At 31.9% G+C, this 57,671-nt stretch carries 48 protein-coding genes and 1 pseudogene (2 of these 49 cut by a window edge); 11 read left to right on the top strand and 38 right to left on the bottom strand.

Annotation, left to right across the window (positions count from 1 at the left end; genetic code table 11):
• The 3 genes from KQS_RS01930 to KQS_RS01920 form a co-directional block, all read right to left on the bottom strand.
• Positions 1-825 carry the 5' portion of an OmpP1/FadL family transporter gene (locus KQS_RS01930; protein WP_014387524.1) on the bottom strand. 432 nt of this gene lie to the left of the window's left edge, so the window shows 825 of its 1,257 coding nt (coding positions 1-825); its start codon is at positions 823-825; its stop codon lies beyond the left edge, outside the window.
• Between the two features lie 106 nt (positions 826-931).
• Positions 932-1,693, bottom strand: a complete 762-nt coding sequence (locus tag KQS_RS01925; protein WP_041252170.1) for an alpha/beta fold hydrolase — start codon at positions 1,691-1,693, stop codon at positions 932-934.
• A gap of 4 nt (positions 1,694-1,697) precedes the next feature.
• Complete coding sequence (locus KQS_RS01920; protein ID WP_014387522.1) at positions 1,698-2,411, bottom strand: pyridoxine 5'-phosphate synthase; 714 nt, start codon at positions 2,409-2,411, stop codon at positions 1,698-1,700.
• Between the two features lie 91 nt (positions 2,412-2,502).
• Here KQS_RS01920 and KQS_RS01915 point away from each other — a divergent pair, with 91 nt between their 5' ends.
• The 8 genes from KQS_RS01915 (at position 2,503) to murI (ending at position 10,527) form a co-directional block, all read left to right on the top strand.
• Positions 2,503-3,162: a CBS domain-containing protein gene (locus KQS_RS01915; protein ID WP_014387521.1), complete on the top strand. Its 660-nt coding sequence runs from the start codon at positions 2,503-2,505 to the stop codon at positions 3,160-3,162.
• Positions 3,163-3,191: 29 nt separating this feature from the next.
• Entirely contained in the window at positions 3,192-4,076 is an 885-nt protein-coding gene (locus KQS_RS01910; RefSeq protein WP_014387520.1) for an NAD kinase, read from the top strand.
• A gap of 107 nt (positions 4,077-4,183) precedes the next feature.
• Entirely contained in the window at positions 4,184-4,867 is a 684-nt protein-coding gene (porG, locus tag KQS_RS01905; RefSeq protein WP_014387519.1) for a type IX secretion system protein PorG, read from the top strand.
• Positions 4,868-4,870: 3 nt separating this feature from the next.
• Positions 4,871-5,611 (top strand): isoprenyl transferase, encoded by a 741-nt coding sequence (locus tag KQS_RS01900; RefSeq protein ID WP_014387518.1) that lies wholly within the window; start codon positions 4,871-4,873, stop codon positions 5,609-5,611.
• Between the two features lie 5 nt (positions 5,612-5,616).
• Complete coding sequence (gene bamA / locus KQS_RS01895) at positions 5,617-8,253, top strand: outer membrane protein assembly factor BamA (RefSeq protein WP_014387517.1); 2,637 nt, start codon at positions 5,617-5,619, stop codon at positions 8,251-8,253.
• A gap of 36 nt (positions 8,254-8,289) precedes the next feature.
• Positions 8,290-9,138, top strand: coding sequence for an OmpH family outer membrane protein (locus KQS_RS01890; protein WP_014387516.1), 849 nt, complete (start codon positions 8,290-8,292; stop codon positions 9,136-9,138).
• Between the two features lie 30 nt (positions 9,139-9,168).
• A complete protein-coding gene (locus KQS_RS01885; protein WP_014387515.1) occupies positions 9,169-9,675 on the top strand; it encodes an OmpH family outer membrane protein in 507 nt (168 codons plus the stop codon).
• 69 nt (positions 9,676-9,744) lie between these two features.
• Positions 9,745-10,527 carry a glutamate racemase gene (gene murI / locus KQS_RS01880; RefSeq protein ID WP_014387514.1) on the top strand — a complete coding sequence of 261 codons (783 nt, stop codon included), beginning with the start codon at positions 9,745-9,747 and terminating at the stop codon, positions 10,525-10,527.
• Positions 10,528-10,542: 15 nt separating this feature from the next.
• Here murI and KQS_RS01875 read toward each other — a convergent pair whose 3' ends face one another.
• The 4 genes and pseudogenes from KQS_RS01875 to KQS_RS14710 form a co-directional block, all read right to left on the bottom strand.
• Complete coding sequence (locus tag KQS_RS01875; protein WP_014387513.1) at positions 10,543-11,061, bottom strand: gamma carbonic anhydrase family protein; 519 nt, start codon at positions 11,059-11,061, stop codon at positions 10,543-10,545.
• A 48-nt stretch (positions 11,062-11,109) separates the two neighbouring features.
• Positions 11,110-12,117, bottom strand: coding sequence for a PorP/SprF family type IX secretion system membrane protein (locus KQS_RS01870; RefSeq protein WP_014387512.1), 1,008 nt, complete (start codon positions 12,115-12,117; stop codon positions 11,110-11,112).
• Positions 12,118-12,129: 12 nt separating this feature from the next.
• A complete protein-coding gene (locus tag KQS_RS01865; RefSeq protein WP_394332336.1) occupies positions 12,130-16,758 on the bottom strand; it encodes a PKD-like domain-containing protein in 4,629 nt (1,542 codons plus the stop codon).
• 465 nt (positions 16,759-17,223) lie between these two features.
• Positions 17,224-17,997 (bottom strand): annotated as a pseudogene (locus KQS_RS14710) (choice-of-anchor L domain-containing protein); the annotation flags it as partial.
• A gap of 96 nt (positions 17,998-18,093) precedes the next feature.
• Here KQS_RS14710 and KQS_RS01860 point away from each other — a divergent pair.
• Together KQS_RS01860 and KQS_RS01855 are read left to right on the top strand one after the other, a co-directional pair.
• Positions 18,094-18,990, top strand: a complete 897-nt coding sequence (locus KQS_RS01860) for a NifU family protein (protein WP_014387510.1) — start codon at positions 18,094-18,096, stop codon at positions 18,988-18,990.
• Positions 18,991-19,237: 247 nt separating this feature from the next.
• On the top strand, positions 19,238-20,008 hold the full coding sequence (locus KQS_RS01855; RefSeq protein WP_014387509.1) for a mechanosensitive ion channel family protein: 771 nt from the start codon (positions 19,238-19,240) through the stop codon (positions 20,006-20,008).
• Between the two features lie 35 nt (positions 20,009-20,043).
• Here KQS_RS01855 and tsaB read toward each other — a convergent pair whose 3' ends face one another.
• The 3 genes from tsaB to KQS_RS01840 all read right to left on the bottom strand — a co-directional run bounded on the left by tsaB (position 20,044) and on the right by KQS_RS01840 (position 23,503).
• Positions 20,044-20,703: a tRNA (adenosine(37)-N6)-threonylcarbamoyltransferase complex dimerization subunit type 1 TsaB gene (tsaB, locus tag KQS_RS01850; protein ID WP_014387508.1), complete on the bottom strand. Its 660-nt coding sequence runs from the start codon at positions 20,701-20,703 to the stop codon at positions 20,044-20,046.
• 112 nt (positions 20,704-20,815) lie between these two features.
• Entirely contained in the window at positions 20,816-22,132 is a 1,317-nt protein-coding gene (locus KQS_RS01845) for an efflux RND transporter periplasmic adaptor subunit (RefSeq protein ID WP_014387507.1), read from the bottom strand.
• 3 nt (positions 22,133-22,135) lie between these two features.
• Entirely contained in the window at positions 22,136-23,503 is a 1,368-nt protein-coding gene (locus KQS_RS01840; RefSeq protein WP_014387506.1) for a TolC family protein, read from the bottom strand.
• 41 nt (positions 23,504-23,544) lie between these two features.
• Between KQS_RS01840 and KQS_RS01835 the strand changes: the two genes are divergently transcribed.
• Positions 23,545-25,023, top strand: coding sequence for a DUF4403 family protein (locus KQS_RS01835; RefSeq protein ID WP_316929948.1), 1,479 nt, complete (start codon positions 23,545-23,547; stop codon positions 25,021-25,023).
• 40 nt (positions 25,024-25,063) lie between these two features.
• Here the strand turns inward: KQS_RS01835 and KQS_RS01830 are convergent, their stop codons facing one another.
• From KQS_RS01830 to KQS_RS01695, 28 genes are all read right to left on the bottom strand, one after another.
• The gene (locus KQS_RS01830; RefSeq protein ID WP_014387504.1) at positions 25,064-25,309 is read right to left on the bottom strand and encodes a hypothetical protein; all 246 of its coding nucleotides are present in this window, start codon (positions 25,307-25,309) and stop codon (positions 25,064-25,066) included.
• Between the two features lie 10 nt (positions 25,310-25,319).
• A complete protein-coding gene (locus KQS_RS01825; RefSeq protein WP_014387503.1) occupies positions 25,320-25,901 on the bottom strand; it encodes a DUF420 domain-containing protein in 582 nt (193 codons plus the stop codon).
• A gap of 3 nt (positions 25,902-25,904) precedes the next feature.
• Entirely contained in the window at positions 25,905-26,531 is a 627-nt protein-coding gene (locus tag KQS_RS01820; protein WP_014387502.1) for an SCO family protein, read from the bottom strand.
• A complete protein-coding gene (locus KQS_RS01815; RefSeq protein ID WP_014387501.1) occupies positions 26,521-27,237 on the bottom strand; it encodes a hypothetical protein in 717 nt (238 codons plus the stop codon). Before KQS_RS01815 ends, KQS_RS01820 begins: the two co-directional genes overlap by 11 nt.
• Before the next feature lie 77 nt (positions 27,238-27,314).
• Positions 27,315-27,665: a cytochrome C oxidase subunit IV family protein gene (locus tag KQS_RS01810; protein ID WP_014387500.1), complete on the bottom strand. Its 351-nt coding sequence runs from the start codon at positions 27,663-27,665 to the stop codon at positions 27,315-27,317.
• A 22-nt stretch (positions 27,666-27,687) separates the two neighbouring features.
• Positions 27,688-28,662: a cytochrome c oxidase subunit 3 gene (locus KQS_RS01805; protein WP_014387499.1), complete on the bottom strand. Its 975-nt coding sequence runs from the start codon at positions 28,660-28,662 to the stop codon at positions 27,688-27,690.
• 44 nt (positions 28,663-28,706) lie between these two features.
• On the bottom strand, positions 28,707-29,288 hold the full coding sequence (locus tag KQS_RS01800) for a cytochrome c oxidase subunit 3 (protein ID WP_014387498.1): 582 nt from the start codon (positions 29,286-29,288) through the stop codon (positions 28,707-28,709).
• A 1-nt stretch (position 29,289) separates the two neighbouring features.
• Positions 29,290-30,189, bottom strand: coding sequence for a heme o synthase (gene cyoE / locus KQS_RS01795; protein WP_041251954.1), 900 nt, complete (start codon positions 30,187-30,189; stop codon positions 29,290-29,292).
• Between the two features lie 57 nt (positions 30,190-30,246).
• Positions 30,247-32,340 (bottom strand): hypothetical protein, encoded by a 2,094-nt coding sequence (locus tag KQS_RS01790; protein ID WP_014387496.1) that lies wholly within the window; start codon positions 32,338-32,340, stop codon positions 30,247-30,249.
• Between the two features lie 10 nt (positions 32,341-32,350).
• Entirely contained in the window at positions 32,351-33,094 is a 744-nt protein-coding gene (gene deoC, locus KQS_RS01785) for a deoxyribose-phosphate aldolase (protein ID WP_014387495.1), read from the bottom strand.
• Positions 33,095-33,146: 52 nt separating this feature from the next.
• Complete coding sequence (locus tag KQS_RS14645) at positions 33,147-33,530, bottom strand: VanZ family protein (protein WP_262487925.1); 384 nt, start codon at positions 33,528-33,530, stop codon at positions 33,147-33,149.
• Positions 33,499-33,879, bottom strand: coding sequence for a glycine cleavage system protein GcvH (gene gcvH / locus KQS_RS01775; RefSeq protein WP_014387493.1), 381 nt, complete (start codon positions 33,877-33,879; stop codon positions 33,499-33,501). Before gcvH ends, KQS_RS14645 begins: the two co-directional genes overlap by 32 nt.
• Positions 33,880-34,005: 126 nt before the next feature.
• Entirely contained in the window at positions 34,006-41,124 is a 7,119-nt protein-coding gene (gene sov / locus KQS_RS01770) for a T9SS outer membrane translocon Sov/SprA (protein WP_014387492.1), read from the bottom strand.
• 50 nt (positions 41,125-41,174) lie between these two features.
• Positions 41,175-41,756, bottom strand: coding sequence for a Holliday junction branch migration protein RuvA (ruvA, locus tag KQS_RS01765; RefSeq protein WP_014387491.1), 582 nt, complete (start codon positions 41,754-41,756; stop codon positions 41,175-41,177).
• Between the two features lie 3 nt (positions 41,757-41,759).
• Positions 41,760-44,054 (bottom strand): NADP-dependent malic enzyme, encoded by a 2,295-nt coding sequence (locus tag KQS_RS01760; RefSeq protein WP_014387490.1) that lies wholly within the window; start codon positions 44,052-44,054, stop codon positions 41,760-41,762.
• A gap of 122 nt (positions 44,055-44,176) precedes the next feature.
• Positions 44,177-47,446: a T9SS type B sorting domain-containing protein gene (locus tag KQS_RS01755; RefSeq protein WP_014387489.1), complete on the bottom strand. Its 3,270-nt coding sequence runs from the start codon at positions 47,444-47,446 to the stop codon at positions 44,177-44,179.
• A 265-nt stretch (positions 47,447-47,711) separates the two neighbouring features.
• Positions 47,712-48,104, bottom strand: coding sequence for a hypothetical protein (locus tag KQS_RS01750; RefSeq protein WP_157868382.1), 393 nt, complete (start codon positions 48,102-48,104; stop codon positions 47,712-47,714).
• Positions 48,085-49,698: an RHS repeat domain-containing protein gene (locus KQS_RS13925; protein ID WP_014387487.1), complete on the bottom strand. Its 1,614-nt coding sequence runs from the start codon at positions 49,696-49,698 to the stop codon at positions 48,085-48,087. The genes KQS_RS01750 and KQS_RS13925 overlap by 20 nt, the downstream gene beginning before the upstream one ends.
• A 35-nt stretch (positions 49,699-49,733) precedes the next feature.
• The gene (locus tag KQS_RS01740; RefSeq protein WP_014387486.1) at positions 49,734-50,300 is read right to left on the bottom strand and encodes an REP-associated tyrosine transposase; all 567 of its coding nucleotides are present in this window, start codon (positions 50,298-50,300) and stop codon (positions 49,734-49,736) included.
• Between the two features lie 82 nt (positions 50,301-50,382).
• Positions 50,383-51,108 carry a hypothetical protein gene (locus tag KQS_RS01735; RefSeq protein WP_014387485.1) on the bottom strand — a complete coding sequence of 242 codons (726 nt, stop codon included), beginning with the start codon at positions 51,106-51,108 and terminating at the stop codon, positions 50,383-50,385.
• Positions 51,093-51,851, bottom strand: coding sequence for a hypothetical protein (locus tag KQS_RS01730; RefSeq protein WP_157868381.1), 759 nt, complete (start codon positions 51,849-51,851; stop codon positions 51,093-51,095). Before KQS_RS01730 ends, KQS_RS01735 begins: the two co-directional genes overlap by 16 nt.
• A gap of 29 nt (positions 51,852-51,880) precedes the next feature.
• The gene (locus KQS_RS01725; protein WP_157868380.1) at positions 51,881-52,366 is read right to left on the bottom strand and encodes a hypothetical protein; all 486 of its coding nucleotides are present in this window, start codon (positions 52,364-52,366) and stop codon (positions 51,881-51,883) included.
• A 453-nt stretch (positions 52,367-52,819) separates the two neighbouring features.
• Complete coding sequence (gene queG / locus KQS_RS01720) at positions 52,820-53,755, bottom strand: tRNA epoxyqueuosine(34) reductase QueG (protein ID WP_014387482.1); 936 nt, start codon at positions 53,753-53,755, stop codon at positions 52,820-52,822.
• Between the two features lie 36 nt (positions 53,756-53,791).
• Positions 53,792-54,145 carry a four helix bundle protein gene (locus KQS_RS01715; RefSeq protein WP_014387481.1) on the bottom strand — a complete coding sequence of 118 codons (354 nt, stop codon included), beginning with the start codon at positions 54,143-54,145 and terminating at the stop codon, positions 53,792-53,794.
• An 83-nt stretch (positions 54,146-54,228) separates the two neighbouring features.
• Entirely contained in the window at positions 54,229-55,251 is a 1,023-nt protein-coding gene (gene ruvB, locus KQS_RS01710; RefSeq protein WP_014387480.1) for a Holliday junction branch migration DNA helicase RuvB, read from the bottom strand.
• A gap of 187 nt (positions 55,252-55,438) precedes the next feature.
• Positions 55,439-56,791, bottom strand: coding sequence for a magnesium transporter (mgtE, locus tag KQS_RS01705; RefSeq protein ID WP_014387479.1), 1,353 nt, complete (start codon positions 56,789-56,791; stop codon positions 55,439-55,441).
• Positions 56,781-57,557, bottom strand: a complete 777-nt coding sequence (gene rsmA, locus KQS_RS01700) for a 16S rRNA (adenine(1518)-N(6)/adenine(1519)-N(6))-dimethyltransferase RsmA (RefSeq protein WP_014387478.1) — start codon at positions 57,555-57,557, stop codon at positions 56,781-56,783. The genes mgtE and rsmA overlap by 11 nt, the downstream gene beginning before the upstream one ends.
• A gap of 3 nt (positions 57,558-57,560) precedes the next feature.
• Positions 57,561-57,671, bottom strand: partial view of a DUF4286 family protein gene (locus tag KQS_RS01695; protein WP_014387477.1) — the 3' portion only. The gene runs 216 nt beyond the window's last position; only the last 111 of its 327 coding nucleotides appear in the window; the start codon falls outside the window, past its right edge — the gene reads right to left on this strand; its stop codon occupies positions 57,561-57,563.

Here is a 57,671-nt window from a genome sequence, read left to right as displayed (position 1 = left end):
GAAATCAAAAGCGAACAACCATTTATCATTTGGTTTGAATGAAATACCCGCAGTAATTTCAGCTGGTAATGGTAAATCTGCATCAAAAGTACCATCTGTGAACGCAGGATTTAAATTAGCAATATTATTTCTTTGATAATTTGCAGAACCTCCTCTTGCTTCCATAGTAATTTCCGAACGGTAATCAAAACCTAATGTAATTTCTTTCATAGGTTTAAACATAAAACCTACGTTATAACCCCAAGCTGTAATTCCTTTTGCTTCAAGATTTACATTTGTATCTCCTAACAATGGATTAGTTGTTACATTTCTGTTAAAAGTTACAGATCCATTAGCATAAATAGGTCCCCCACCCACACTGAATACATCTCCAATTTTAAAAGACACCGTTGGTTGTACAAAAATTGCTTGTAAATCGATACTATTAACTAAATGCGCACCTTGCCATCCTTTATCCCATTCAACAGCAGAACCATAAGGTGTATAAACAGCTAAACCAACAGAAACCCAATCTTTAAGCTTATAAGTAGCATATACACTGAACGGAGTACCTAAGTTATCTGTTCCTGCTTGCCAATTATAGGTAGAGTTTTGGAATCTAGTTTTAGCAAATAAAGCATTTGCCCCTACTGATAAGTTAAATTTCTTATCTAAGAAAGACATACCTGCAGGATTGAAAAACGCAACCTCCGCACTATTAACAACAGCTACCCCGGTATGCCCCATAGCTAATTGTTTCTGACCCTGAATACTTACTCTATATCCTCCAGCGAACATAGAAGCAGAAACTAAAGTCATTAATGATAAAGAAAATAATTTTCTCATAATTTGAATAATGTTAGTTTATTTTTTTGTTTCAATAAAACTCAAAATTAACACAAATTATGAAAATTACAATTTTTTTAACAAAAATATTATGCGTTCATAATAATTAGCCTAGAAAATTTTTAACTTCGTAAAAAAAGTCCTTTGGATTTTCTGCATGCAACCAATGTCCAGCGTTTGAAATTGTTAGTATTTTAGCTTCAGGAAAATGATAATAAATTGTTTCAAAATCACTATCTAAAATATAATCAGACTTATCACCTCTTAAGAAAAGTACTTTTCCATTAAAAGTTTTATCAAACGGCAAAGCAGCTCCTATTTCATTAATTTTTTCATTAAACACTTTCAAATTAAATCGAAAAGCCAATTGACCCGGTTCTTTCCAATATAAATTTTTTAATAAAAATTGTCGGGTTCCAAAATCTTGAATAAATCTAGACAGCAACTCCTCCACTTCATTTCTTGTAGGTTTCAATGAAAAATCAACAGCATTTAATGCCGCTAAAATTGTTTGATGATGCGGGGCATAATATTTCGGACCAATATCTGCAACAATTAACTTTTTAATAAAGTTTGGGTATTTTGCTGCAAACAACATGGCGATTTTTCCACCCATAGAGTGCCCCAACAAAACAATATCATTTAATTGATAATGATTAATGTATTCTTTTACATCCTCTGTCATGACATCATAGTTAAAATCATCACTATGAAAACTCTTTCCATGATTGCGCATGTCTAAACTATGCACCTGATAGCCTAATTCAGCAAATTGCTGACTTAATGACTTCCAATTATCAGACATTCCTAAAAAACCATGTATAATTAAAAATGGCTTCCCCTCTCCTTCAATCCTAGAATGCAACAACATATTATTTCATTTTTTGCAAATACATATTCACTACATTTTCCAATCCTAAATACAAGGATTCACAAATTAAGGCATGACCAATTGACACCTCTAACAAGCCTGGGATATTCTCTTTAAAGAATTTAATATTATCCAAGCTTAAATCATGACCTGCATTAATTCCAAGACCCAATTCATTAGCTTTAATTGCCGCTGCTACATAAGGCTCAATTCCTTTGAAATTTCCTAAGCCATATTCATGAGCAAAACTTTCAGTATACAATTCAATTCTATCTGTTCCAGTTTCCATAGCGCCTTCCACCATCGCTACAACAGGATCAACAAAAATCGATGTTCGTATACCATTTCTTTTAAATTCAGCAATAACCTCTTTTAAATAATGTTTGTGTGTTATTGTATCCCAACCAGCATTTGAAGTCAATGCACCAATGGCATCAGGAACCAAAGTAACTTGTGTAGGTTTACATTCCAAAACTAAATCAATAAAATTATGTTGCGGATTACCTTCTATATTGTATTCGGTATAAACCACATCTTTTAAATCTCTCGCGTCTTGATAGCGGATATGTCTTTCATCCGGTCTTGGATGAACCGTTACTCCATGTGCACCAAATTTTTGAACATCTTTAGCTACCTGCAATAAATTTGGAACATTTCCTCCTCTTGAATTTCTTAATGTTGCTATTTTATTAATATTAACTGATAATTTAGTCATGGCAATTTATTATTTTTACAAAAATAGAAAACAATCCAACACTATTCCCTATTTTTTAGTTATTTTGCAATAGCATTGAAAAAGTAAAAGAATGACAACTATTAAAGATTTTATCAATAATCAAGTCGAACCCCTACAATCAAACGACTCAATTATTGATGTACAAAATATGTTTTTAGATTTTGAATACACGCATTTTCCAATAATGGAAAGAGAAGTGTTTATCGGATCTATTGGAAGAGATGAGGCCGAAATGTATCCTACAAGTGATTCAATCAATGAACATAAATATGGTTTACACCGTTTTTTTGTGAGAAACAACATGAATTGGTTTGATGTTTTTGAAGAATTTTCTAAAAACAACACCAATATTTTACCCATACTAGACGAAAAAAATCAATACATTGGCTTTTATGAATTAGACGATGTACTACATTTTTTAAATGAAACCACTTTCATAAAAGAAAACGGTGGAATTATAGTAATAGAAAAAGGCACCAATGATTTTACTATTAGTCAAATCTCTCAAATAGTTGAAAGCAATGACGCTAAAATATTAGGTTTATTTATTTCTAACTCAAATGAAGAAACCACTCAAATTACTTTAAAAATAACCCAAAGTAATTTTAATGAAATTATTCAAACTTTTAGAAGATACAATTATACTATATTATCAGAACACCAAGAAGACTCTTACTTAAACAGTTTAAAAGAACGTTCGGATTATTTAGATAAATATTTAAGCATCTAAAAAAACCTGAAAAACCTAATAACAGGAATATGAAAATAGCCATATTTGGACAATATTATCAGAACAACACTCATGAAATTGTAGAAAAAGTAACTCGTTTTCTTAGAGAAAAGTCATGCGATTTATACATCTATGAAAAATTTTTAAATAAATTGCTTGAAAATTCATTTGTAAATCCGAATTTAAAAACCTATTCATGTCATGAAGATTTACAAAATCAATTTGACTTTGTGATTAGTATTGGAGGTGATGGAACTATATTAAGAGCTGCAACACTTGTACAAGATTTAAATATTCCAATTATTGGTATTAATGCAGGAAGACTTGGTTTTTTAGCTACTATACAAGAAGAAAATATTGAATTTTTTTTAGAAAAAATCTACACTAAAGAATATACCATTTCCAAGCGTGCCTTGGTAAACTTACAAACGTCTCCGGAGAACAAAAACATCGGCAACATTAATTTTGCCTTAAACGAAATAACGGTTTCAAGAAAAGATACAACATCAATGATTACTATTGAAACCTTTATTAATGATGAATATTTAAATTCTTATTGGGCAGATGGCTTAATAATATCTACCCCAACCGGCTCAACTGGTTATTCTTTAAGCTGCGGAGGCCCCGTATTGATGCCTACTGCAAATTGTTTAGTCATTACTCCAATTGCTCCACATACATTAACCGCTCGTCCATTAGTAATTCCAGACAATGTAGAAATACGTTTAAAAGTTACTGGAAGAGAGGAACAATTTCTTGTATCAATGGATTCGAGAATTGCATCCATTTCAAATGAAACACAATTAACCATAAAAAAAGCCCCGTTTGAAATATTAATGGTAGAATTTCAAGAAGAACGATTTTTAAAAACCATTCGAAAAAAATTACTTTGGGGAGAAGATAAAAGAAACTAATATAACATTTCACTAATTTCTTCGTTATTTACTCATCTTATAACAAAATTATTTGGTTTAAGATGGTTAGTATTTCAATATTATTATATTTGCAAACTATTTAAAAAATGAAGAAGTTTTTATTTTATACAATTGCTCTGTTTTTGAGTTTTAATTCACAAGCTCAAATTCATGAAATAGGCATTTTTGCTGGGGGAATTAATTACATTGGAGATGTTGGTCCAACAAATTATATTGCACCAAACAATATTGCCTTTGGCGCGTTGTATAAATGGAACAGAAGCAAAAGACATTCCTACAGATTTTCATATACACAAGGAAAAGTAGAATCGAATGATCTTGACAGCGATGCTCCAAATAGAAATTTAAGAGGATTTAAAATAAAAAATAATGTAAAAGAATTTTCTGTAGGTTTAGAATTTAATTTTTTAGATTTTGATTTACATCAATCAGATTTTGCTTTTTCTCCCTATGTTTACTCAGGTTTATCGACATTTATATACAATGAAACCTTTGTAATTAATAAAGAAAGTAAAATTGATTATCAACATTATTCTTTTGCCATTCCAATGACCGTTGGTATAAAAACTAAAATTGCACAACAATTAGTTTTGGGTATGGAAGTTGGTGCTAGGTATACTTTTACAGATAATTTAGACGGAAGTAATCCTAAAAATAAAAATTTTGAAACATTAAAATTTGGGAATTTAAACAGTAATGATTGGTATGTGTTTAGCGGAATTACACTTACCTATACATTTGGTAAAAACCCATGTTTTTGTGCAGATTAAAAAATGAGTTTAGAAAACGAAATAAATAAAGATAATTTACCTAACCATCTTGCAATAATAATGGATGGAAATGGCAGGTGGGCTAAACAACAAGGCAAACTTAGAGCTTTTGGTCATGAAAACGGAACCAAAACTGTAAGGAGCACCGTTAAGACTTGCGCCAAATTAGGCATTAATTACCTCACACTTTATGCATTTTCAACAGAAAATTGGAATAGACCAAAATTGGAAGTAGAAATTCTAATGAAATTATTGGTTAGTGCACTAAAGAAAGAGTTAAAGACACTTCAAGAAAATAACATTCGTTTACAGGCAATTGGCAGTCTTAATCATTTACCTACTGGTGTAAAAAGAGAATTATTAGAAGTGATTGAGAAAACCAAAAACAATAACAGAATGACTTTAACGCTCGCATTAAGCTACGGCTCTAGAGATGAAATCATAAATGCTGTTAAAAACATATCTGAAAAAGTTAAAAATAATATAATTTCAATTGACACTATTGACGAATCAATTATTAATCAGCATCTTTACACGCAGAATATGCCTGATGTTGACTTAGTTATTAGAACTAGTGGCGAACACAGAATTAGTAATTTCTTACTTTGGCAAATCGCTTATGCTGAATTTTATTTCACTGAAGTACTTTGGCCCGATTTCAACGAAGAAGAATTATTCAAAGCTCTATTAAGCTTTCAAAAAAGAGAAAGAAGATTTGGTAAAACCAGCGAACAAATTAAATAATTAACATGTTTAAAAGAAGATTAGTATTTTTATTTGCCTTTGTATTATTAGGTGGAATGTTTCAGTTACACGCTCAAGAAACACAATTAGAAAAAGGAAAAGAATACATATTAGCCGGTATTGAAGTTACTGGAAAAGTTTCTTATAACGAGCAAACTGTAATTACATTTACAGGATTACAAGTTGGAAGTACAATTAGAATTCCGGGAGACGAAATAAGTAATGCTGTTAAAAAATTATGGAAACTTGGCCTTTTTAACGATGTTAATTTCTATGTAAAAAAAATAGAAGGAGAAAGTATTTTCCTTGAATTGAATTTATATGAATTACCTAAATTAAACGAAGTTAAGTTTAAAGGATTAAGAAAAGGAAAAACTGAAGATATTTTAAAAGCAACTGAGTTAAAAAAAGGTAAAGTAGTTAATGAAAATTTAATTACCAACACCAAGAATTACATTGAAAACAAATTCAAAAAGGACGGCTATTTCAATACAAAAGTAACTATTAACACGCTAGCAGATTCAACAGACACAGAAGTTGATATGGTTATTTTTGTTGATAGAGGAAGTAAAGTAAAAATTAGAAAAATTAATTTTACTGGTAACAACGAATTAACGGTAAAAAAATTAAAAAGAAGTTTTAAAAATACGAAGGAGAAAAAAATATACAGAATTTTCAAATCTTCTAAATTCATTAAAGACAAATACAATGAAGATTTAAACTCTTTAGTTGAAAAATACAAAGAAAATGGTTTTAGAGACGCAAGAGTTGTTTCCGAAAACGTTAACTATGACCCAAAAAAGAACAAAATTGACATTAATGTTAATGTTGAGGAAGGAAAAAAATACTATTTTGGAGACATTCGATTTTTAGGTAATACTGTATACAATGACCAAGTTTTAAACAGTATTTTAAGAATTAAAAAAGGAGAAGTTTACAACGGTGTTTTACTTCAAAAAAGAATAGCAGACAACTCTAGCCCTGATTCTGAAGATATTACTAATTTATATCAAAATAATGGTTATTTATTTTCAAACATAAATCCAGTAGAAATAAAAACCGAGAATGATACTATTGATTTTGAAATTAGAATCACTGAAGGCCCAATTGCTTATTTTAATAATGTAACGGTAAAAGGAAACGACAAAACTAATGACAAAGTAATCTACAGAGAATTAAAAACTAGACCTGGTGAAAAATGGAATAAAGAATTAGTTATTCGTACTATTCGTGAACTAGGTCAATTAGGATTTTTTGATGCTGAAGCAATTAGACCTGAGCCAAAAAATGCTGATCCAGCAGCTGGAACAGTGGATTTAGAATGGTCAGTTGTAGAAAAAGGGTCTAGCCAAGTTGAATTACAAGGTGGTTATGGCGCTGGTGGATTTATTGGAACTTTAGGTTTATCATTTAACAATTTTTCTTTAAAGAATATTTTCAAAAAAGAAGCTTACAAACCGTTACCTATGGGAGATGGTCAAAAAATGGCTTTACGTTTACAAGGAAGTAGTTATTTCCAAGTGTACAGTTTATCATTTACAGAACCTTGGTTAGGCGGAAAAAAACCTATTAGTTTCTTTACCTCTTTATCACATAGTAAACAGTTCTTATACAATTATTCATCTAGAAGAACTACAAGAGACCAAAGCTTTAACATATCTTCAATTACAATTGGATATGCTAAAAGATTAACAGTTCCTGATGATTATTTTTCATTATCAAATTCGGTATCTTTCCAATATTATGATTTAAATAATTATAATACAGGATTATTTACCTTTGGAGATGGAGCTGCTCGAAATTTATCATTTACGACTTCTTTAACTAGAGATAACAGAGGATTAAATCCAATATTCCCAACCTACGGTTCAAACATTTCCTTATCTGCTAAGTTTTCTTTACCCTATTCATTATGGAATGGAGTAGACTACGGAAGACTTGCTGAAAAAGAAGAATACAAATTAAAAAACACAGGAAATCCGTATACAAATTCAAATGGTGAATACGTTTATACAGGAGCTTACATAACTTCTACCGGAAGTCCAACTAGTGATTACACTCAAGCAACTGCTGATCAAGCAAAGGTTGACCAAGAAAAATTCAAATGGTTAGAGTTTTATAAAATTAAATTCTCAACTGATTCATACATGAAATTGTTAAAAATTGGAAAACAACCTTTAGTTATGAGAACTAGAGCTGAATTTGGATTCTTAGGAGCTTATAACAAAGACAGAGGTGTAATTCCTTTTGAACGATTTTTTGTTGGAGGAGATGGTTTAGCAAATTATTCTTTAGATGGAAGAGAAATAATTCAATTGCGCGGATATCCAAATAATTCATTATCTTCGTCTGACGGAGGAGCAATTTATAATAAATTTTCATTAGAATTGAGATACCCAATTACTTTGAAACAATCTGCATCTATATATGCATTATCATTCTTAGAAGCGGGTTCTGCCTATAATAATTTTAAAACTTTTGATCCTTTTAAAATACAACGTTCAGCAGGATTAGGTTTACGAGTATTTATGCCAGCATTTGGTTTGTTAGGTATAGATTTCGCTCATGGATTTGATCCAATTCCAGGAGATACAGTAAAAAGTGGATGGCAAACTCACTTTATTATTGGACAACAATTTTAATAATTGGCACGATAGTTGAATTCAAAACTATAACATATGAAAAGATATTTTGTTTTAATTTTTGCCCTAAGTTGTATAGTTACAACTGCTCAAAAAACTACTAAAATTGGTTACATTGATATGGACTATATTTTAGAGAAAGTACCTGAATATGCAGAAGCAAAAAATCAGTTAGAGCAAAAAGCAAATACTTGGAAACAAGAAGTTGAAACAAAAAAAGCTGAAATTAATAAATTAAAAGAAAGTTTAGCTTCAGATCGAGTTTTACTAACAAAAGAATTAGTGAATGAAAAAGAAGAAGAAATTAAAACTTTAGAAAAAGATTTATTTGATTATCAACAAAAAAGATTTGGTCCTCAAGGAGATTTAATTATTCAAAAGGCCGCTTTAGTTAAACCAATTCAAGATCAAGTATTTAATATTGTTCAAGATATTGCAGCTAAAAGAAATTATGATTTCATATTTGACAAATCTTCAGATTTAACAATGCTTTACACAGCTGAAAGATTTGATATAAGTGATTTTGTTTTGAGAGAATTAGAAAGAGCTGGTAAAAAAGTAGAATTATCTAAAAAACAACAAAAATTACAGGATCAAAAAGACAAAAAAGAATTTGACGATACTGAAAATCCGGAAGCTGTAAAAAAAGAAAAAGAAAAAGAAGAAAAACTAATTGCAAGTAAAGAAGAAAGAGAAAAAAAGCTTCAAGAACGCAAAGATTTAGTTGCCGCTAAAAAGAAAGAAGCTGATGAAAAAAGAGCAGCATTAATAAAAGAACGCGAAGAAAAACGTCAAAAATTAATTGAAGAGCAAAAAGCTAGAAAAGAAGCATTAAAAAACAAAATAACTGAAGAAAAGAAAAAAGAAGAACCAAAAAAAGAATAAATTAAATAACCCTTATTAAAATTAATAAAAATGAAACAATTAAAGACTCTTATTACTGCTTTAGTATTATTTGTAGGAACACAATTCGCAGTGGCACAAACTAAAGTCGGACATATTAATGTACAAGAATTAATGACTGCAAGTCCAGCTATGAAAGCCGCTGAAGCACAAGTTAAAAAACTACAAGAAACGTATGATGTTGAATACAAAAAAATGGTACAAGAATACCAAACAAAATTAGCACAATACGAAAAAGAATCAGCAACTGTAGGTGATGCAGTAAATCAAACTCGCTCTCAAGAAATGCAAGATATGGGAGCAAGAATTCAAAAATTTCAAGACAATGCTTCTAAAGCTTTACAAGATAAAGCAATTGAATTACAAAAACCTATTATGGAAAAAGCGCAAGCTGCTATTCATAAAGTAGCTAGAGCTAAAGGAATTCAATATGTTTTAGATTCAACTTTAGGTGGTGGAGTTATTTTAGCTGATGGACCAGATTTAATGGCTGATGTTAAAAAAGAATTAGGATTTTAATTTTTTAAAATGTAATTTAACTGCTCATTCTTGTTTTAAGATTGAGCAGTTTTTTTTTACTTTTGTTTTATGAGTAATTCTAATCCTATAGGCCTTTTCGATTCTGGCGTTGGCGGTACATCTATTTGGAAAGAAGTACATTCTTTGCTTCCAAATGAAAATACTATCTATTTAGCGGATAGTAAAAATGCTCCTTACGGACAAAAATCAAAAGAAGAGATTATACATTTAAGCAAAAAAAATACAGAATATCTATTAAATCAAAATGCTAAATTAATTATTGTTGCTTGCAATACTGCTACAACAAATGCAATTAATGAATTAAGAGCTACTTATCATGTACCTTTTATTGGAATAGAGCCAGCTATTAAACCTGCTGCACTACATTCAAAAACACATACAATTGGAATATTAGCAACTAAAGGAACGCTTAATAGTGAATTATTCCATGAAAATGTAAAAAAATACCACAATATAAAAATTATAGAGCAAATTGGATTTGGATTAGTTGAACTTATTGAAAATGGCGATTTAAATTCAAATAAAACAACACAATTACTTCAAGACTATCTTCTTCCTATGGTAGAACAAAACATAGATTATTTAGTACTTGGATGCACTCATTATCCTTATTTAATTCCACAAATTAAAAAAATTATTCCCTCTCACATTAAAATAATTGATTCCGGAGAAGCGGTAGCAAAACAAACTAAAAAAATTTTAGAAGAAAAAAACATCAGCAACACAGAATCAAATGATACAACCTATCACAAATTCTACATCAACAATTCTCCTGATGCAATGCAAGATTTAATTGGGAAACAATATAAAATAACACAAAAAGAATTTTAAGCGCTTTTAAGCACTTTATTTTTCATCTTTAAACCAACTTGAGTACATCACATAGTTATTGGAAATACGGTCTATTTCTCCAGCAAAATCGCTAGCATTTAACTCTTTTACTTTTTTAGCAGGTATTCCAGCATAAATCACACCACTTTCTACATGCGTATTTTGAGTTACAACACTACCAGCAGCTATTATTGAATTACTTTCAACTACTACACCATCCATCAAAATAGCACCCATTCCAATTAAAACATTATCATGAACTGTACAACCGTGAACTATTGCGTTATGTCCTATTGAAACATTATTTCCAATTATAGTAGGATGTTTTAAATAGGTACAATGAATAACTGCACCATCTTGAATATTAACTTTATTTCCAACGGTTATAGAGTTTACATCTCCTCGTACAACGGCATTAAACCAAATACTGCATTTTTCTCCAAAAGTAACTTCACCTACTATTGTAGCATTTTCGGCTATAAAACAATCTTCAGGAATGGAAGGATATTTCCCTCTTACTTCTTTAATTATCATAGTAATTAGAATTATAAAAAAATCCCGAATGTATCGGGATTATTAATATTAGTTTACAACTGCTGGACAGTTACAATCATATGGTTTATCTTTACAGAATACATTTATACCTAAAGTTAATTGATGGTATCCTGCATTATCAAATTTCACATTTCCTAAAACATGATTATAAGAATAAGCTAACATAAATTGTTTGAAATTAAGACCTACAAATGGTGTAATCCATTGTAATTTTTGATCATTAGCAACACCACCGTCTAAATATTGAGCGCCATCAAAACTTGTTCTATAAGACAAACCTCCCCATAACTTACCAAATTCCATGCCTTTATAAATTTTTGCATTTAAATCAATTGCTTTTTCTCCAGTCTTTTCTGTATATTGAAACATAAAAGACGGCTCAATTAAAATTCTGTCTTCATTACCAAAATCAGCACCAACACTCCAAAGATATTTTCTTAAATTATCAGACTCAATTCCTGCAGAATATATTTCTCTTCTTTGATTAGAAATAAAGTTTTTCACTGTTACGTGAGTAAAAAAATCAAGATAATGGTATGACACACCTAAATCCATATTAAAATAAGAATCTTTTTGTGTAAATCCACCTCCAACGATAACTGGATCGAAAGTTGTAAATTCAGATTCATCTAATCTACTTTGTATAAATGCACCACTTAAACCAAAAGATAACATATTTAAATCTGCAGTAGATCTAGAAAACATTAAATGATGAGCATAAGTCAATTTTGCTCCAGATTGTGAATGGTATCCATTTTTATCATTAAAAGCTATAAACCCAATCCCTGATTTTTGATCTTCACCTAAAGATGTATTAAAACTTAAAGTCTGTAATGCTGGTGCATCTTCCTGTCCAAACCATTGTTGTCTCCCTGTCAATCTAACTTTACCACAATTTGAAGCACCTGCCATTGATGGGTGAATTAAATAATAATTATCTGTTAAATAATCCGTATAAACAGCAATTCCTTCTTGTGAATATGAAAACTGTACGGCGAATAATAGACTTAAAAATAAAAATTTATTAAATTTCATAATAATTGGATGTTATCTCTTTAATGAAAAATGTGCTTTAAATTGTTTTTGTTGTTCGTTTTCTGTGTAATCAACCGAGAACCAATAGTCTGTTGAAGGTAAGTCTTGTCCATTAAATTTTCCATCCCATCCTTCTCCTAGTGGATCTATTTGCTTGATTAATTTTCCATAGCGGTCAAATATATAAATTTTTGCGTTATGTTGTGCATTTAATCCAACAATATTCCATCTATCATTATAACCATCACCATTTGGCGTAAAATAATTCATATAATCTATTACTAAAACAGTATCCTCTAAATAGGTACATCCCTCTAAATCTCCTACTGCAACAACATGTTCGCCTGCCTCAACATTTGTAAATACATTCGAATCTTGCCATGCTCCCCCATCTAACGAATACACCAAATTCCCTGATCCCGGCTGTGTAACTGTTACGGTAATCGTTGCATTCCCCGTGAAAGCATCTGTTACTGTTGTTACAAATGAAGTCGCAGGATATACAATAGTAACATTCGCCGTTGCTGTTCCTTCACAGTTAGTAACTATATCTCTTACTTCAACCGTATAAGTACCCGCTTGATCAGCTGTGTAATTTGGACCTGTTGCTCCTGCAATCGGAGTAGTACTACCATTAAAGAACCATTCAAAAACATGACCCGCTGCTGGAACTCCTGATTGTAATGTATACGTTTGATAAGTTGTTCCTGTTGATTGATTCACACAAATATGACCATCCTCTAAATCAGGTGTAGGTGCCGGATTTACCAACACAGTATAATAAACCGTAGTACCACTACATCCATTCAAACTCGGCGTTACAGCATAAGTAACGGAACCTTGAACATTACCCGTTACAGACAATGTTTGTGCAATAACAGAACCAGAACCAGCACTCATTCCTGAAACTCCTGAATAAGACGAAATAACCCAATCAAATGTTGTACCTGGCAATGATGCGCCTAATACAATATTGGTTGCTGTTCCACTACATATAGGTAATTGTGGTAAAACCCCAAATATCTCTGACCTTGGACTAACTGTAATAACTATCGTTTGTGGCAGACCAACACATCCATTCTTAACAGGAGTAACTTGATAAGTAACCGTACCTGAAGCAACTGGACTTGTTGTTGTAATTACTTGGTTAATTGAAGAACCTGTCCCTGATGTAGCTCCCGTAACAATTGCACCTGTTTGATTTGTTATCACCCAGTTAAATGTAGTACCTGTAATATTACTTACTGAATTAATCTGTACCATCTCCCCTGAACAGATTGAATCATCTACAGCTGTTACTACAACATCTGGAATCGGATTCACTTGTATTGCAACTGATATAGGATCTCCATAACAATTGTTTGCAAAAGGTAATACCGTATAAGTTACCGAACCTGTATTAACTGCATTAAGTAAATTTAAACTTTGAGAAATAGTACTTCCTGAACCTGGCTGAACTGTTGCTGTATCTAAATTTGAAGAAGCAACATTCCATGTAAATGTCGTCCCTGGAATAGTACTATTTAATGTTATTGCAGTTGTATCACCATCACAATAAGTCAAATTACCTGTAAAACTAGCAACCGGTTTGGGTGTCACATTTACTTGAACAGTAATCGATGGACCTGAACAACCATTAGCTGTTGGAGTAATGGTATAAATCACAAATCCATTTGAAATACCTGTAGCAGTTAATGTTTGAACTATGGATGATCCCGAACCGTTTGTAGCACCACTTACTCCTGATTGCGTAGTAACAACCCAATTAAATGTTGTGCCTGCAACAGTACTAAATAAATTAATGTTACTACTTGTTCCAGAACAAATGGTCTCTCCTACTGGATTAGATGTAGCAACTGGTATTGGGTTAACAACAACCGTAGCGCTACCTGTTAAGGTATTACTACACGCTGGAACAGTACCACTTACTATACTCACCAATTGATAAACTGAATTTGAAGTTAAAACTGGAGTAGTCAAAATAAGCGTTCCAGAAGCTGGAATAACCGCCGTTTGATTCAAACCTCCATTAACCGTATAAGTTACCGTTGCATTTGGTGTACCAGTAATAGTAACCGTACCCGATGTATTTTGACAAATTGTACTTCCTGTTATACCCGCTGTTGGTAATGGCAACACATTTACTGTAACCGTACCTGATAATGGTGTAACACAACCATTAGCAACACTAACTAAAGTATAAATTGATGAGTTCGTTAATGCTGGCGTAGTCAACGTAGCCGAACCCGAACTATTTAAAACAATCGTTTGGTTCGCTCCATTATTAACTGTATAAGTTATCGTAGCATTTGCACTACCTGTAAATGTAATTGTTGATGTACCTCCTGAACAAATAGTAGCTGGCGAAACAGCAATAGTTGCTGTTGGTAAAGACGTAATGGTAACAGTAGTAGTTGCTGGAACCGAAGCACATCCCGCACTTGCTGGAATTGTATAAGTAATCGTATAAGTACCCGGTACACTCGTACTTGGTGTTATAGCTCCCGTTGTAGCATCTAATGTTAAACCTGCTGTAGAAACAAAAGTTCCTCCTGTATAAGCATTAGTTCCTGTTAACGTTACCGCTTGAGGCGCTGTACTATTATTACAGAATGGTGTACCTGCATAAGATATTGTAGCCGTAGGCGCTCCTGTTATGGTAACAGTAGTAGTCACTGGAACCGAAGCACATCCTACACTTGCTGGAATTGTATAAGTAACCGTATAAGTACCCGGTACACTCGTACTTGGAACAATCGCTCCCGTTGTAGCATCTAATGTTAAACCTGCTGTAGAAGTAAAGGTTCCTCCTGTATAAGCATTAGTTCCTGTTAACGTTACCGCTTGTGATGCTGTAACTGTTGTACAATAAGGTGTACCCGCATAAGAGATACTTGCCGTTGGTGCAGCTGTTACAGTAACAGTAGTAGTTGCTGGAACCGAAGCACATCCCGCACTTGCTGGAATTGTATAAGTAATCGTATAAGTACCCGGTACACTCGTACTTGGTGTTATAGCTCCCGTTGTAGCATCTAATGTTAAACCTGCTGTAGAAACAAAAGTTCCTCCTGTATAAGCATTAGTTCCTGTTAACGTTACCGCTTGAGGCGCTGTACTATTATTACAGAATGGTGTACCTGCATAAGATATTGTAGCCGTAGGCGCTCCTGTTATGGTAACAGTAGTAGTCACCGGAACCGAAGCACATCCTGCACTTGCTGGAATTGTATAAGTAACCGTATAAGTACCCGGTACACTCGTACTTGGAACAATAGCTCCCGTTGTAGCATCTAATGTTAAACCTGCTGTAGAAGTAAAGGTTCCTCCTGTGTAAGCATTAGTTCCTGTTAACGTTACCGCTTGTGATGCTGTAACCGTTGTACAATAAGGTGTACCCGCATAAGAGATACTTGCCGTTGGCGCAGCTGTTACAGTAACAGTAGTCGGTGTTGGAATAGTAGGACAAGCCCCTACTCCATTTGGAAGATAAGTTATTGTATAAGTACCTGGTAAACTCGTACTTGGTGTAATAACACCTGTAGTTGAATTTATTGTTAAACCAACAGGAACAGCGGTATAATTAGACGCGCTTGTAGCACCAACTAACGTTGGAGCATAAGTCGAAACATCTGAAGTACACAACGGTGTAGTATATGAAATCGTTGATGTAGTAGGTGAAGCAACTGTAACTGTTGTGGTATATCCTGCTGCTGCACATCCACCGCACGCAGGATAATTAATCGTAACTGTATAAGTACCAGGCAAACTTAATGCCGGTGTAATTACCCCAGTTGTAGCATCAATAAACAAACCTGCTGGTGTAGCTGAATACGTAGGAACATTTAAAGCACAAGATCCAGAACCAGCTGTAGTCGTTGTAAATATTGGCGCATAAGTTGAAGCATCTGTTGTACAAAAATCAGACGGCGAATAAGACAATGTCCCCACAACTTGCTGAGAAACTGTAATCGTAACACTACCCGATTGTGGATTGGTACAACCTGGAGGTAAAGTAATCGCAGCACTTACTAAGCTATAGGTCGTAGTCGAAGTAGGTGAAACCGTAACAGTACCATTACCCGAAGCATCTAACGTTAATGTAAAATTAGTAGTACCATCTGTGTAAGTAATCAAAGCACCTGGAGTACCTGTAAATGTTAAATTCGTTGAACCACCATTACAAATACTAGCCGTACCCGAAATAGTCACTGTAGGCTGTGAAACAACCTGCAATTGAAAAGATGTCGTTGTAAAATTCGCAGCATTTGACGACTCTTCCAAACGAATATAAATAGTCTGTGGATTAACAGTATTTGTAAATGAATTGGTCGGCGAAATCGCATTTAAATCACCATTTGCATCCGATAACGAAGTATGGTAAGTAACATTATAGTTCGCCGGATTATTTGAACCTAAAGCAATGGGCGTTTGTGGATCTAAATTAAAGGTAGCAAAACCATCATTACTAGAATCATCACAAACTACTAAATTAGGAGGAGTTGTAACTGTGCATGGCACTTGAAGAAGTGTTACTGGTACAGATTCCCTACAAGTAGCTCCAGTAACAAAACTTTCTGCACCAAAATAAACTATCTGCCCACTTGTTCCTGGATATGCACCCCACTGAGCAGAAGGAATCATGTTTGTATTATTAATCGCATCTGCTTGAGTTAGGTAAAATCCATAATCAAAATCACTAATATTATTTGCACCAAAAATTGTAGTTAATACAGAATTTAAATTATAAAGTTGAGGAGTGACATTATTACAAATTGTTAAACTTGGTGGCGTTACGAAATTGAAACTTGGAAAATATTCTACTATGATACAATCAGTTTGAACACATGCTCCAGGTGAACCAATAATTGAAGCAGCAACACAATAAGTCCCTGCTGAAGAGACGGTAATTGAAGGCGCATTAATTCCCAAATCTACTCCATCTTTCGTCCAAACAAAATTAAAATTAGTAGGATTTAAGCCCGTACTTATGACTTTTGATTGACCTGGACATAAAGCTGTACCATTAGCAATAGTCATATCTCCGGTTTGCACACCAATTCCTAGAGGAAACGATATTTCTGCCGTCCCAACATTAAAACTACCTCCTTCTATAAATACAGCTGAATCGAAAGAAGTATCACTATAATCACCAATTACTAATTTTATCGTGTAATTATGTCCAGGTACTACTGTAGCTTCTGCAGTAAAAGGAACTGTAAATCCTCTCATATTCATTTCAGTTTGAGCAACAGGCAAACTTGGAGAATATTCATCAAAATAAATTTGATTCACTGAAGGACAAGCTCCATTATATGCAGCATCTCTAATATTAAGCACTGAAACAGGAGTAGAAGTACCAGGAATTACCGCTAAATTTTGAGATACACCAGTTGTTAAATCTGTTAAAATAAAAGCAAAAACATCTCCAAAACCACATTGAAATGTACCGTATTCATTTGAAGCAAAAATAAAATTGAAACTAAAATTATCCGTGAAAGGTGTAAAATTGAATTTAATATACGAAACATCATTTATAGAGCCTGTTTGACCATTGGCATTACTTATTGCCTGCAATTCTGCATCTCCAACATTAGAACAAACAGAAGACATATTATTCCCTGAATAACTTCCAGAATTAAAATTAGCATTTCCAGTTCTAATAATTACTCCATTATTAAATGCAAAATCAGACCCTGAATATTGGAAATAACCAATTCCACAATCCCCCTGCGAAGTAAAATTACTAACCTGTGCACATGTAGAATTAACCAATATATTCTGCACTAATTGAGGCACAGTGTAAGTAGAAGTATTAACAACTATTTGCCCCTTAGTGACAAAAACTGCAAATAAAAATAATATAAGCGTAATTTTTTTCATAACTATAATTTAGTTGTGTGTTAACTTTTTTATAATCTTCAAATATATAAACTTTAGTTTAAGTACTATTTGTATCTTTGCGGAAAATATGTTAAAATGAATAGAATATCGATAAAAAACACAAATAATCCATCAATTGTTAAATTTGAATGGGACGAAATGCTGACTAAAGGGAAAAATTACGAATTTAAGAATATAGATGAAACTTCAGAATCACCCTTAGCCAAACAATTATTTTACTTACCTTTTGTTAAAACAGTTTACATCTCCGGTAACTTCATCGCAATTGAAAAATTTTCAATAGTAGAATGGGAAGACGTTCAAACAGAAGTAGCCAATCAAATTGAAGAATACATTACTTCTGGTGGCATAGTAATTAATGAAAATACTTTGGTAAAGAAAAATCCAATTACCATTTACGCTGAGTCTACACCCAATCCTGCAGTAACAAAATTCGTTGCCAACAAAATGCTAACCAAAGTTGCTGTTGAATGTAAAAACATTGACGAAACCAAAGCATCACCTCTAGCAAAAGACTTATTTAGTTTTCCTTTTGTTAAAGAAGTTTTTATTGATGAAAACTATGTATCGATCACAAAATATGACATTGCAAGTTGGGAGGAAATCACATTCGAACTTCGCAACTTCTTAAAACAATATTTGGAACAAACAGATATTGTAGTTGACGAAACTTTAATTGAGAAGACTGATAATTATAAAATTCAACAAGAAGAATATTTCGAAAATTTAGATGTTACTTCACAACAAATCATCAATATTTTAGAAGAATATGTAAAACCAGCCGTACAAAGCGATGGTGGAAATATAACTTTTAATTCCTATGATGAGCAAGCTAACATTGTAAAAGTTACACTTCAAGGCGCATGTAGCGGGTGCCCTTCTTCCACATTTACTTTAAAAAATGGAATTGAAAATATGTTACGTCAAATGTTAAACAACAATACTATCATAGTCGAGGCTATGAATGGATAAAACCACTAGCTATCATTGAAAATTTAAAATAAAGTTTTATTTGCTAGAAGTCTATGAAGTTTTATCAGCTATATGATAAGTTAAAAGAAAATAATAAGCAAGCTGTAGTTTATACAACTAATTTCTACAAAACATTCATTCGGCTCCAACACTATTACGTACGAATCGAAGACCTCTAAACTAAAAAACTTTTTAAATTAAATAAAAACCAGCACTCCGAAAGGAGTGTTTTTTTAATTACAAAAATATGACAACGACAGAAATTGAATTATATTTTAAACACATTAAAGATTTAATCTTAGATTATTCCCCAAAACTAGTAGTTGCTTTAGTAATATTATTTGGAGGATTATGGTTTACTAGTTTCGTTACTAAAACAGCCAAAAAATTAATGCTCAAACAGAATGTAGAAATCACCTTAACAAATTTCTTAGGTAACATAATTTTTTGGACATTACGTGTTATGTTGTTTATTACTGTAATTTCTAAATTAGGAGTAGAAACTTCATCTTTTGTAGCTATTTTGGGAGCAGCAGGTTTAGCTGTTGGATTATCACTACAAGGATCACTATCTAATTTTGCAGGAGGAATTTTAATTATTCTTTTTAAACCTTTTAAAGTTGGTGATTCGATTGAGGTTCAAGGGGAGCACGGAAAAGTTGAAGAAATTATGATTTTTTCAACCAAAATAATTACTGCAACAAATCAAGTAGTTTATATTCCAAATGGATTACTTTCAAATGGAAAAATTAAAAACTACACACAATTAGGAACCAGACGAGTAGATTTAGACATTATGACGAACTACACGAGTGATATTAGTGGATTGAAAGCTAAGTTAGAAAAAATTGCATCTTCTCACCCATTACTACTAAGTAATTCAAAAGCAGAAGTATACATTAATCATTTCACAGATACAAATATTCATTTTACAGTACGAGTATGGACAGAAAACGTTCATCATATGCAAGTAAAATCAGATATACTTGAACAGACTAAAGATTTAGTTCAATTATAAAAAACAAACCCTAACTAAATTAGTTAGGGTTTTCACTATCTATTCAAAACAAAATCCTTTAAATAAAAAGGTTCAAAATAAGCTACATCTACCACATCTCCTTTTACATAGTTTTCATAAGAAACCGCACTCATTTCATGAGCAGATGGAAACTCAATATCAGGATAAAAATGAAATTTACTATCTGTTAATAAGGATTGGAATTTCATGGCTCCATCTCCAACCAAATGAATTTGTTCTGCCACATCTTGGTAGGAATGAGCATCAATTACTTCGGCTTTTGTTTCTCTAATTTTCACGTAATTAAAATCATAAATTGCCGTATAAGCTTCCATACGTCTTGCATCAATCATTGGAATAACAATTCCTTCATTTATTTGAATTTTGTTAGCCAATAAAAGCAATGTATCTACTGCAATTAATGGAATTGACAAAGCATAACAAAATCCCTTAGCGGCTGACACCCCAATTCGCAATCCAGTATAGGAACCTGGACCTTGACTAACGGCTACTGCATTTAAATCTTTTAAAGCCACACCTGTTTCATTACAAATTTCTTCAATAAAAACATGTAGCTTTTCAGCATGAGAAAAATTTTGTTCTGCAATTTCTTTACACAATAGAGTTTTACCATCTTTTGCCAAACTTACAGAACAATTTCGCGTTGCCGTTTCAATATTTAAAATCAATGCCATACTTTTTTAATTTTTACAAAGATACAAAAATGCGTATAGCTTATTTATCTTGAATTTTATGAATAAAAAAAGACACATTCTCATGTGTCTTTTTTTCAATTTCTATTTAGCACTAGCTTTTAGCTTTTTTGTCTTTATCTTTTTGTGTTTCTAAACGCACCTTATCATTAGTTGTTAACTCTTTAGAAACAATTGAATAAGGTCCAATTATAATTTCGTCTCCTTTTTTCAATCCTTCTAGAATTTCAATATTTGTGTCATCTTGAATTCCTGTTTTAACTACTCTGATTTTAGCTTTATCTCCAACTTTAACAAAAACACATTCAAATTTTTGGTCTTTTTTAGGAGCTTTTCCATTTTTCTTTGCCTCTTCTTCTTCTATTTCTTCAACAATATCTTTTTTTGTTGCTGTAGTATCGTCTTTAATTACAACTGCACTAATTGGCACACCTAAAACATTTACACTTCTCTTGGTAATAATATCAACAGTTGCCGTCATACCTGGACGGAATGGAGAAAAATTAGCTGGTTTTCCTTCTAATAAATCCTGATAAGACTCTTTAGACAAACGCACTTTTACTTTAAAGTTCGTTACTTGGTCAGCACTTGTTGTACTAGACGCTGAATTTGAAATACTCGTAACTACACCTTCAAATTTTCTTTTTAAATAAGCATCAACTTCTACTTTTGCGGTATCTCCAATACTAACTTTAACAATATCATTCTCATTTACATCTACTTCAACTTCCATATTGTTTAAGTTGGCAATACGCATTAATTCTGTACTAGCCATACCTTGTGTTCCCATAACACGTTCTCCTAGTTCAACATCTAATTTAGATATTGTTCCATCAGCAGGAGCAAAAATAGAAGTTCTTTTCAAGTTATCATTTGCTTCAGTCACATTAGCAGCTGCAGATTTCATTTGGTAATAAGCCGACTGTTTTGAAGCTGTTGCCACTTCATAAGCAGAAACTATTTTATCCCATTCGGCTTTAGAAATTACACCTTTATCATACAATTTTTTATTTCTATCAAAAGTAGCTTTTGCTTCCTTTACCTGAGCTTCTGCTTGGCTTAAACCAGCTTTTGTTGTTGATAAAGACGCAACTGTTCTATTTACTCCAGATTCATAAATATCTGGATTAATTTTCACTAATAAATCTCCTTTTTTAACTTGTTGTCCTTCTTTCACGTTTAAGGCAATAACCTCACCTGAAACTTCTGAAGATATTTTTACTTCAATTTCAGGCTGAACTTTACCTGTTGCAGAAACCGTTTCAACAATAGTCATCGTTTCAACTTTAGCCGTTTCAACAACTTTACTATCGTCATTATTCCCTATTACACCGCCTTTTTTTAAACCAATCAATAAGACGATTAATCCAACAACACTTCCTCCAATTATAAATAATTTCTTTTTTGACATAACTTATTGTTTTTCAATTAATGGAACTCCAAAATAAAATTCTAGAATTTTTATTCTAAAAATATAATCATACTTTGTTCTTACTACTTCTGATTCTGCATTTGCTAAAGCAGTTTGTGATTGATTAAAATCAAAAACATTCATCAATCCAATTTCATAACGTTCTTTTGCATATTCAAACGCTAATTTTCTAGAAGCTAATGAAGCTGTTGCTGCTTCAAAACTCTCTTTTGCGGCTTTAGTATCAGTATAGGCTGTAAAAACATTTCTCTCTAAATCTAATTCTTGCTGATTAAAATTCAATTTGCTTCGTTCAAAGGCTACTTTGGTTCTTTCAACATTATTTCTTGTTGCAAATCCATTAAAAATAGGAACCGTTAATTGCAAACCAAAATTTTGTCCTTTATTAGTATCAAACTGATCAAAAATAGGTAACGCATTTGCCGTAATAATATTTCCGCTACTATCTACACCTGAAACTCTTTTTGAATTTGAAGCACGAGTAGTATAACTATAGAAACCGGTCAATGAAGGTAAATAAGCCGCTCTTGCAATTTGAATATCTTTTTTAGCCAATTCAATATTCGTCTGAGCAATTTTTAACTCTGTTCTACTTGCTTTCGCTTTAGCAATTATGGCTTCTGAAGATTCATTCAGAATAGTTGACAACATTGACGGAACTTCGTCTTCAGAAATATCAAAGTTTTTAAAATCATCCAATTGCAACAATTGAGCTAAACTTAATTTTGACAATAAAACGGCATTTTCAGCTGCAATTACCTTTTGATTATTACTAGCTAATGTAGCTTGCACATCTAACAAATCTCCTTTTGGCACATTTCCAGCTTCTACTAACTGAGTGGTTCGAGCCAATTGTTTTTCTGAAAGTGATTTTTGCTCTTTTTGAACCTTTAAATTTTCTTTATTAAACAATATTTGCAAATAAGCATTAGCTACATTTAAAGCTATATCTTCTTGCATCTTTGTTAATTGATATTGTGAAGCAATTAAAGACAAATTTGACTTTCTTAATTGGTTCACATTTTGCAATCCTCTAAAAATATCAACATTAGCACTTAAACCAACAGATGTAAACTGAGTGGTTTGATTTTGCAACAAACCCGTGGTAATATTTTGATTTAAACCAATATTCCATGAATGAGAAGCTGATGCGCTTATTCCAGGCATAAAATTTCCAATAGCATCTTTTTTGGCAATCTGAGAATTTTGCAAATCTAACTCTGATTGTTTAACAGAAATATTGTTGATGATGGCATGATTAATACATTCCCTCAATGTCCACTTTTTTGATTGCGCCAATGAAGAAAATCCAACTAAAAATGTAACTATAACTATACGATAGGATTTCATCTTATTTTTTAATTTACTAATTTGACCTATTTTAAAAAAAAATGTTACAGTTTTCAATTAAAATTTTACATTTGGTATCGCATTTAAGCATTTTATCAATTTCTAAACCATTGCATTTAAACCATCAAATGAACTATAAAATAAGAATTTTGCTTTTCGGACTATTAAATATTGGGATTTTTGGATGTAGTACATCAAAAAAGATTGAAGCTTTAAAACCACTTCCTTCCACAAATGCTCCTATTGTATATAGCAACAAACCTTCCTATATCAATATGCCTTTAGAAATTCCACTTAAGGAAATTGAATACCAATTAAACAAAAACTTAACCGGATTAATTTACAATGATTCCATTTTAGAAGATGATAAATCTGAAATGAAAATTTGGAAAACAGCACCTATTAAACTAACAGAAAAAAATGGTGCTATTGTATCAATAATTCCATTAAAAATATGGGCTAAATTTAAATACGGTACAGATTTTATGGGCTTAAATGATACTCGAGAAATAAATTTAAACGGAACAATTACACTAAATAGCAAAGCTACATTTTCAAATTGGAAATTAAATACGGTTTCTAAAATAGAAGATTTTGAATGGAGTGAAAGTCCCAGCATATTAGTAGGCGGCAAGAATGTTCCAATTACGTATATAATAAATCCAACATTAAGTATGTTTAAAGGAAAAATCGCAAAGAAAATCGATGAAGCGATTGATAAAAGTTGCGATTTCAAAGAACAAGTGTTCAGTGTTTTAGAAACCCTATCGACACCATTTTTAGCTAATGAAACTTATGAAACTTGGTTTAAATTAATTCCACAGGAAGTTTACAGTACACCAGCTATTATTAGCAATGCTAAAATAACAATGAATTTAGGTCTAAAATGCAATATGCAAACTATGGTTGGAGATAAGCCTAAACACACCTTTGACAAAACAAAAATAACCACCAAAGCTGTTTCTAAAATCTCAAACGACTTTAATGCATCTATTGCAGCAGTTTCTACTTATGAAAGCGCAAGCAGGATTATGACTAAAAATTTTGTTGGACAAGAATTTGGTAGTGGAAAAAGAAAAATAACGATTCAAAAAGTTGATTTATGGTACAAAGATGAAAAAATGATTATTGCACTTGATATGTTAGGAAGTGTCAATGGAACCATTTACTTATCTGGAACACCAAAATACAACACAGAAACTAAAGAAATTTATTTTGATGATTTAGACTATGTTTTGAATACGAAAGGAATTTTAACCAAAACCGCCAATTGGTTATTACAGGGCATAATTTTAAACAAAATAAAAGAAAACTGTAAGTATTCAATAAAGCCTAATCTGGATGAAGGCAAAAAAAGTATGTTACCTTACTTAACCAATTATTCACCAATGAAAGGTGTTTTTATAAATGGTAAATTAAATGATTTTGTTTTTGAAAAAGTTGATTTAAATGAAAAAGCAATAATTGCTTTTATTACAAGTTCAGGTACTTTGAGCGTAAAAATTGAAGGAATGGATTAAATTTTAAACATAAAAAAGCCCAAAATAATTTGGGCTTTTTTTATAATTCTTCTTTCTTTTTATGAAATTTGATTCTATATACTGCATAAGCAGCAGCGGCAACAAGAATATAAGGAATGGCCATTAAATAAACAATACCATCATTAATACCCTGAGCTGTTGCTTGATTGGCGTCGTTTTGTAATGACGCTCTACACATAGCGCATTGGGCGTTTACATTTAAGTACAAAAGACTGGTAAACAAAACCAATACAAATTTGCTATTTTTAATTACTTGAAAATTCATTCTACTTCATTTAATGCACATAATACGGAGAAATCATCACATATACTACCACACCAGTAATTGCCACATACAACCAAATTGGAAAAGTAATTTTTGCTAGTTTTTTATGTCGTTCAAAACTATTTGAAATTGCACGCACATAAGTATACAACACTAAAGGTATAATAACTACAGACATTGCAATATGCGTAATTAATATAAAATAATATAAATATCTAATTCCACTCACAGCATTTTTTTCAATTTCATCTACCATTCCATCGTGATTGGAATCGCCAAAAAAAACAGTATTAGCAGTCATATGATACGCTACATACATTACTAAAAAAGATAATGAACAAGCTATTGCAATTTTCATTAAATTTTCATGCAATCTTCTTTTACCATTTTTTATAGCAAAAACTGCCCAAACCAAAATAACAGCAGTTAATCCATTAATGGTTGCATAGATTGGAGGCAATTGATTTAATGGTTCAACATCATACCCCAACTTTCTTAAATTTACCCCGAATAACAAAGCAACAGCTAATGGAACAATAATAGATACCGCAATTATTAACCTATTATATTTTTTTTCAATTTTATTTTCCATTTTTTATTCCTCCAATAATAACTTAATATCCTCCTTAATTGCTTTTATACCTGCTTCTTCCAATCCGTCGTAATACAAAATTGGATTGCCAAATTTATCTTTTCTACATCTAATTTTACCTTCTTTATCAATCAAGGCAAACAAACCTGAATGTTCAAATCCTCCAGCTACATTTTTATTTTTGCCTGCATAAATATTAAACCCTTTATTTGCTAAGTTCATAATATAATTATAATCCCCTGTTAAAAAATGCCAATTAGGATGTTTTACTCCTAGATCTTTTGCATGCTGTTTTAACTGCGCCGAGGTATCATTCTCAGGGTCAATAGTAATTGATGCGATACCAAAGTCAAGATTACCATAAAACGCATCTTGCAATTTTAACATATTCTGATTCATTCTTGGACATATAGAAGGACAAGAAGAAAAGAAAAACTCCACTACATACACTTTACCTTTGTAGTCTTCATTGGTAATCTTCTTATTATTTTGATCGATTAAAGAAAAAGAAGGCACATTACCCAGCACATCCAATTCATTTTTATTATAACGTTCTCTTAATTCTTTTACTGTCCATATACCAAAAAGCAGAACAATAAAAGAAATTCCAATATAAGATTTATTTTTCATTTCGGATTGAATTATTTTCTTCTAATTTATTTTTGATATTGTCTCTAAATGCGTCTTTTCTATTATTATTCTTTTTCAATGCTAATCTATATTCTCGTAATAAAATTTTAACATCATCCGACATTTCATTATGTAATTCGGCAGCAGATTCAGAATTATAACATTCTCTATATTCTACTTTACCTTTAATTTTTTGGCCTTTTCTACCTCTTAACGATAAATTTTTATCTATTATATACACAAATGGAGTTCCAGTATGTACATCTAATGTATTTTGAAAATGAAAAGTTTTGAAATAGCTTTCTATTTCAGACGGTTTAGCAAAAACAAAATGCCAATTTTCTTGTTCTTTTGACAAACGCGTAAATTCATTTATTATATTATTCACAGCTGCTTTAGTAGATTCAGGCATAATCATTACCATTTGAAAATCTTTGAAGCCAGAATATTTATTATAAACTTTTTGGTTTAAATTAAACAAATTTGCTTTTACCTCTTCTAAGTTATCACCAGGAAAACCTAACACTGTAATTTTATTTAACAATAGCACTTTCTCACCTTTTAATGATGTAAAATCTTGAGGAATATCAAGATGATTTTTTGATATAGTTGGTAAAAAAAGAGAATTATGAGTAGCGGTAGCAAAAAACATGTAAGCTACAATTGGCAAAATAAACAGTACAATTAAAACAATATATTTTTTCACTTTAAAGTGTGTATTAGTTCATACAAAGGTAAAAAAAATCCCGATTATAAATCGGGATTAGATTGATATAAAATATGTTAAAATATCCATTTATAGTGAGAATTCTTGAAAACTTCAAATACATAATCACCTTCTACTAAGATAATGAAACATAAATAAAGAATCAAAAATACTAACGGAGCTACAATTGACCATCTTAAACTTTTAGTTTCACCTTCTAAGTGCATAAAAGCCCACATGATATAATAAGCTTTTACAATAGTTAGTATAATGAAAATCCAGTTTAATAAACTCATACTTAAAAAAGTACCATGATGTAAACTATGAGGCTTAACAATACCTAAAGCAACTTCAACTGTAGTAATCACAGACAATATTCCAAATACTGTCCAAATTCTTTTTGTGTTTGACCCGTGCGCGTGTGCCATAATATTTTTCTTTTAACGAAGATTAAACTAAATAGAAGAATGTAAATACAAACACCCAAACTAAGTCTACAAAGTGCCAGTACAATCCAACTTTTTCTACCATTTCATAACTACCTCTTTTTTCATATGTACCTAAGATAACATTAAAGAAAATCAAGATATTTAAGATAACTCCAGAGAATACGTGGAAACCATGGAATCCAGTAATAAAGAAGAAGAAATCAGCAAACAACTTATGACCGTACTCATTATGTTTTAAGTTTGCACCTTCAACAACTAAAACAGCATCTTGCTCTAATCTTTTAATAGATTCTTCTCTTGATAAGATAGTTTTATGTTTAGTTTCCTTATTAATTATTTCTGTTCTCACCAATAAGTTTGGATTTGCTTTAAAACCAGCAACTACTTCTGCAACAGAATGTTCAGAGATAGCAGCTTCTTTTTCAAACCAAAAACCTTTATCTCTTGTTAATTGCTCTCTTTCTTCAGGCAGATGTGCAGCAAAATCAGCAAGTGCTACTCTTTTACCATCTTTATCTACAAATTGTAAAATTGACCCACCTCTTGTTTCAACAGCACCATATTCACCTTTAATGAAGTTTTTCCACTCCCAAGCCTGTGAACCTAAGAAAATAAAACCTCCAATAATAGTTAAAAACATGTAGAAAGCTACTTTTGATTTTTTCATTTGGTGACCAGCATCAACTGCTAATACCATAGTAACTGATGAGAAAATCAAGATAAACGTCATCAAAGCTACATAATACATTGGAGCGGTAACTCCATGTAAAAACGGGAAGTGAGTAAACACTTCGTCGGCAATTGGCCAAGTTTCAATAAATTTAAATCTTGAAAATCCGTAAGCTGCAATAAACCCTGAAAATGTTAAAGCATCTGATACGATGAAGAACCACATCATCATTTTGCCATAGGTTGCACCCATTGGCCCTGGTCCTCCGTCTAATAAAGCGTGTTCATGTGTAACTGTAGCACCCATAAAATGTTTTTTGTTAAAAAGTTCCCAAATTTATTATTTTTTTTCTATTTGAAAAAATAGAAAAATAAAAACAAGTAAATCCAAATAAAATCCATAAAGTGCCAATAATACGCACTAAGCTCAATACCAAGGTATTGCGAGGAATTGTATTTTTGTTTAAAATGATTATAAATTACAATTAAAAGCGAAATCAACCCCCCAAACAAGTGTACAATGTGCACCAACACTACTATATACAAAAATGAAGTGGTTACATTACTATTACTTCCTGTAAAAAAATACCCTTGTTCAATTACTTGATCAAAGCCTTTGAATTGTAAAAAAACAAATAGTAATCCCAACGCCAAAGTACTCCATAAAAACATTGAAGTTTTTTTAACCTCACCTGCTTTAATTGATTTTAATGCCAAATGAAAAGTCAAACTTCCCAATAAAATTGAAAGAGTACTCCAAATAAATGCACTTGGTAATACAAAATCTTTTAACCAATCTGGCCTAGACTTACTCACCACATAAGCACTTGTAAATCCTGCAAAAATCATCAAGATACTCACCATTCCAAAAAGCAACAATAGCTTGTATGATTTTGCTTTTCTTTCGTATTGTTCTTGAGCTGTTAATTCCATTTTAAATAAATTTATCTATTACATAAACAATTTGCAGCAAAGTTATGTAAGTTACACTAACTAACATCAATTTTTTTGCAGAAATTGCATCTCTGTTCTTATTTAATTTAAATGCAAAATAAAGCATCCATATTCCCAACAGAAGAACTATTATTGCACCAACTACAGACAACTGCAATGTACCGGTAAACCCAAATACTGGTAAAACAGAAGCTACAATTAACCAAAAGGTGTATAAAATAGTTTGAATTGCAGTTTTACCGTCTCTCTTCCCAGTAGGCAACATAAAGAAGCCTGCTTTTTCATAATCATCATACAAAAACCAACCAATAGCCCAAAAATGAGGGAATTGCCAAAAAAACTGAATTAAAAATAAAGTTCCTGCTTCTATACCAAAATTACCCGTTGCCGCTACCCAACCTAACATAAAAGGAATAGCTCCAGGGAACGCACCTACAAAAACAGATAAAGGCGTTAATGTTTTAAGAGGTGTATACATACTCACATACATGAAAATAGAAATTGCACCAAACATTGCTGTTTTAGGATTGATAAAATACAAAATCACCAAACCTAACAAAGTGAGAAGAAAACCTAGGATTAACGCATTTTGTGAAGTGATTCTTCCAGACGGCAAAGGTCTATTTTTGGTTCTATCCATTTTAGCATCTAAATCTTTTTCAATCACTTGATTAAAAACATTAGAAGCTCCAACCATAAAATAACCTCCTATAGCTAACAAAATTAATGTTACCCAATTAAATGGATGCTCTTCTGAAAAACCTAACAAATAACCTACAATAGATGAAAAAACCACACTGATGGCTAACCCAGCTTTAGTAATTTCTTTAAAATCTATAAAAATTGACCTAGTATTTGTTGATGTTTTCAATGCCTTAATTTAATGGGTGCAAAGATATAAATAAGATTTCTTTATTTTTATCGAAATTATACTTTTTTAGTAATCAAAATACCAATTGAATAAATCAGTTGAAAGTCCTATTGAAAACCACGTAGTAGTATTTTTAAAAGTTGAAACCGTATTTATCATTGGATCAAAGTTTCTATAAATAATATTACCGTATATTCTCATATTTGTAGTTGGATTTAAAATAAATCCAGCTTTTAAATCTCCAATTAAAACTGTAGTGGTATTGCCTTGCCCAACAACCACACCTTCATCTGCAGATCGAGGATGATTCTCATCTTCATAGCTCAAAAAGATATTACTTCCTGTATTCGCATAATTTGCATTATCAATTAAATCAAAACCTCTTTTTCCATAAATCATTTTAGCCTCCGCATAATACCTTCCCGTTCTATAGCGAGCAATACCTATAATCTCTCTAAAATTGGAGCCCCAAGGATGCCCCATACTTTGGTTATTATGAGCGTAATTTGTCAATGTATTACTGTGTGAATACACATAAGGGCGAACAATATTACATTCTACTTGTAAGTTCAAATTAGTAATATTGAAAGCATTAAAATATTTAGCTCCTATTTGATAACCAAATTTATTTTTCCAACTTTTATTTCCTTTAGATACATCTCCAACCGAAAATTCATCAATAAGAAATTGACCATAAGCACTTATCTGACTATTAAATTTGAATTTAGAAGTTAAACCCAATAATGCATTTCCTGATTTAGGTGAAGAAGCAAATTCAACTGCCCGATAAAAAATAATCGGATTAATAAAATTTGGATCGAATCCTCTTCCGTTAGAATTAGACCAAACAACACTTTCAAACAATCCTAAATTCCACCTTTTAGTTACATTATAGCTCAAGTAATGATTTGCCATATATTTTGAAGCATAGGTATCCTCAGCTGTATTAATAGGTGTTACATCACGTAAAAACATGTACGTGTTTGTATATTTTATTTTCCAAAAAGTAGTGTTGAATTTAATGTAAGGATAAGGACTAGTTGCATCTCCTTGTAAAATTGATCGATAACCATCTCCTATAAAATTTCTACCATACCCTAAAGTGGCATCAAAAAACTTAGAAGCTGTAAATTTTATATTAGCTTCAGCCATTGGCATATCATAGGCATCCGTTCTAAATCTTTTAGCAATTCCAACACCCGGAATAACAGCAGGATTACCACCCGAAGGTTTTATACTTTCAGCATACGCGTTATAATAATCCGCAAACCTACCTTGGCTTTCATATATTGAAGTAGTAAAGGTTACATTCTTTCCTAATCCTCCATAAATATTAAACCCACGTGTATTAACAAATGTATTTTTTATTTCGCTTTCAAAATCTTTACCTCCTCTAAAATCAACTATCGGATTAAAAACAAACCAATACCCTTCACCTTGAATAGCCAATAAGTTTTCATTCCATATTTTTCGCCCCCACCAAGATGTTTTGTTTTTACTTAATGCTTCATAATTTTTTTGAAAATCATAATATTTAGCTACTTCTTGGAAAGAATAAGGTTTTACAGAAGTATGATTATTTGTTCCTACTTGATTTAAAAATCCTTCAAACTGATCATAAATTAAAGTATTAAAAGGAATATTTAAGCCTGAAGAAAATTGTGGATTTTTAAATTCTTTATAATTTGATTCATTTTCATATTCAATAATTTCATTTTTTGCCAAAACTTTTTCTGTTCTATACTTATCTTCATCTAGTTTAGATTTTTGATCTTCATCTAAAAAAGGAAAATTAAGTCGAAGTGAATATTTAGCTAAAACAGGTTTTCCATTGTAAGTAGCCGGCGAAACTTTGGGTAAAAGTTTAAAAATACGTTCTGTTTCATTCTTAATTTCATCGTTTTTTGCGTCTAAATACAACACACTAAAGTTTCCTAAAGTATCTACTGCAAACAATGCAATAACAGCAGTTTTTTCCTGAGTTAATTCTTTATTAAAATTAGAACGAAAAATATCATGAATTGTAGCGTTAAAACAAGATTCTGCTTCATTTTCAGGGACTGAAATACAATTTTCAAATTTTGGTAATTTCTCAATACTATTTTGTGCCCAAGAAAAAGCAGCACTCAAGAGGGTTAAAACAACAATTATTTTTCGCATATTTATTTTTTTAATATGATCCAGAAGTTTCTACTCCATCAGCTATAGCTTTTGCAGAAGACGTTCCTATTCTTTTTACACCTAACTTAATCATTTCCAAAGCATCTTCTTTTGTTTTTACTCCTCCAGATGCTTTTACTGGTAATGGAAATGCATTTTCCAACATAGCTTTTATTGCAGGAAAGGTTGCACCGTTTGGAGAACCATCTAAAGTTTTATAAAATCCAGTTGACGATTTTACAAATACTTTTTCATAATCGGTCTCTTTAAAATTAGCGACAACAGTATTCTTAATTAATGATGTTAATTGAATGATTTGCATACCGTCCAAAGCTGCGGTTTCAATGATCCATTTTACAACTTTATGATGATCTAAACCAAACTTAGTTCCTAATAAAATTTCATTTTTAACTAATTCCGTTGCTCCATTTTTAAAAGCCTCATAATTTACAACGTAATCCAACTCGTCTACTTCATCATTAATAGCTTGTTGTGCTTCTTTAATTTTATCTTCAATTGAAGCCGTACCTTCATGAAAGCCAATAACAGTTCCGACAACAACATTTGAATTTTGTTCCTTAATCATTTGTTTCGCTACTTTCACAAAATTTGGTCGAATCATGATTAACTTAAATTTTTCATCAATAGCCTCTTGAATACAAGACTTTGCAATGATTTCATTTTCTTGTTCAGATATTCCCGCTTGTTCAGCTGTTTTCAAATACGTTGAATCTAAATACTGTTTAATATTCATTTAGTGTACATTTAGTGTGTAAAAATAAAAAAATCTCACCAAAGTGAGATTTTTAAATTGTTTTTTTAGTTGGCAATTGAATAACTAAAACTATAAAACTGGAAATTGCTCCAAATGAATTAGCTATTATATCAAACCAATCAAAAGTTCTTGTATCTGTAATTTTCTCTTGCAAAAATTCAATTACTATTCCTGTTACTATGGCTACAATTAAAATAAAAATCAAAAAAGTTATTTTTTTATAAACTAATTTCAATGACCAAAGTAGCACAAAAACAAAATAAAAAACAAAATGTACTATTTTATCTTTTAATGGAAAAGTAAGTTTTGGCAAACTTGAAGATTCTGTTAAACAGAGATAAAATATTAAAACTGTCCAAACAAAAGCAAGTAAAAAATAAAAATTAGGCCCCGATAAGTGCTTTATAATCTTCACTAGACAATAATGATTCTACTTCAGAAACATCAGAAACTTTTACTTTTACCATCCATCCAGCTCCATAAGGATCAGAATTTACAGTTTCTGGATTTGATTCCAAATCTTCATTAAATTCAATAATTTCACCAGATAAAGGCAAAAACAAATCAGATACAGTTTTTACCGCTTCAACTGTTCCAAAAACCTCATCTTTAGCTAAAGTTTGGTCTAAAGTTTCAACCTCTACATAAACGATATCACCTAATTCTCTTTGTGCGAAATCGGTAATTCCTACTGTTGCAACATCGCCTTCTAATGAAACCCACTCGTGATCTTTTGTGTACTTTAAATTTGCTGGAATATTCATATTTAAATAAATTTTAGTTTAGAAATAGCAAAATTACATCTGCTACATTCTTAATATTAATAGTTGTTGTTCACGGACAAATTTAGAATTTATTCTCTAAATTAACCTTATATTTTAATTTATTTTTTAATTTCCAAAATTATATCTAATGGTTAATCCTGCGCGAATATTAGTTAAAGGGAAAGCGGTAGAAATTACTGCTTTAGAAAACTGATGGTCGTAAAAGAATATAGCTGTTAAATTTCTACTGAAAGAATAATCTGCCGTAAACTTAGCCGACCAAATATTTTGTCCTCCCCCTAATTGATTGTTGTTATAATCTAAATAGCGAACAATTGTCATGTTTTTTCTTAACGTAAAATCGGCTTTTAAATTAACATCACTTTTAATTAATCCAGTAGCATTATCGGCTAATTTTGAATTAATAGTAACATCTTTAATCCTGTATCCTAGTCCAATTGTATAATCATTCCCTTGAACCTCAGTTAATAAGTTATTGTCAAAACTCATATTTAAAGTTCTGTCTTTTTTCATTTCCGCTCTAAAATTGAATGAATTTTTCAATTCAAATTCCACTCTTGCTAATGGATTAAATTGTTCTGTTAAATTAACGTTAGATGTAATCACATCTGCGTAAAAATTTCCATTAGAATCTGTTGGACTTGGATTTAAATTTGAACGAAATGCATTAACACTATAGCTTGAACGATAGCCGTGTTGCAATGAAAAACGCTTAAAGTTATCTTTAAACCAATCTAACTTCATTAATCCGGTGTACTTTATTGTCCAGTTTGGAAGAGGGAAATTACGGAATAAGCCAGTGTTTACAGTAGACGTTTTAATACCTGAATAAGCTGAAACGAAAGCCGGCAATAAAACTCTTTGCGAATTTTTCCCAAAACCTACAGGATATCCTTCTAAATCAACAGGATAACCAGATGCCCCGTAGTACTCTTCAGCTAAACGAGTAGCGATAGCATACCTATTTTTTCTAAAACGATCAAATATTTCTGATTCATTTTCATTACTAGTTTTGAATGCTGTTTTAATTAAAATAGTTGAAATATTGAAATTACCTGTATTATAAGGCGAACGAGAATTATAGGTTCCATCAGAAGAAACATCGTATTGTTCTGAATAAGTTTCACTATAATTTCTTTCAGCAGTTATATCAATCTTCAAATCGGCTATTGGTTCTACTTGAGCAGTATAATCAAAACGTTTTGTTTTAATTTGAGTAAAATTTTGATTAAACTCAGGATAATTAGTTAAATAGCCATATTTTGCTGCCTCATAGCGAATATCTGATTGGTCACCAAAAACAAAACCAAGCGAAGGTTTTGAAGTTCCAAAGAAACCTAAACCTGGCAAATAACCCGGCAATAATGTACCTCCATTTTCTGTGTAATTTAATTGGATATTCTTAATACTGGTTGCAAAACCAATTAAATACTTACTTAGCTTACTTCTATCTTCAGTTTGATTTGATTTTGGTGTAGCTGGAGCAATTTTCTCACCAGGTTTCGGAGCTGGTTTTTTCACATTAGAAGCTACTTTTTTAGTTTTCTTAGCCGTTAATCCAATATACTTATAGAACATATCCATATTTAAGCTGGCATTTAACTTATGAGAACCAGAATTTTGTACTGTATTTCCTAGTTGATATAAAGTTCCATCTTGAGCTAAAAATGTAGCGAAAGCATCAGATGAACGTTGCCAACTAAAATCACTTGTATAAATATAAGTTGATTTTATAAATGCAAGTGCCGGTATTTTATTAATTGGCAAGTCATAATTAACCGTTAATTGTTGGTTATGCGTATTTGGTGTACCAATATTCCAGTAATCATGCCAAATATCTAATCCATCAATTGGGTTTTTATTAGCGTCAAAATAATTTCTAACAATATTGTTATTCGCAACCGTATAATTTACTTTTAATGCTTTCGTAATTGGGAAATTAAAACCGTATTGATAATTAAAGAAATAATTTCTTCTATACAATGGGTCAATACCAATCCCCTGAACATCAATCAATCTAAACTGTTGTCTGTTGAACTGACGCATAATATTAGAGCTAAATGAAATAGTACTTGGTAAAAGGTTAAAATTCATATCACTTAGCATTTTGTAGTAACCACTTTTTTTGAAAAATTTATTCTTTTTAAATGGTTCTATTGCTAAAGGTTTAAAAGAATATGCGTAGTCAACTGTCGTTTTTTGTTGTTGATCCACCAAGCTTTCAATTTGAAAATCGTGGTGTAGCATTTCGTTAAATGAATACGACAAGGTTAGATTTTCTACATCATAGAAGCGAGATTTAGCATTTTCACCTTTTTCTTTTTTCACGCCAATGAAATTTATACTGGTTCTCTTTGTATAATCTATAGCTCTATTTTTAATTTCATTTCTTCTCGAAGCGTCTGACGTTGCATCTAAAATTTGATTCAATTCAATATCTTGATATAACGGATCGTATTTTGGAGTAATAAATTGTTCTCCTACAGCATAATTAAATGGCAAGGTAACTTTCCATTTTTTAGGCAACATTTTACCCAAATTAAAATTCGTTACGATATCATATTGTTTTACATCTTCACGACTTCTTTCGTTTGGTCCTTGTTCAATACCTCCAAATCCTATTGTGCTCAGTTTACCAGTTGCAGAAATTGTAGCAAAATCAGCTAAATTTGAATCTAAATTTGCTACAGCAGCATATCCACCTTTATTATCCATGTCTGACATTCGAAGTTCATTGAACCACACTTCCCCTCTTAATGGATCATTAGAATTAGGGTTTTTTACTCCAACCATTAAAGTACGTACCAAACCAAAATTTGGATTTCCTTTAATACCAACATTTATTCTATTATTGGCCGATCCTAATGCACTTTCATTTAAATATGCCACGCCATTAATATCGGGCACAATAGAAGGATCATTTGCTAACTTTAAACTCTTTAATTGTGTCAGTAATGACAATGGTAGTTCAATTTCATTTTCAGAAGGCCATACTGAAGTTGGAGAATTATCACCAAACGGACTTATTTTCAGCGGCATTTCTACTTCATAGAAATTGTCTGTAAAATCGTTTCCAAATCTAATAAACGCAACCATTTGATCGTTTTGCAATGGCTGAATTTCAGTGGGTGGTTGAAGTGCTTCAGCATGCAAGAACATACGCATTTTTTTATACTGACGCATATCTACGTTTACATTCTTAAATACCGCTCTTGAATCACCCTTTTCCAAACCACCTAAATCCGGAGTTGATCCATCCTTTTTATAAACTCTTAACGAGAGTGATTGTTCATTTTGATTAATTACACTATTATTATTGTATAATTGTTCTCTATCTACACCAGGAGGAATTACATAATTAATTGGAGTTCGATTTCCATTTTCTTGAACATTAACCGCAACTACATCAAAGCCCGTATTATCATCATCAACAGTTGGATCTGTGCTATCTAATGACGAATTGTATCTTCTCCATTCTCCACGAACCAAATCTAACGTACCAAATCTCAAGGTAATATCTTCATTGAATCCAGTTAAGAACATTCTCATAAAACGAATTGTTCTAAAATCTGATATTGCACCTTCTATATTTGCACTTGTTGCTTCTTGAATTGGAATTTTATACTGCACCCATCTTGCTACTGTTGACTGACCATTAGCCATTGTTTGAGTAGTTTCTCTTATATCTGAAACGTAATTTTGACCAATTTGAGGGTTTGGAGCAATATTTACGTTAAACTTGAAATACGCATTAATGGTATTCATGGTATTATCCCTATTCAGATCTTCTACATCAGGTAAAGTTGTACTACCTCGATTGGTATCTGTAACTGTAATAGGTGAATTACCTTGCAATCCATTATAATTTTTATAACGTTCTAAGACATCTCCAGTTGCATTTAAATAAAAATTATAGTTGTCTGCTGATGGGTCAGGAAACGCTGCATAGGCAGGATATTTTGCCGCTTCTTCCGCATCATTTAATCCATTTAAACCCAAATCTTGAACTTGACGATTAGCATCATTAGTATCAAAAGCATAAATTAAGGATTGAGAAGCCGGTACTTTTCCCCAGTTAGAAGCTATTGTAGGTTGAGAACCTCCACTTTCAGGCAAACCATTTTCATATAATTTTCTGCCGTCTTTAAGTATATCTTCACTAATTTCTCCTAAGTTAAATGTTAATGTTCCTGTATTCGTGTTATTAGCTGTATCTCCAGGATTTCCATAATAAGGGTCCATCACCCAAAACTGAATATACTCAACATTAGCTTGTTCAAAATTTGTTGTATTAATAGCACGCATAATTCCACCCCAATTATTAGGAGCATCTATAGGTGAAAACCCATTAGTACTCGACGCTAAAGGGTTGTAATTATAAGGACCTCTTTCTTGTGGATAATAGGATAAATCTAAAGTACTTATAACATTTGTTTGTCCTTGAGCAATATCTACATTAGGAAATAATTCTTGACTAAAAATCCTTCTTGTTTTGTTTGAAGACAAATCATTATTATCAATTCCAGAAGGCGTTTCTGTGTAAAAAACAGGATCAATAGTATACCACGATAATTTAGCTCTTCTATAACCATAATTCAGTACATCTTCACCAAATTCTCCACCAAACCCTATAGGAGCACTGGCTAATGCCCAAGATTGCGGTGATTTTAAATCTATATTAGATTGCGAACCTTCAAAATCGTCAATATAGGAAGTAGGTTCACCATTGAAATTTGCTGCTTTTGGAGCATTAGGAAATAAATAAGCAAATTCACCTCGGAATGATAAATTTGAAGGAACATCTGTTTCAACATTTGGTAATTTATTAACCAATCGAGTTAAAAAAGGTAATTCCGTAGAAAAATTTGTATTTACACCTACTATTGTATTATTTACAGATTCTTGATTGTAATCTGATTTTTGAGTAAAAGGTCTTTCTGTTAATTTTAAGAAAGTAGCACCAACAAAAAACTTATCATTAAATTTATGTTCTACATTAACACCATAAAATCGTCTAGTTTGTTGGCCAAAAACAGAATTATTTTCTAAGGATACTTGAATAGGTGTATTAGAAGCTAATAATGCTGGATCCAAAATTTGAACCCTTCCCGCTTGATAGTTTACGGTATAATCTACACCCTCAACAAGTGTTCTACCTCCTGCAGTTACTACAACACTACCTTGAGGCACATTAAAAGCACCTAATGCAATTCCGTCTCCTCCAGAAGACTTAAAACTTCCTTTTAATTTAAATTTATTTTTAGCACTTTCTTGTAAAGCAGCTGCTTGAGTTGCCTTATAGAGCGTTCTGAAAACATATTTCGATTGATTGGAATTATAAGTAACATCAGAATTATAATCCTCTCCTGGATTTAAACCTAATTTATCAAACAAGTAGGATCCAAAAGGCTCAACTGTTGTAAATATTATTCTTCCGTATTGAGGATCTACCGTTAAACCAGGATAATAATCAAAAAATCCATCGCCGTTAGGTTGTGGGTCATTAGTGTAATTTAATCTGTCTAAATTTAAAACTTTTAATAATGTTGTATTTTGTACATCCGAAGGTAAAGGATCAGCACCAGATTGCGTAATATAATTTAAAGGTGATGGATCTTGGTATAAAATATTAAATTTAAAATCTTGTTGATTTAATTGAGAACCACCCGGTATTTGATAAATATTTTTCATCATTAAATCCCACGTTGGTTCATTAACTGCAACCAAGCTCCCTTTTAACATTTTTAATATTAAAGCTTGTGTTAAGGGAACGCCTGAACTATTTACTTGAGTAGATTCTACGCCATCTGTTGCAAATTCACCCACTTGATAAACCTGATCCCCTATGGTATATTGATAAGCTACGGCTAAAACCTCATCATTTTGTAACCGTTGGTTTAATGAAATGTACCCTAACTGAGGATGAAAAGTATATTCTGAAGGTGCTAATTTTCTAGCATTTTCTAGCTTAGAGTAATCTTGACCTTCATTCATACCCGTAACTGTTGTAAAACCATTACTCGCGGTTGCAATTTCTCTAATATTACTATTTAAGAAGTTAAATCCTATTTGGCCTGGGTCAAACTTATTATTTTTATTATCGGTTGGTGAATCAGGCATGGCATTAACGAATGTTGGATAGACTCCTAAATCCACTCCTATTACTTCATTATCTGGAATTCCGTTTATTTGTGTTTCACCTAAATCCTGTAAAGCAATAATATTTCTTAAATTGTTATCAGTTGAAGTAACACGATTTTGTTTATTAGTTACCCAAACTTCAATTCTTGTTATTTGAACGCGGGAATCAATAATTGGGTAATTTCTTAAAGCGCTATCATATTTATTTCTAAAATATTGTGATAAGAAATAGTGTTTGTCCGCATCATAATCCAATGCAAAAAAATCAAATTCTTGTATGGTACCGCCGCCTTGAGAAGTAATAGATTTTGTTTGAGATTTTTGTTCAGAGAAAACACCAGTTACAGTAGTTTTACCAAATTTAAATTGCGCTTTAACACCGAATAAACTTTGTGCGCCACGAATTAAAGAATTTGACAATGGAAAACTCACATTACCTACTTCAATTTTTTGCAAAATATCATCTTCGGTAGGCGTATAATCTAACTTTAATAAATTTTGAAAAGCAAAGGTAGACTGCGTGTCATAATTAATATTAACATTTAATCGCGTACCCACTTTACCTTGCAATCCAACGGATATTCTTTGATTGAAATCGAAGGCTGTTGTGCGTCTATTTCTAGGAGAAAAAGAAGGATTATCTTGTTTTGTAAAACGAACACCTAAATCAACTTCTACGGTTCCAGTAGGTTTCACATCAATGGTATTTCCACCAAAAATAGCTTCAAAAAATTTAGAGTTTACATAGTATTTTGGCAATAAATTTCGTTTTGCTTCTTCAGAACCAGGCTTTTTACCATCCAAAGCTGTTGTTTTTTCTTGAAAATATTTTCGAATGGATTCTTTTGTTGCTAATTTTTCATATTCTTCAGGAGTTAGTATTAATGGATAGTTAATATTAAATCCATCTATGGTAGCTGTATAAATGTAGCGATCAGATACAGGGTCATACGTATAACCTTCTAACACACTTTTAGGATTAGGCAAATCTATTTGTCCTACACTAAAACCTGTTTTAACTGTATCTTGTGATGTAGTTGGTGTATCTTGCGCAATGGCGTCAACCCCTAATAACATTAGCATTGAAAAAATGCTTTTTCTTGAAAATATTTTTGACAACAAATTTTTCAAATCTATAATACTTTTAAAGCTTGTTTAATTAAATCTTCTACAGAAGCATTAGGAGTAGCAACTAAAATTTTCTCTACCACTTTCTCTGCATTTTTTCGTACATAACCTAAAACTTCTAATGCAGATAACGCTTCTTCTTTGTTTGTATTGTATGGCGTACCAGAAACTTCTTCGATTTGATATAATTTGAGGACTTTTTCTTTTAAATCTAAGATTACTCTTTGTGCTGTTTTTGCTCCTATTCCTTTAATTGATTGAATGGTTCCCACATCATTAGAAGCAATAGCTTGAATAATTTGTTCAGGTGCTAAAGAGGACAACATTGTTCTTGCAGTACCTGCTCCAACACCAGAAACTGAAATTAACAGTTTAAATAATTCACGTTCCTTTTTTTCAGCAAAACCATATAAAGAATGGGCATCCTCTTTGATTTGCAGATAAGTATATAGCTTAATATTTTCTGATTCGGGTAGTTGAGAAAAAGTATGTAATGAAATATGTATTTGGTATCCTACACCATGACAATCAATCACTACATCTGTAGGTGTTTTTTCTACTAATCGCCCTTGAATCTGTGCTATCATGTATTATTTTTTTCTTGTTTGTGTTTGTTTTTTGTTTTTTTCTTGTGCATCTACAACAGCAACAGCAGCCATATTTACCATTTCTTCTACACTAGCTCCCAATTGAAAAATGTGAACCGGCTTATCTAACCCTAACATAATTGGACCAATAGACACTACCTTATCCAATTCCTTTAACATTTTATAAGTAATATTTGCCGCATCTAAGTTAGGGAAAATCAACGTATTTACTTTCTTATTTACTAACTTTGAAAAAGGGAACTTACTTTTTAACATTTCTGGATTTAAAGCAAAATCTGTTTGTATTTCGCCATCAACAATTAAATCTGGATGATGGTCGTGTAAAAACTGTACTGCTTGTCTAACTTTTATAGCACTTTCATCTGAAGAAGAACCAAAATTTGAAAATGAAATCATGGCAATAACAGGTTCAATTCCAAACATTCGAACTGTTTTAGCTGTCATTAAGGCAATTTTAGCCAAATCATCGGCAGTTGGATTAGGATTAATTGCAGTATCAGACAAGAAAAGCGGACCTCTTTTCGTATTCATGATATTAGTAGTTGCAATTCTGGACACCCCTTGTTGCTTATCTATCAATTGCATTACGGGTTTTACTACAGAAGGATAACTTCTTGAATAACCTGTTACTAAAGCATCAGCATCACCAGTATTAATCATCATTGAGGCAAAATAATTTCGCTCACGCATCCATTTTTGGGCATCTAACAAAGAAATACCTCTTCTTTGACGGGTTTCCCAAAAATATTGGGCATATTTTTCTCTACGTTTATCTTCTTCTTTGGATTTTGGATCGATGATAGGCACTTCTGCTTCAAATCCAATTTCTTCTTTTAATTCCTGAATAATTTCGTTATTTCCTAATAAAATAGGTTGACCAATTCCTTCTTCATAAACGATTTGAGCTGCTTTGAGTACATCTAAATGATCTGCTTCAGCAAAAACGATACGTTTTGGATCTGTTTTTGCTCTATTCGTTAATAGTTTAACCAATTTATTATCAGAACCAAGACGTTCTTGTAATTCATCAGCATATTTATCCCAATCTTGAATTTCTTGTTGTGCCACACCCGATTCAATGGCTGCTTTAGCTACAGCAGGAGAAATAGTAGAAATCAAACGAGGGTCAAATGGTTTTGGAATAATGTAATCTCTTCCAAAAATTAATTTTTTTTCACCATAAGCAATATTTACTTGCTCTGGTACTGGTGTTTTGGCTAATTCTGCTAAAGCTCTAACCGCAGCCATTTTCATAGCCTCATTTATTTTCTTAGCACGAACATCCAATGCCCCTCTAAAAATATAGGGGAAACCAAGTACATTATTTACTTGATTAGGATAATCCGATCGACCCGTAGCCATTATGATATCTTCGCGTGTATTTACAGCTACATTATAATCTATCTCTGGAACTGGATTAGCCATAGCAAATACAATTGGATCATTTGCCATAGTTAACAACATTTCTGGAGTTAAAATATTTCCTACCGAAAGGCCAAGAAACACATCAGCACCTTTGATCATTTCACTCAATGGTGCGGGATCACATGACTTGGCATATTTTTTTTGAAGTTCAGATAAATCTTCACGACATACCGTCAACAAGCCATTTACATCAAACATGTACACGTTTTCTGACTTCACACCTAACGCAACGTATAAATTGGCACAAGCTAAAGCTGCAGAGCCTGCTCCTGAAACCACCACTTTAACTTGACTAATTTCTTTACCTGCAAGTTCTAAGGCGTTTAGTAATGCAGCAGAAGAAATAATAGCCGTTCCGTGCTGGTCGTCATGCATTATGGGAATGTCCAGCTCTTCAACTAATCGTCTTTCAATTTCAAATGATTCTGGTGCTTTGATATCTTCTAAGTTGATACCTCCAAAAGTAGGTGCTATATTCTTAACCGTTTCGATAAAAGCGTCTACATCTTTAGTATCTACCTCAATATCAAACACATCAATATCTGAAAATATTTTAAATAAAAGCCCCTTACCTTCCATTACTGGTTTTGAGGCTTCTGGACCAATATCTCCTAATCCTAAAACAGCAGTTCCATTAGAAATAACTGCTACTAAATTTCCTTTAGCTGTATATTTATAAACGTTGTTTACATCTTTTGCGATTTCCAAACAAGGCTCTGCTACTCCGGGTGAGTAAGCCAATGACAAATCACGTTGTGTAGCATATTTTTTTGTAGGCACCACCTGAATTTTACCAGGTGTAGGTTTTGCGTGATACAATAATGCTTCTCTTCTTTTATTATTCTTTTGCATAAAATTCCATTTCTATCAACTTACAAAGATAAAAGTTGCAATGAAATAACCATAAAGTTTAAGAGAAAAGTTGAATAGAGAAATTAAGTATTATCAACAAACAAGAACATTTTTATAAAATATTATCTTTTTAAAGTAAAATGTCCCTTCAATAAACGACCGTCTTCTAATTTAATATTGTACCAATAATCTGAAGCTGGCAGTGGATTACCATTGTAAGTACCATCCCATCCATTACTATGAGGTGACAACTGTTTAATTAGTTTTCCGTAACGGTCAAAAATGTAAATTATTGATTTTGAATTGTAGTATTCTGTTATCCCTTTAATATTCCAAGTATCGTTAAATCCGTCTCCATTGGGTGTAAAATAATTTGGAATACCTAAAAGGCTTACTTCTTTAATGATTTCGCCACAGCCATTCATATCATTAATATAAACATTGTAAACACCTGGATTTAGATTATTGAATGTATTACTGGTTTGATAATTGATACCATCTAAACTGTATTCATAATCTCCTGAACCAGATACATAAACTACTATGGAATTATTATCAGATAAATCGGTTATGCTTATTTGTTCAATAGTTGCGCTATTAGAGGCTGTAACAGTTATTGTTCTTGTTCTGTTACAACCGTTAGGGTGAGTAACTTCACAAGTATATACACCTTCAGTATTAACTGCTAAATAGTACTGTGTGGCTGAAGGAATAATTGTTCCATTTAAATACCATTGATAGTTGTAGTTAGAAATTTGGGCAACATCTGTAACACCAGCATTAATTATTTTTGTAAATGACGGATCATTACTACAAACCAATTCACTTCCTGCTAATTCAATAAGAGGAAGTGGTTTTATTATAAACGGTATAGTATAAGTGGCTTTACACTGTGTGTTAGTTGGATTCACTATTTCAACGGTTACATTCTGTGTAGAAGTTGTAAACGGATTTGGCAATGGACTAGGCAAAGTAGTTCCATTAGCTGCATAATAATATACATTCATTCCTGTTTGTCCTCCTAACAGGGTTGATTGAAATGTAGTGGTATTAAATGCAAACATTCCATCTTGTGTCAAAGGACTTGCTTCATCATCACAAACTGTAGTAAGATTAGATGCAATGGGAAATACTTCAGGTAAATCATCTACAATAAAATGAATTATTGCAGTATCATTACAAGCAGTTGATGTTGAATTGGTTACTGTTGCAATAATGTCTTGAGTGGTAGTATTAAATGGATTAGGCAAAGGGCTTGGTAATATACTTCCTGAAGTTGTTGTATAGGTTACCTGTACCCCTGTTAATCCATTTATTAATTGTTGTTCAACAGTTGAAGTATCAAAAGCATACATTCCATCTTGATTGTCATCACAATGTCTAATGGTTAGATCATTTACAAATGGAATACGTTCTACATTTAAGGTAATGTGGTGACCCAAACCTAAACATTCATTATTGACTTGGCTGTCCACACGTATGTAAATATTTTGTGTATTTGGATAACCAATATTAGTATAATTGGATGTATTAGTAATTGGATTTTGTTCAGCTAAAGCGTCTGCTAAGTTTTTATAATAGGCTATTGTTAACGCTTGCCCAACAGGGTATAAAGCTTGAATATCTGAAGTAACAGAACTGAAATTAAACGTAGCTATACCATCTGTGGCAGTACCTGAAACTGTATCATCACAAACTGTAAATGTTTTTTGAAAACTAGAAGGAATATTGGTCGTTGAAACACTCAAATTGAGTTGGGCTACACGATGACAACCGTGCTCGTTTTCTATTCGAACATACGCCACGTCATTACTCACCACTTGGTTGGTATATGCTGTTGCGTTTGGAATTGCGTTTGTACCATTATCCGCTTCATTGTAGGTTTCATGATAGGTAATAGTTAGGTTATTTGTGTTAGCAACCAATAGTTGGTTTGCTTCTGTTAAATTAAAAGCACTAAACCCATCGTTATTATCGTCGCATTGTTTCAGGGTAACTGTATTTTGTATTAATGTAGGGCGAGGGTAGATGGTTATGCTTCTTGTATTGGAACCTGTTCCTTGAGGTGTGGTTATGGTTACACTTACATTATAGGTACCAGAATTAGCATATGTATAAGTTGGACTAATTGCATTAGAGGTGTTTCCATCACCAAAATTCCACGTTGCACTTAAAATGGTTTGGTTGGTTGAAAAAGAAAAGTTAGATGCTTGACCTTCACAAGTTGAAGTTATATTAATTAGTGGTGTATAAAAAAAAGATTGAGAGAATGCAGGCAAACCGGCCTTACATAATCTTCCATTTAAATCTATTGCATCCACTACAAGATTACAAGCTGATCCAATAACATTAGGATTATTTATAACACCTAGTTTAGTTTTAAAGTATTGTGTTACATAAATTTTACCATCAGGACCTAATTGTAGCGCTCCAACCAAAGAATTTAAACTAGACAAATAAACTCTTGAAGCAGGAATATTACTAGCTGTTAAATCAAATTGACTTAAAACATTAGTTGATGATTGTGAAATATACAATACATCATTATTTGGTGAAAATTCAGCACCATAGGTTTGAAGATTTTCGCCTGTAAACAATGAAATTGGGTTACTTAAAATACCCGTTGAGTTATCAAAATCATAAAGTTCAGCTGTATAAACAAAAGCATGACAAGCTACAAGTTTTCTTCCATCTGGTGAAAATTTCATATAACCTATGACATTATCTAAATTAGTATTTGGCACAACAACTCCTATTGAATTATTAATTGGCGTTGTAGATAAACCAGATGTAGTTAACAAATAAGAAGATATTATATTATTATTCCATCCATGAACTAAAATCCAATAATCAATGTTGTTGGCGTGCTTTACTACTGCTAATTTTTCACAAGATGGTGCTGTTACAAAAATATTTTTTTCTGACGTTACTCCACCCAAACCTCCATCTAAATTTAAATCTACAACACTGTATCTTAATCCATTAGGACCTGCATTTATAGTTTGAGTAAAAACATAAAACAGATTATTAGTTCCTGGCTTGGGAATAATTGTTGCAGATTGTGTACTTGAAGAATGACCTAATAAACCTGAGCCATTAAGCATTACTTGATGGTTTTTGTTGTATATTGTTACTCCATCAGTATAAAAAAGAAGTTGACCTAAATTATTAGACAAAACAGCACAGCCTTCATTGGTATTAATTTGCCCATCAGTTAAAGCTACAGGAGTTCCATTATTAAAATCTAAGCCTGCATTTTCTCCAAAATACCAAATATTAGCTTCGCCTTGAGCAAACAAAAAAGAGCTTAAAAAAATTATAATTACAACATAAAAATACTTCATATGCAAAAATAAGAATATCAAATTACCTCCAAAGTAATTTGGAAGCATTTAAACTATCTTTTTTATAAATAAAACTTCGCAAAATTAAACCTATTCAACTTTAAATTTTACTGGTTACGCATTAATGTAAAAAATGTGATAAGTTTTAATATTTTAAATTAATACAGAACAAAAGAACTGACACGGATTGCAAATCCGCACTATCTAGTTACGAAACTTGTTACTTTTATTCAATACTATATTTTTTAAATATAAAAATTATACTTATTCACTGATCATGCCAATGGATTCGAGTGAGTTGGAAATAATATTTTCATCTATTTTCATGAGTTATAACTTCAATATTTACTTCCTGACCGTCTTTCAATTTTTCTTTAGTGAATGCCTCAGTAAAATTTGCGGAACCATATCCATTTGGCCCACTTATCATAAATCTATATTGTTTAGATCCATCAATTTCTATTTTAACTGAGCCTGAGGAATCGGTCGTATATTCTCCAACTTTTTCATAAGTCTTCATTAAATATCCAAAACCTTCTGCTCTTACTTCTATAACATCAAAAGTATTAACTCTAAGTTGCTTCGAATCACTATCAATTGAGTTTACTTTTATTGTAATTTTATTTTCTAAATTTGTATTTTTATTACAACTTAATATCATTATAACACAAAACAGTATTCTTATTCTAAGGATGTTTAATTGCATATTCAGTTATATTTAGATGATTGATTAAAACTCCAGGACTATAATATTTACCTGTTAAATTAATATTATTAATTACAGGCCATTGATAAACTCCGCTTACAGGACTACCTATAAAAGGATTGTTAGCATTTAATATTCCTTTTGACCAAAAATCAGAAGGATTTCTTTGATAATAATTACTTACTCTCATAACATTTGGATATTTAAATATATTATCACCACCACCATACATCGTAACTGGGTCAAAAAGGATGACATCTTCTATAATTATATTCATTTCTCCCAGCTTATTTGCAATTCTTACAGCTGCTGTTCCACCTCTACTATGACCATAAATCCTTAATTTATTTCCTTTAGCCCAACCTGCTTTTAAATATTCAATAACATCATCATCACAACATCCAGTAGAACTAGAAAACATTTTACCTCCTTGAAATTCTACTAATTGTCTCAAATCTGGATTACCGCTTGCATCTACACCACCCGCTCCATATATTCCTACTATAGTAGTTTTATAATCTTGAAGCATGTGTGGAAGATGATTCAATCCACTCACCACTAAACCTGTTACCGCACCTTGCCAAAAATTGCCTCCACCAATAAGAGAACCTGCACCACCACTTATAGCACCAAAACTCAATAAACCAACTGTACTTTCATTCAATTGTGCTCCAAAAACTTTAAAATTTGCTCCTTTAAAGCCACCGCCTTCCATTACACATCCATCTCCTTGAAAACTATTACCACCAGTAAAAGCGCTACTCGCAATACTACTAATACTTCCAGAAGCAAAACCACTCCAAAACTTACCACCTTGTATATAAGACATTCCTCCATTAAATGAACCATGAAGCACTGCTTGACATGATGCTCGTACAAAAAAATTATTTACTGTAGAGGTCATTTCACCAAATCCAAAAGTCATTGCTGCAGTATATGCTGCTATTACAGAGGTAGTTATTAAACCAGAGGCCGTAAATGGTTTCCCTCCATAATATGCATCTAAGGTATATACCGCAACTGCAACTGCAACTGCTATTCCAATTGCTATTCCAATACCATATTCACCAGATGGATCAGTATGTTTTAAAGGATTGTTAAGAACATATGCATATCGGTTGTAATTTTGTGTATTGTATTGATCTTGTATAAAATTATCTGGCTGCATAAAACGATGCAACTTAGGATCATATAAACGTCCATTCATATGAATTAATTTTACACTCTGTAAATGTTCGTGCCCTGTATAACCTCTGTCAAAAAACGTTAATTTAGCCAAGTTATTGCCTAAACCATCTTGAATTTTAACAATTTCTCCCCAAGCATCAAAATGCCTTTTTTCTACTATATTACCTGTTGCGTTTGTAATTGCAACAATACTACCTAAATAATCACGGTGTAAATAAAAATAGTTTTGTGTAGTTCCATCACTTTTTATAAGTGCTGGCGCACTATATGCATCTCCACCAATATATGTAATTATTTCTGTTGCACCTGTTGCAACAGTGTATTTTATTTCTACACTACCATCACCACTAAAATATTTTCTAAACGGTCTAGTTAATTTATCAGTATTTGTATTTCCATAATACATTGCCCCCGCTCCCGCGCGAATCCTTTCGCGTGGTTTTATATTTTAAAATACTGAAAAACACAAACTCCATCTAATAATCCTTTTTCTCCTGCATAATCTGCTGCACTACTATATTTATAATCTTCTGGTCTAAAAACAATTCCTTCTCCAACTGGGTTATTATGAATATAATCTATTTTTTGTTGAATTACCTCATTGCTCCATAATTCAATTGGTTTGTTGTCATGTCTCCAAAATTGATTATTTGTTGTGTTTGAACTCTTTTCTGATTCTTTTTTAAAATAATCTAATAAAAATTCTTTTCTACTTTCTCTAGGGTTTTCTTGAATTGCTTTAATTACGCTTCTACTTGTAAATCGTTTGAAATCGCCTAATAAAAGTTCAGGTTTTTGATTTTCTATACTTCTAAAAATCAAATGCACATGATTTGTCATAATACACCAAGCATGAATTTCCATTCCTTTATTTTTTTGACAAAAATCTAAACTTTCAATTATCAAATCTTTATATTCGTTTCTTGTAAACACATCTAACCAACCTACTACTGCAAAACTAACAAAATATATTCCTTCGGGGTTATGAAACTTATAATTTCTACTCATATAAGCTTTTATTTTAATTTACTCTTTTTTAACTGCCACGCGAAAGGATTCGCGGGGGAGCGGGGAGCGGGGGTATTCTTCATTATTCAATAACTTTTACTGCTACTTTGTTTTTACACTCTATAAAACCATGATATATTTTAAAATTGTTTTCTTCAATTCTTTGTAAAATATGCTTTGGTAATTTTTTCTTGTAATTTACGGAGTCACTTGGCAAACTAATTTTAGTATAATATTTATTTTTACTATAAATTTTTGCAAAACCAATACGTGCATCCTCATAACGCATAGTGTCCGTTAAGTTAATATAAAGTTGACCATAAATTTTTTCGTTTGGATATATAAAATTAGATTGCCTAAACTCATTTGTCATAAAATAAGAATAATTATCTACATAACCCATTCGTTCATATTCTTTGTTTTTAATTTTTAAATAATTAACAGAACAAATAGAATCATAAGGATTTCTTTTCACTTTAAACTCGTTAAAAAAATTGGAAACTATAATTTTGTTGTATTCAATTTCTTTTTTTGTAGAACTATCGTAAATATTAAAATAAAAACCATTTTTATACAAGTTTTTATTACTTTCTAATCCATTGTTTTCAAATTCAGGCATATTACAAATATAATATTTATTGTTGCTTTTATTCTCAATACAATATTTTATAATATTGATAGTATCTTTATGTGATCCATATTGAAAGGCTACTAGTTCTTTATTAAGAATTGTTAGTTCTAATTTATCTTTGTTTTCTTTACAACTTAAAAAAAGTAATAAAAATATAATTATTAATTTCCGTGCCATGTTTTCGAAATATTTTTTGGCGTAGGATTGCCATTTGTAAAACTTGTTAAACTTTTATGAAACTCATATCTATAATAACCGTCATAATAAGAACCTCCTCCAACTTTAATTTGAAACCAATACGCATCTCTTTCCATTAAGTTTTCCCGAGATCCTATACCGTATTTTTTATCCCAATGACCTATCAATCCTGAATACCACTGCCATGCATGTCTCATTTCATGAAATAGTAAAACTGCCATATGTGCATTGCTTTTTATTTCATTTGGGTTTAATCTTATTTGCACTTCGCTATCGGTAAGACCTGCATATGGTAAATCTGGATCGAATTTAAACTTTAAATTAGGATTATTGCTTCTTTTAGCTCCACTTAATCCTCTTACACTTTTTATAACTTTATTTATTCCTTCTTGTGTAAATTCAGGTTTCCCATCAGGACTTAAATCAGAATTAAACCTATCACGTATATTTTCTTCCGTTATTTCGTCTGGAGTTGTTTCATGCAACCCGTGATTCAGCCCACTCACCACCAATCCAGTTACAGCACCTTGCCAAAAATTACCCCCACTTACGGCTGCAGTTGCACCTCCACTAATAGTACCAAAAAACATAGTGCCTACTGTTTTGTTTACAAAACCATCCCCTAAGCCTTTCATACCAGTTCCTGCAACACTATGTCTAACTCCATCAATTTTTGTAGTATTATTACCGCCTTGCCATACACTACTCATAATACTACTCACAGCACCTTGCCAAAAGTTTCAAATATTCTTTATTCATTTGTATACCAATATCTTTTTCTTTTTTTAATACTACTTAATAATCCTTTTTTTTCATTGAAAGTATAATTTATGTAATTTGATAAAATCTCTTTATCGTACAAGTTAAAATTATTAGCTTGAATTAATAATTTTAATTCCTCAGTACACTTTTTAAATATTTCTTCTTTATCAATTTTATAAATAATCTGAAATTTATACTTTTTACCTTCACTTAAGTTATACTCTTTGTAAGCAGAATCATATGTTTTTACTGTCTCATAAATATATTCAAATTCTTTTGTTTCATTTGGTAAAATAAATATAAAGTCTTGATGGTTTAATGTTTTATTTTTCCAATCATTAGCTACAAACTTTTCAATGGCATCATATTTAGCAATATTTTCTACAGAAGTATAGGCATAAATGTCTTTATCTTCTAGCACGTCGACATTATCTAACTTTAATTTTTCAATTAATATTCTGTTTTTTAGTGGCAAAAAAAAGTTTATATCCCGTATTTTATTTTCAGAAAAAAACATCTAATAATACTACAACATTTTTTGTGTTTTAATATTGTTGTCTTGTTTACAGGAAAACATGGTAAAAAACAAAATATAAATAAATAATTTTTCCATAATTTATCTTGTTGGCACCCAATCTATTTCAGTGTTTTTTGTAAACATCCAGCCTGCATTATTAGTTAAAAACACCCTAACAAACAGTATAATAAAATGATGTTAAATACATTGCTCTGTTATTATTTAAACCAATTAATTTCTTTTAAAAAAAGCAACTATTTTACAAAAGTTACTTGGTTGTTTGTATTTTCATTTTATTGCGTATGGCTTATTGATATTATACTACACGAACTAAAAACACAAAGATGAATTTTAATTTTCACAACAAATTACGATTTGTTTTACAAAAGTAATAAAATAAATACAATTTAATCACTTTACAAATTCAATATTTCGAAGCAATCCTTCAAACTTGGTTCGTTTCACAGCTGAATTTTTAAACACTTTATTGAAAGTTTCTTTGGTGAGTTCTTGCCAATCGCGCTTTGAAAAATTTAACAGCTCAGGTTTTGGTTGAAAAAGTGGTTCGTGGTGAGGTTTTGCAAATCGGTTCCATGGGCATACGTCTTGACACACGTCGCATCCAAAAACCCAATCCTCAAATTGTCCTTTCATTTCTTGAGGCAAATTATCTTTAAGTTCAATGGTAAAATAAGAAATACATTTACTCCCGTCCACTACATAAGGTTGAATTATGGCTTGTGTTGGACAAGCATCGATACAAGCTGTACAAGTACCACAATGATCGGTAGTAGGAAGGTCATATTCTAATTCAAGGTCTATAATTAATTCGGCAATAAAATAAAACGAGCCAACTTTTTGTGTAATTAAGTTGGCATTTTTCCCTATCCAACCCAAGCCGCTTTTGGCTGCCCAAGCTTTATCTAAAACAGGAGCCGAATCCACAAAAACACGTCCGTTTACTTCACCAATTTCTTCTTGAATAAATTGAAGTAAAGATTTTAATTTATCTTTGATAACAAAGTGGTAATCTTCGCCATAAGCATATTTTGAAATCTTATAACTCTCTTGATTTTGTTGTTCGGACGGATAGTAATTCAACAATAAGGAAATAACACTTTTGGCACCATCAACCAACAAACGTGGATCTAAACGTTTATCAAAATGGTTTTCCATATAGGCCATTTGGCCGTGATAATTTTTATTCAGCCAGTTTTCTAATCGTGGTGCTTCTTGCTCTAGAAAATCAGCTTTTGAAATACCACATGACAAAAATCCTAAAGCAATTGCTTTTTGTTTGATGAGTTTCGAATAAATGGAAGATGGAAGATGGAAGATGGAAGCCATTACGAAATTATTTGAAATTTAAACTGTAAATCAAATTTACTTTAGTTGGTTCCTAAAAGCAATCATCATGTTCATTAAATTAAATGATTCTGTATATAATTTTTCAAAACAATCTACATTAACGTATTTTCTTCTTTTGGCTTTATAAAGACAAGTTACCACTTCGCCCAAAGAACGAATAGCATATCCTAAAAACCTTTTAAATTCTGCATTACTTTGAAGAATAGAACCTTCAGATATATTTAAAGCAATTGAGTCTGCCGCTCTATTTATTTGTGAGGTAAGATTAAACATTTCTTGCTTTGGAAAATTACTTGAAAGCGCGTATATTTCTTCTCCAAAATCCATTGCTTTTTGCCATATTATTAATTTTTCAAACTTAAAACTCATCAAATTTTTTAACCAAATTTAATATTATTTACCACAAAATCTTCCAGCTTCAATCTTCTAGCTTCAATCATACAACTCTCAACTTAAAACAACTCTCCTTGATTTCCTAATTTCAATCGACCTAAATGTTTATAGGCTTTATCCGTTGCTTCTCTTCCGCGAGGAGTACGCATTAAAAAGCCTTCTTGAATTAAAAAAGGTTCGTAAACTTCTTCTAAGGTTTCGGCATTTTCGGCAACTGCGGTTGCCAAAGTTGTAATTCCGACTGGTCCGCCTTTGAATTTATCAATGATTGTAGACAAAATTTTGTTATCCATTTCATCTAATCCATGCGCATCTACGTTTAGTGCTTTCAAGGCAAATTGTGCTATTTCGGTATCGATACGACCGTTTCCTTTAATCTGAGCAAAATCGCGCACCCTACGTAACAAGGCATTCGCAATACGCGGCGTTCCTCGACTTCTACCAGCAATTTCGATAGCTGCTTCTAAATCGATCGGTACATTTAATATCGATGCACTTCGTTCGATAATTGTGGCTAATAATTCAGTGTTATAATATTGTAGTCGGCTTTGAATTCCGAAACGGGCACGCATTGGTGCAGTTAGTAATCCGGAACGCGTGGTAGCACCAACTAATGTAAACGGATTTAAATTAATTTGAACCGTACGCGCATTGGGTCCACTTTCTATCATGATATCGATTTTATAATCCTCCATAGCAGAATATAAATATTCTTCAACTACAGGAGACAACCGATGAATTTCATCAATAAACAACACATCACGTTCCTCAAGATTTGTTAACAAACCTGCTAAATCGCCTGGTTTATCCAATACGGGTCCGGATGTAATTTTAATTCCTACCCCCAATTCATTAGCCAAAATATTTGCCAATGTTGTTTTTCCTAAACCAGGAGGTCCGTGAAACAAAGCATGATCCAACGCTTCACCCCTTTGATTGGCTGCAGCAACAAATATTTTTAAATTCTCCAACACATGATCTTGACCAGCAAAGTCATCAAAACTAAGTGGGCGAAGTGCGCGCTCGATATCCATATCTTGCGGCGTGAATTTATCTTTATTTGGATTTAAATTTTCGTTCATAAGACAAAGATAACTAAAGTTTGAAGTTTTTTAGTTGCTAATAAATATATGAATTAAAAAATGGTTGTGATGAATAGCCCCGGTTGAAGTGGCATCTTTTTTGTCATTAGGGAAACTGAACGGGGACAAAAAAATAAAACGGAAAACGGGACTGCTTTTGTGTGAGGCACTGGATGGGTGCTTCAAATTAAAAACCAAGAATTGCTTTAGCTATAGTGAAATAGATTAAAATCCCCATAATGTCATTGCTGGTTGTAATAAAAGGTCCGGTTGCCAAGGCAGGATCTACACCGTATTTATCTAAGATAATTGGAATAAATGTACCAATAAGTGAGGCAAATATAATAACACTCAATAGTGCAATAGAAACCGTAATCCCTATGGAATAGTCGAAACCAAAAACAAAGTGACAAACAAGGATTAGGATACCCGATAAGAAAGCACCATTCATTAAACTTAAACTAAATTCTTTAATTAGTCGGTTTATGATACTTCCTGTAATGGTATTATTGGCTAAACCTTGAACGATGATGGCGCTGGATTGCACACCAACATTACCACCCATAGCAGCTATAAGAGGGGTAAATAAAAACAAGGTTGGATGATTTTCCATAGCAGGTTCAAATATCCCCAAAACGCGAACTGAAATAAATCCACCAAACAAAGCCAATACCAACCATGGCAAGCGCGCTTTGGTTAATTCAAGAATACTATCATCCGCTTCTACGTCTTGCGAGATACCGGCTGCTAACTGGTAATCTTTATCGGCTTCTTCTTTAATAATATCAACGATGTCATCAATGGTAATTCGACCAACTAAACGGCCTAATTCATCAATTACAGGAATAGCCTCCAAGTCGTATTTTTGCATGATACGCGCCACTTCCACATCTTTAGTATCGACTTTAACGTAATCGACTTTTTTGATAAAAACCTCGCTAATTTGGGTTTTTGTAGAAGTTGTAAGCAAGTCTTTTAACGACAAACGTCCCTTTAATCGATCTTCGTCATCTACTACATAAATAGAATGCACACGGGTAACATTTTCTGCCTGAAGGCGCATTTCTTTTACACAAGTTAGTACATTCCAATTTTCATTGACTTTAACTAACTCTTTTGCCATGATACCACCCGCAGTATTTTCGTCGTAGCGTAATAGATCGACAATATCTTTAGCGTGTTCAACGTCTTCTAGTTCGGAAATAACTTCTGCTTTTTTCTTTTGAGGAAGTTCTGCGATGATATCGGCTGCATCATCGGTGTCTAACTCATCCAATTCTTCCGCGATTTCCTTAGCAGATAACGAGCGAAGAATAACTTCACGCACTTCTTCGTCTAGTTCAAGAAGAATTTCGGCTGTTTTTTCAGAATCTAATAAGTTGAAAATATAAATGGCTTGCTCATCTTGCAAATCATTCATAATTTCAGCTATATCAGCAAAGTGAATATCTTGTAACAGCACTTCTAACTCATGAGCTTTATTCTCTTGAATTAAATGTTCTATTTGTTCGATAAATGCTCTACTGATTTTAAATTCCATCGGCAGCTATTTTTTGGGTTAAAGAAATGAAATCTTCTACGGATAATTGTTCCGGACGCAGTGCAAAGATAGCATCTTCTAGTAATTTATCCGATAAATTCAAGCTTTTTAAACTGTTGCGAAGTGTTTTTCTTCGTTGATTGAAAGCTGTTTTAACAACTGTAAATAATAATTTTTCGTCGCAATCCAATTTATAATTTTCTTTACGACGCATAATCATTACTCCTGAATCCACTTTTGGAGGAGGATTAAAAACGGTTGGCGGCACTGTAAACAAATATTCACAGTCATAAAACGCTTGTGCTAGTACCGATAAAATACCATACACTTTACTCCCTTTTTTAGAACAAATACGTTGTGCCACTTCTTTTTGAAACATTCCAGAAAATTCAGGAACTTGATCACGCATTTCTAAAGTTTTAAAAACAATTTGAGTAGAAATGTTATAGGGGAAATTACCAATTATAGCAAAAGGTTCCTCTTCAAAAACTTCTTTTAGATTATACTTTAAAAAATCTTTAGAAATGATATTGGGAGCTAAAGTAAGGTAATGCGTTTGTAAATATTCTACGGATTCCGTATCAATTTCGATCACAAAAGTTTCAATAGGTTTTTCTAACACATATTTAGTTAAAACACCCATTCCAGGACCAATTTCTAATACTTTTTTATATCCAGATAAAGACAAACTATCAGCGATATCTTTAGCGATACTTTCGTCAGTTAAAAAATGTTGTCCTAAATGTTTTTTTGCTTTTACAGACATGAATTAGTTTTTACGCGTGAAAAATTCATCTAAAACTTCTAATTCCGTTCTAAATGCTAACATTTTATCTCCAAACATACGTGCACCTTCCTCTCGTAAACGAGGAGCATGATA

The sequence above is a fragment of the Flavobacterium indicum GPTSA100-9 = DSM 17447 genome, from assembly GCF_000455605.1.
GTDB classification, from domain to species: domain Bacteria; phylum Bacteroidota; class Bacteroidia; order Flavobacteriales; family Flavobacteriaceae; genus Flavobacterium; species Flavobacterium indicum.
The sequence above is the reverse complement of the archived record's forward strand: the minus strand, read 5'-3'. Positions and strand labels throughout refer to the sequence as shown.

Bases quoted from the DNA above. Each gene is read 5' to 3' on its own strand.
- KQS_RS01920 (WP_014387522.1), bottom strand. From the start codon at position 2,411: ATGACTAAATTATCAGTTAATATTAATAAAATAGCAACATTAAGAAAT.
- KQS_RS01915 (WP_014387521.1), top strand. From the start codon at position 2,503: ATGACAACTATTAAAGATTTTATCAATAATCAAGTCGAACCCCTACAA.
- KQS_RS01910 (WP_014387520.1), top strand. From the start codon at position 3,192: ATGAAAATAGCCATATTTGGACAATATTATCAGAACAACACTCATGAA.
- porG (WP_014387519.1), top strand. From the start codon at position 4,184: ATGAAGAAGTTTTTATTTTATACAATTGCTCTGTTTTTGAGTTTTAAT.
- KQS_RS01900 (WP_014387518.1), top strand. From the start codon at position 4,871: ATGAGTTTAGAAAACGAAATAAATAAAGATAATTTACCTAACCATCTT.
- bamA (WP_014387517.1), top strand. From the start codon at position 5,617: ATGTTTAAAAGAAGATTAGTATTTTTATTTGCCTTTGTATTATTAGGT.
- KQS_RS01890 (WP_014387516.1), top strand. From the start codon at position 8,290: ATGAAAAGATATTTTGTTTTAATTTTTGCCCTAAGTTGTATAGTTACA.
- KQS_RS01885 (WP_014387515.1), top strand. From the start codon at position 9,169: ATGAAACAATTAAAGACTCTTATTACTGCTTTAGTATTATTTGTAGGA.
- murI (WP_014387514.1), top strand. From the start codon at position 9,745: ATGAGTAATTCTAATCCTATAGGCCTTTTCGATTCTGGCGTTGGCGGT.
- KQS_RS01875 (WP_014387513.1), bottom strand. From the start codon at position 11,061: ATGATAATTAAAGAAGTAAGAGGGAAATATCCTTCCATTCCTGAAGAT.
- KQS_RS01870 (WP_014387512.1), bottom strand. From the start codon at position 12,117: ATGAAATTTAATAAATTTTTATTTTTAAGTCTATTATTCGCCGTACAG.
- KQS_RS01865 (WP_394332336.1), bottom strand. From the start codon at position 16,758: ATGATTCCTTCTGCTCAGTGGGGTGCATATCCAGGAACAAGTGGGCAG.
- KQS_RS01860 (WP_014387510.1), top strand. From the start codon at position 18,094: ATGAATAGAATATCGATAAAAAACACAAATAATCCATCAATTGTTAAA.
- KQS_RS01855 (WP_014387509.1), top strand. From the start codon at position 19,238: ATGACAACGACAGAAATTGAATTATATTTTAAACACATTAAAGATTTA.
- tsaB (WP_014387508.1), bottom strand. From the start codon at position 20,703: ATGGCATTGATTTTAAATATTGAAACGGCAACGCGAAATTGTTCTGTA.
- KQS_RS01845 (WP_014387507.1), bottom strand. From the start codon at position 22,132: ATGTCAAAAAAGAAATTATTTATAATTGGAGGAAGTGTTGTTGGATTA.
- KQS_RS01840 (WP_014387506.1), bottom strand. From the start codon at position 23,503: ATGAAATCCTATCGTATAGTTATAGTTACATTTTTAGTTGGATTTTCT.
- KQS_RS01835 (WP_316929948.1), top strand. From the start codon at position 23,545: ATGTTACAGTTTTCAATTAAAATTTTACATTTGGTATCGCATTTAAGC.
- KQS_RS01830 (WP_014387504.1), bottom strand. From the start codon at position 25,309: ATGAATTTTCAAGTAATTAAAAATAGCAAATTTGTATTGGTTTTGTTT.
- KQS_RS01825 (WP_014387503.1), bottom strand. From the start codon at position 25,901: ATGGAAAATAAAATTGAAAAAAAATATAATAGGTTAATAATTGCGGTA.
- KQS_RS01820 (WP_014387502.1), bottom strand. From the start codon at position 26,531: ATGAAAAATAAATCTTATATTGGAATTTCTTTTATTGTTCTGCTTTTT.
- KQS_RS01810 (WP_014387500.1), bottom strand. From the start codon at position 27,665: ATGGCACACGCGCACGGGTCAAACACAAAAAGAATTTGGACAGTATTT.
- KQS_RS01805 (WP_014387499.1), bottom strand. From the start codon at position 28,662: ATGGGTGCTACAGTTACACATGAACACGCTTTATTAGACGGAGGACCA.
- KQS_RS01800 (WP_014387498.1), bottom strand. From the start codon at position 29,288: ATGGAATTAACAGCTCAAGAACAATACGAAAGAAAAGCAAAATCATAC.
- KQS_RS01790 (WP_014387496.1), bottom strand. From the start codon at position 32,340: ATGCGAAAAATAATTGTTGTTTTAACCCTCTTGAGTGCTGCTTTTTCT.
- deoC (WP_014387495.1), bottom strand. From the start codon at position 33,094: ATGAATATTAAACAGTATTTAGATTCAACGTATTTGAAAACAGCTGAA.
- gcvH (WP_014387493.1), bottom strand. From the start codon at position 33,879: ATGAATATTCCAGCAAATTTAAAGTACACAAAAGATCACGAGTGGGTT.
- sov (WP_014387492.1), bottom strand. From the start codon at position 41,124: ATGCTAATGTTATTAGGGGTTGACGCCATTGCGCAAGATACACCAACT.
- ruvA (WP_014387491.1), bottom strand. From the start codon at position 41,756: ATGATAGCACAGATTCAAGGGCGATTAGTAGAAAAAACACCTACAGAT.
- KQS_RS01760 (WP_014387490.1), bottom strand. From the start codon at position 44,054: ATGCAAAAGAATAATAAAAGAAGAGAAGCATTATTGTATCACGCAAAA.
- KQS_RS01755 (WP_014387489.1), bottom strand. From the start codon at position 47,446: ATGCTTCCAAATTACTTTGGAGGTAATTTGATATTCTTATTTTTGCAT.
- KQS_RS01750 (WP_157868382.1), bottom strand. From the start codon at position 48,104: ATGCAATTAAACATCCTTAGAATAAGAATACTGTTTTGTGTTATAATG.
- KQS_RS13925 (WP_014387487.1), bottom strand. From the start codon at position 49,698: ATGTATTATGGAAATACAAATACTGATAAATTAACTAGACCGTTTAGA.
- KQS_RS01740 (WP_014387486.1), bottom strand. From the start codon at position 50,300: ATGAGTAGAAATTATAAGTTTCATAACCCCGAAGGAATATATTTTGTT.
- KQS_RS01735 (WP_014387485.1), bottom strand. From the start codon at position 51,108: ATGGCACGGAAATTAATAATTATATTTTTATTACTTTTTTTAAGTTGT.
- queG (WP_014387482.1), bottom strand. From the start codon at position 53,755: ATGGCTTCCATCTTCCATCTTCCATCTTCCATTTATTCGAAACTCATC.
- KQS_RS01715 (WP_014387481.1), bottom strand. From the start codon at position 54,145: ATGAGTTTTAAGTTTGAAAAATTAATAATATGGCAAAAAGCAATGGAT.
- ruvB (WP_014387480.1), bottom strand. From the start codon at position 55,251: ATGAACGAAAATTTAAATCCAAATAAAGATAAATTCACGCCGCAAGAT.
- mgtE (WP_014387479.1), bottom strand. From the start codon at position 56,791: ATGGAATTTAAAATCAGTAGAGCATTTATCGAACAAATAGAACATTTA.
- rsmA (WP_014387478.1), bottom strand. From the start codon at position 57,557: ATGTCTGTAAAAGCAAAAAAACATTTAGGACAACATTTTTTAACTGAC.